Origin of the sequence: Rhabdonatronobacter sediminivivens (assembly GCF_013415485.1) — a bacterium.
In the GTDB taxonomy this organism is placed as follows: Bacteria; Pseudomonadota; Alphaproteobacteria; order Rhodobacterales; family Rhodobacteraceae; genus Rhabdonatronobacter; species Rhabdonatronobacter sediminivivens.
The window spans coordinates 1-55812 of sequence record NZ_JACBXS010000022.1 but is presented as its reverse complement, the minus strand read 5'-3'; the positions used below and the strand labels follow the sequence as shown (position 1 = coordinate 55812).

Annotated in this window: 56 protein-coding genes (1 of these 56 only partly in view); 19 read left to right on the top strand and 37 right to left on the bottom strand. The window is 66.6% G+C overall.

Going from position 1 to position 55812, the window contains the following annotated elements:
* From tssH to tssA, 9 genes are all read right to left on the bottom strand, one after another.
* On the bottom strand, nt 1-699 hold the start of the coding sequence (gene tssH, locus HUK65_RS11615; RefSeq protein ID WP_179906437.1) for a type VI secretion system ATPase TssH. Its footprint begins 2088 nt before the window's first position; the window shows 699 of its 2787 coding nt (coding positions 1-699); its start codon is at nt 697-699; its stop codon lies off the left edge, out of view.
* A complete protein-coding gene (gene tssG, locus HUK65_RS11610; RefSeq protein WP_179906436.1) occupies nt 696-1784 on the bottom strand; it encodes a type VI secretion system baseplate subunit TssG in 1089 nt (362 codons plus the stop codon). Before tssG ends, tssH begins: the two co-directional genes overlap by 4 nt.
* Nucleotides 1748-3631, bottom strand: coding sequence for a type VI secretion system baseplate subunit TssF (tssF, locus tag HUK65_RS11605; RefSeq protein ID WP_179906435.1), 1884 nt, complete (start codon nt 3629-3631; stop codon nt 1748-1750). The genes tssG and tssF overlap by 37 nt, the downstream gene beginning before the upstream one ends.
* Nucleotides 3631-4128, bottom strand: coding sequence for a type VI secretion system baseplate subunit TssE (gene tssE, locus HUK65_RS11600; protein ID WP_179906434.1), 498 nt, complete (start codon nt 4126-4128; stop codon nt 3631-3633). Before tssE ends, tssF begins: the two co-directional genes overlap by 1 nt.
* A 6-nt stretch (nt 4129-4134) precedes the next feature.
* Nucleotides 4135-4941: a type VI secretion system accessory protein TagJ gene (locus tag HUK65_RS11595; RefSeq protein ID WP_179906433.1), complete on the bottom strand. Its 807-nt coding sequence runs from the start codon at nt 4939-4941 to the stop codon at nt 4135-4137.
* A gap of 71 nt (nt 4942-5012) precedes the next feature.
* Nucleotides 5013-5510 (bottom strand): Hcp family type VI secretion system effector, encoded by a 498-nt coding sequence (locus HUK65_RS11590; protein ID WP_179906432.1) that lies wholly within the window; start codon nt 5508-5510, stop codon nt 5013-5015.
* Nucleotides 5511-5604: 94 nt separating this feature from the next.
* A complete protein-coding gene (tssC, locus tag HUK65_RS11585; protein WP_179906431.1) occupies nt 5605-7098 on the bottom strand; it encodes a type VI secretion system contractile sheath large subunit in 1494 nt (497 codons plus the stop codon).
* Between the two features lie 5 nt (nt 7099-7103).
* Nucleotides 7104-7634 carry a type VI secretion system contractile sheath small subunit gene (gene tssB / locus HUK65_RS11580; protein ID WP_179906430.1) on the bottom strand — a complete coding sequence of 177 codons (531 nt, stop codon included), beginning with the start codon at nt 7632-7634 and terminating at the stop codon, nt 7104-7106.
* An 88-nt stretch (nt 7635-7722) separates the two neighbouring features.
* Nucleotides 7723-8751, bottom strand: coding sequence for a type VI secretion system protein TssA (tssA, locus tag HUK65_RS11575; RefSeq protein WP_179906429.1), 1029 nt, complete (start codon nt 8749-8751; stop codon nt 7723-7725).
* A 1630-nt stretch (nt 8752-10381) separates the two neighbouring features.
* On the opposite strand from tssA, the gene HUK65_RS11570 reads away from it, so the two are divergent.
* Nucleotides 10382-12706: a caspase family protein gene (locus tag HUK65_RS11570; RefSeq protein WP_179906428.1), complete on the top strand. Its 2325-nt coding sequence runs from the start codon at nt 10382-10384 to the stop codon at nt 12704-12706.
* A gap of 1062 nt (nt 12707-13768) precedes the next feature.
* On the opposite strand, the gene HUK65_RS11565 is transcribed toward HUK65_RS11570, so the two are convergent.
* Nucleotides 13769-14194 carry a rhodanese-like domain-containing protein gene (locus HUK65_RS11565; protein ID WP_179906427.1) on the bottom strand — a complete coding sequence of 142 codons (426 nt, stop codon included), beginning with the start codon at nt 14192-14194 and terminating at the stop codon, nt 13769-13771.
* A 115-nt stretch (nt 14195-14309) separates the two neighbouring features.
* Here HUK65_RS11565 and HUK65_RS11560 point away from each other — a divergent pair, with 115 nt between their 5' ends.
* Complete coding sequence (locus HUK65_RS11560) at nt 14310-15290, top strand: TDT family transporter (RefSeq protein WP_179906426.1); 981 nt, start codon at nt 14310-14312, stop codon at nt 15288-15290.
* 117 nt (nt 15291-15407) lie between these two features.
* On the opposite strand, the gene dxs is transcribed toward HUK65_RS11560, so the two are convergent.
* The 13 genes from dxs to HUK65_RS11495 form a co-directional block, all read right to left on the bottom strand.
* Nucleotides 15408-17327 carry a 1-deoxy-D-xylulose-5-phosphate synthase gene (gene dxs / locus HUK65_RS11555; RefSeq protein WP_179906425.1) on the bottom strand — a complete coding sequence of 640 codons (1920 nt, stop codon included), beginning with the start codon at nt 17325-17327 and terminating at the stop codon, nt 15408-15410.
* Nucleotides 17328-17498: 171 nt separating this feature from the next.
* Nucleotides 17499-17738 (bottom strand): RC-LH1 core complex protein PufX, encoded by a 240-nt coding sequence (gene pufX / locus HUK65_RS11550; RefSeq protein WP_179906424.1) that lies wholly within the window; start codon nt 17736-17738, stop codon nt 17499-17501.
* 12 nt (nt 17739-17750) lie between these two features.
* A complete protein-coding gene (gene pufM, locus HUK65_RS11545) occupies nt 17751-18677 on the bottom strand; it encodes a photosynthetic reaction center subunit M (protein ID WP_179906423.1) in 927 nt (308 codons plus the stop codon).
* Nucleotides 18670-19518, bottom strand: coding sequence for a photosynthetic reaction center subunit L (gene pufL, locus HUK65_RS11540; protein WP_179906422.1), 849 nt, complete (start codon nt 19516-19518; stop codon nt 18670-18672). The genes pufM and pufL overlap by 8 nt, the downstream gene beginning before the upstream one ends.
* 96 nt (nt 19519-19614) lie before the next feature.
* Nucleotides 19615-19785 (bottom strand): light-harvesting antenna LH1, alpha subunit, encoded by a 171-nt coding sequence (pufA, locus tag HUK65_RS11535; protein WP_179906421.1) that lies wholly within the window; start codon nt 19783-19785, stop codon nt 19615-19617.
* 13 nt (nt 19786-19798) lie between these two features.
* Nucleotides 19799-19948, bottom strand: coding sequence for a light-harvesting antenna LH1, beta subunit (gene pufB / locus HUK65_RS11530; RefSeq protein WP_179906420.1), 150 nt, complete (start codon nt 19946-19948; stop codon nt 19799-19801).
* A 131-nt stretch (nt 19949-20079) separates the two neighbouring features.
* Nucleotides 20080-20307 (bottom strand): cytochrome PufQ, encoded by a 228-nt coding sequence (pufQ, locus tag HUK65_RS11525; protein ID WP_179906419.1) that lies wholly within the window; start codon nt 20305-20307, stop codon nt 20080-20082.
* A complete protein-coding gene (bchZ, locus tag HUK65_RS11520) occupies nt 20300-21811 on the bottom strand; it encodes a chlorophyllide a reductase subunit Z (RefSeq protein ID WP_179906418.1) in 1512 nt (503 codons plus the stop codon). The genes pufQ and bchZ overlap by 8 nt, the downstream gene beginning before the upstream one ends.
* The gene (bchY, locus tag HUK65_RS11515; RefSeq protein WP_235442102.1) at nt 21811-23280 is read right to left on the bottom strand and encodes a chlorophyllide a reductase subunit Y; all 1470 of its coding nucleotides are present in this window, start codon (nt 23278-23280) and stop codon (nt 21811-21813) included. The genes bchZ and bchY overlap by 1 nt, the downstream gene beginning before the upstream one ends.
* Before the next feature lie 97 nt (nt 23281-23377).
* Nucleotides 23378-24382 (bottom strand): chlorophyllide a reductase iron protein subunit X, encoded by a 1005-nt coding sequence (locus HUK65_RS11510; RefSeq protein WP_179906416.1) that lies wholly within the window; start codon nt 24380-24382, stop codon nt 23378-23380.
* Nucleotides 24383-25333 (bottom strand): chlorophyll synthesis pathway protein BchC, encoded by a 951-nt coding sequence (gene bchC, locus HUK65_RS11505; protein WP_179906415.1) that lies wholly within the window; start codon nt 25331-25333, stop codon nt 24383-24385. It abuts the gene before it with no gap.
* A 127-nt stretch (nt 25334-25460) separates the two neighbouring features.
* Entirely contained in the window at nt 25461-26519 is a 1059-nt protein-coding gene (locus tag HUK65_RS11500) for a methyltransferase (protein ID WP_179906414.1), read from the bottom strand.
* Nucleotides 26520-26638: 119 nt separating this feature from the next.
* Nucleotides 26639-27499, bottom strand: a complete 861-nt coding sequence (locus tag HUK65_RS11495; protein WP_179906413.1) for a polyprenyl synthetase family protein — start codon at nt 27497-27499, stop codon at nt 26639-26641.
* An 89-nt stretch (nt 27500-27588) separates the two neighbouring features.
* Here HUK65_RS11495 and crtD point away from each other — a divergent pair, with 89 nt between their 5' ends.
* The 3 genes from crtD to HUK65_RS11480 all read left to right on the top strand — a co-directional run bounded on the left by crtD (nt 27589) and on the right by HUK65_RS11480 (nt 30580).
* Nucleotides 27589-29154: a 1-hydroxycarotenoid 3,4-desaturase CrtD gene (crtD, locus tag HUK65_RS11490; protein ID WP_407692431.1), complete on the top strand. Its 1566-nt coding sequence runs from the start codon at nt 27589-27591 to the stop codon at nt 29152-29154.
* Entirely contained in the window at nt 29151-29987 is an 837-nt protein-coding gene (gene crtC, locus HUK65_RS11485) for a carotenoid 1,2-hydratase (RefSeq protein ID WP_179906411.1), read from the top strand. The genes crtD and crtC overlap by 4 nt, the downstream gene beginning before the upstream one ends.
* Before the next feature lie 224 nt (nt 29988-30211).
* Complete coding sequence (locus HUK65_RS11480; protein ID WP_179906410.1) at nt 30212-30580, top strand: hypothetical protein; 369 nt, start codon at nt 30212-30214, stop codon at nt 30578-30580.
* Between the two features lie 6 nt (nt 30581-30586).
* Here HUK65_RS11480 and HUK65_RS11475 read toward each other — a convergent pair whose 3' ends face one another.
* The 3 genes from HUK65_RS11475 to HUK65_RS11465 form a co-directional block, all read right to left on the bottom strand.
* Nucleotides 30587-31654, bottom strand: coding sequence for a 5-(carboxyamino)imidazole ribonucleotide synthase (locus tag HUK65_RS11475; protein WP_179906409.1), 1068 nt, complete (start codon nt 31652-31654; stop codon nt 30587-30589).
* Nucleotides 31647-32135 carry a 5-(carboxyamino)imidazole ribonucleotide mutase gene (gene purE / locus HUK65_RS11470; protein WP_179906408.1) on the bottom strand — a complete coding sequence of 163 codons (489 nt, stop codon included), beginning with the start codon at nt 32133-32135 and terminating at the stop codon, nt 31647-31649. The genes HUK65_RS11475 and purE overlap by 8 nt, the downstream gene beginning before the upstream one ends.
* A gap of 75 nt (nt 32136-32210) precedes the next feature.
* Nucleotides 32211-32429, bottom strand: coding sequence for a YdcH family protein (locus HUK65_RS11465; protein ID WP_179906407.1), 219 nt, complete (start codon nt 32427-32429; stop codon nt 32211-32213).
* A 170-nt stretch (nt 32430-32599) separates the two neighbouring features.
* Here HUK65_RS11465 and HUK65_RS11460 point away from each other — a divergent pair, with 170 nt between their 5' ends.
* The 3 genes from HUK65_RS11460 (at nt 32600) to hemF (ending at nt 34410) form a co-directional block, all read left to right on the top strand.
* Nucleotides 32600-33013 (top strand): Hsp20 family protein, encoded by a 414-nt coding sequence (locus HUK65_RS11460; protein WP_179906406.1) that lies wholly within the window; start codon nt 32600-32602, stop codon nt 33011-33013.
* 26 nt (nt 33014-33039) lie between these two features.
* The gene (locus HUK65_RS11455; protein WP_179906405.1) at nt 33040-33267 is read left to right on the top strand and encodes a DUF1150 family protein; all 228 of its coding nucleotides are present in this window, start codon (nt 33040-33042) and stop codon (nt 33265-33267) included.
* A gap of 249 nt (nt 33268-33516) precedes the next feature.
* The gene (gene hemF, locus HUK65_RS11450) at nt 33517-34410 is read left to right on the top strand and encodes an oxygen-dependent coproporphyrinogen oxidase (RefSeq protein ID WP_179906404.1); all 894 of its coding nucleotides are present in this window, start codon (nt 33517-33519) and stop codon (nt 34408-34410) included.
* Between the two features lie 105 nt (nt 34411-34515).
* Here the strand turns inward: hemF and HUK65_RS11445 are convergent, their stop codons facing one another.
* Nucleotides 34516-35853 carry an amidase gene (locus HUK65_RS11445; protein ID WP_235442076.1) on the bottom strand — a complete coding sequence of 446 codons (1338 nt, stop codon included), beginning with the start codon at nt 35851-35853 and terminating at the stop codon, nt 34516-34518.
* Between the two features lie 86 nt (nt 35854-35939).
* On the opposite strand from HUK65_RS11445, the gene HUK65_RS11440 reads away from it, so the two are divergent.
* The 4 genes from HUK65_RS11440 to HUK65_RS11425 all read left to right on the top strand — a co-directional run bounded on the left by HUK65_RS11440 (nt 35940) and on the right by HUK65_RS11425 (nt 41380).
* A complete protein-coding gene (locus tag HUK65_RS11440; protein ID WP_179906403.1) occupies nt 35940-37166 on the top strand; it encodes an FAD-dependent monooxygenase in 1227 nt (408 codons plus the stop codon).
* Between the two features lie 305 nt (nt 37167-37471).
* Nucleotides 37472-39469: an acetate--CoA ligase family protein gene (locus tag HUK65_RS11435; protein ID WP_179906402.1), complete on the top strand. Its 1998-nt coding sequence runs from the start codon at nt 37472-37474 to the stop codon at nt 39467-39469.
* The gene (locus tag HUK65_RS11430; protein ID WP_179906401.1) at nt 39466-40263 is read left to right on the top strand and encodes a carnitinyl-CoA dehydratase; all 798 of its coding nucleotides are present in this window, start codon (nt 39466-39468) and stop codon (nt 40261-40263) included. Before HUK65_RS11435 ends, HUK65_RS11430 begins: the two co-directional genes overlap by 4 nt.
* A 169-nt stretch (nt 40264-40432) precedes the next feature.
* Nucleotides 40433-41380: a class I SAM-dependent methyltransferase gene (locus HUK65_RS11425; protein WP_235442090.1), complete on the top strand. Its 948-nt coding sequence runs from the start codon at nt 40433-40435 to the stop codon at nt 41378-41380.
* Between the two features lie 221 nt (nt 41381-41601).
* Here HUK65_RS11425 and rplT read toward each other — a convergent pair whose 3' ends face one another.
* From rplT to pyk, 4 genes are all read right to left on the bottom strand, one after another.
* Nucleotides 41602-41964 carry a 50S ribosomal protein L20 gene (gene rplT / locus HUK65_RS11420; protein ID WP_179906399.1) on the bottom strand — a complete coding sequence of 121 codons (363 nt, stop codon included), beginning with the start codon at nt 41962-41964 and terminating at the stop codon, nt 41602-41604.
* Nucleotides 41965-41976: 12 nt separating this feature from the next.
* Complete coding sequence (rpmI, locus tag HUK65_RS11415; RefSeq protein ID WP_179906398.1) at nt 41977-42177, bottom strand: 50S ribosomal protein L35; 201 nt, start codon at nt 42175-42177, stop codon at nt 41977-41979.
* A 124-nt stretch (nt 42178-42301) separates the two neighbouring features.
* Nucleotides 42302-42529, bottom strand: coding sequence for a hypothetical protein (locus tag HUK65_RS11410; protein ID WP_179906397.1), 228 nt, complete (start codon nt 42527-42529; stop codon nt 42302-42304).
* A 26-nt stretch (nt 42530-42555) separates the two neighbouring features.
* A complete protein-coding gene (gene pyk / locus HUK65_RS11405) occupies nt 42556-44001 on the bottom strand; it encodes a pyruvate kinase (RefSeq protein WP_179906396.1) in 1446 nt (481 codons plus the stop codon).
* A gap of 189 nt (nt 44002-44190) precedes the next feature.
* On the opposite strand from pyk, the gene HUK65_RS11400 reads away from it, so the two are divergent.
* From HUK65_RS11400 to HUK65_RS11390, 3 genes are read left to right on the top strand one after another with little or no spacing between them, the layout of a single operon-like run.
* Nucleotides 44191-44505: a DUF1244 domain-containing protein gene (locus tag HUK65_RS11400; protein WP_179906395.1), complete on the top strand. Its 315-nt coding sequence runs from the start codon at nt 44191-44193 to the stop codon at nt 44503-44505.
* The gene (locus HUK65_RS11395; RefSeq protein WP_179906394.1) at nt 44506-45132 is read left to right on the top strand and encodes a DUF5671 domain-containing protein; all 627 of its coding nucleotides are present in this window, start codon (nt 44506-44508) and stop codon (nt 45130-45132) included. It abuts the gene before it with no gap.
* Complete coding sequence (locus HUK65_RS11390; RefSeq protein ID WP_179906393.1) at nt 45132-45539, top strand: hypothetical protein; 408 nt, start codon at nt 45132-45134, stop codon at nt 45537-45539. Before HUK65_RS11395 ends, HUK65_RS11390 begins: the two co-directional genes overlap by 1 nt.
* A 34-nt stretch (nt 45540-45573) precedes the next feature.
* Here HUK65_RS11390 and HUK65_RS11385 read toward each other — a convergent pair whose 3' ends face one another.
* The 3 genes from HUK65_RS11385 to dgcN form a co-directional block, all read right to left on the bottom strand.
* Nucleotides 45574-46437: a D-amino-acid transaminase gene (locus HUK65_RS11385; protein WP_179906392.1), complete on the bottom strand. Its 864-nt coding sequence runs from the start codon at nt 46435-46437 to the stop codon at nt 45574-45576.
* An 11-nt stretch (nt 46438-46448) separates the two neighbouring features.
* Nucleotides 46449-47423: an N-acetyl-D-Glu racemase DgcA gene (gene dgcA, locus HUK65_RS11380; protein WP_179906391.1), complete on the bottom strand. Its 975-nt coding sequence runs from the start codon at nt 47421-47423 to the stop codon at nt 46449-46451.
* 90 nt (nt 47424-47513) lie between these two features.
* Nucleotides 47514-48515, bottom strand: coding sequence for an N-acetyltransferase DgcN (gene dgcN, locus HUK65_RS11375; RefSeq protein WP_179906390.1), 1002 nt, complete (start codon nt 48513-48515; stop codon nt 47514-47516).
* A 277-nt stretch (nt 48516-48792) separates the two neighbouring features.
* On the opposite strand from dgcN, the gene HUK65_RS11370 reads away from it, so the two are divergent.
* Nucleotides 48793-49749 carry an L-malyl-CoA/beta-methylmalyl-CoA lyase gene (locus HUK65_RS11370; protein WP_179906389.1) on the top strand — a complete coding sequence of 319 codons (957 nt, stop codon included), beginning with the start codon at nt 48793-48795 and terminating at the stop codon, nt 49747-49749.
* Between the two features lie 126 nt (nt 49750-49875).
* Here HUK65_RS11370 and HUK65_RS11365 read toward each other — a convergent pair whose 3' ends face one another.
* From HUK65_RS11365 to HUK65_RS11355, 3 genes are all read right to left on the bottom strand, one after another.
* Complete coding sequence (locus tag HUK65_RS11365; protein WP_179906388.1) at nt 49876-50340, bottom strand: AraC family transcriptional regulator; 465 nt, start codon at nt 50338-50340, stop codon at nt 49876-49878.
* Between the two features lie 346 nt (nt 50341-50686).
* A complete protein-coding gene (locus HUK65_RS11360; RefSeq protein ID WP_179906387.1) occupies nt 50687-52279 on the bottom strand; it encodes a GMC family oxidoreductase in 1593 nt (530 codons plus the stop codon).
* A gap of 296 nt (nt 52280-52575) precedes the next feature.
* Nucleotides 52576-53280: an HAD family hydrolase gene (locus HUK65_RS11355; protein WP_179906386.1), complete on the bottom strand. Its 705-nt coding sequence runs from the start codon at nt 53278-53280 to the stop codon at nt 52576-52578.
* 105 nt (nt 53281-53385) lie between these two features.
* Here HUK65_RS11355 and clpS point away from each other — a divergent pair, with 105 nt between their 5' ends.
* From clpS to HUK65_RS11340, 3 genes are read left to right on the top strand one after another with little or no spacing between them, the layout of a single operon-like run.
* Nucleotides 53386-53730 (top strand): ATP-dependent Clp protease adapter ClpS, encoded by a 345-nt coding sequence (clpS, locus tag HUK65_RS11350; RefSeq protein ID WP_179906385.1) that lies wholly within the window; start codon nt 53386-53388, stop codon nt 53728-53730.
* Between the two features lie 19 nt (nt 53731-53749).
* Nucleotides 53750-54790 (top strand): class I SAM-dependent methyltransferase, encoded by a 1041-nt coding sequence (locus HUK65_RS11345; protein ID WP_179906384.1) that lies wholly within the window; start codon nt 53750-53752, stop codon nt 54788-54790.
* 21 nt (nt 54791-54811) lie between these two features.
* On the top strand, nt 54812-55621 hold the full coding sequence (locus HUK65_RS11340; RefSeq protein WP_179906383.1) for an SDR family NAD(P)-dependent oxidoreductase: 810 nt from the start codon (nt 54812-54814) through the stop codon (nt 55619-55621).
* Nucleotides 55622-55812: the final 191 nt, after the last annotated feature.

Below are 55812 nucleotides of genomic sequence, written 5' to 3'. Positions count from 1 at the left end.
GTTCTGCCGCCGCCGCATCAGGATATCGACCACCTGCCGGATTTCGCCATCGCGCCCGACGATGGGATCGATCTTGCCGGTGCGTGCCTCGGCGGTCATGTCGGTGCAGAACTGGTTGAGCGCCTCCTCCTTGCCCATCGACCCCGGCGCCATCGCGCCCGAGGCCTCGCCCGGTTCCGCACCGCCCCCCGTGCGCGACCCGTCCTTGGGCGACATCCGCTCTTCGGGTGAGCCTGCGGTCGCTGTATCGAACGCATCGGCCAGCGCGTCGGGCTTGAGCTTCTGGAACTCGCCCGAAATGCCGTGGAGGATGTTGCGCAGCGCGGGGGTCTTCAGCATCCCCAGCAGCAAGTGCCCGGTGCGCACCTGACTGGAGCTGTAGAGCAGCGAGCCCCAGACCCAGCCCCGTTCCATCGCGTCCTCCAGATGGCCGGACAGGTCGCTGATCGAACTTGCCCCGCGCGGCAGGGCATCCAGGGCGCGTGTCATGTCGGCGGAAATGCGGCCCGGGTCCAGGTCATAATGAGCGATGATCCTGTGCAGGTCGCTGTCCTGGGTCTGCAGGATCTGGTGCATCCAGTGGACAACCTCGACATAGGGGTTTCCGCGCAGCTTGCAGAACACGGTCGCCCCCTCGATCGCCTTGTATCCAAGGGCATTCAGCTTGCCGAAAAGTTTCACGCGGCTGATGTCGCTCATCTTGGTGTCTCCTTTGCAGGGGCGGCGGCAGGGGCCGTCGGGGTCAGGGCGTTGCGCTGCCGGCGGAGCACATGGGGCGGCGCCAGATACAGGTCGTCGGCATCACGGGCATCGGCGCGCCGCATGCCCAGCCAGCTGGTATGGCCAAGCGCGGTTGTCCCGCCCAGAACGCTGCGCGGCACATCCGCGGCGCTGAGGACCACATTGACATCCCAATCCAGCGCATCACCGACATGATTGCGCACGATCGCCTCCAGACGCTCCAAAGAGCCGTTGCCGGGCAGAAGGCGGCGGAATTCGTCCAGACCCAGCGGTCCGATGCGCAGCCGGAATTTGGCTGCGCGGCTGTAGACGCGCGATCCGATGCTGGTGGATTGCCCCAGTCCCGCCGGTTTGCCCAGTTGCCAGCGGTCGTCCGGTTCCAGATCAAGCCAGGTTCCGACGAATTGCTGCAACCGCACCGGCGCGGCAAAGAAGACCGACAGCATGGCGACCAGCGCCTCGGCGGGTTTGGGGCCCGCCGAAAGATGCCCGGCAAAATGCAGCTTGGCCAGATCAGGCATTGCGTCCCGCCGGGCGAACGCCGCCCCCCGGTAGCCGGTCAGCGCAGCAACCTTGGGGGCAAATGGGTCGCTATCGGGGCGGTCGAAGGACGGTGCGGGCTGGCCTGTCGTCCAGGCACGGTAGAACAGGGACAACAACCGATGCGTCAGCATGTCGGCAAAGGCCAAAAAGCCGGTATCGCGGTGCCTGCGCTTGCGCTCATGGGCGTATTCGGTCAGATGCTGCGGCAGCGGCCCGTTCGGGCCAAACAGCCCGAAAGCAAGCTGCGACAGCCGAATATGACCGCTGCGCCGGTCCCGGCCGAAGCTGTCAATTGTCGTGCGCGCGAAACTCAGGTCCGGCTCCTGCCCCAGGCGAACGCGATCCTGCCTTGGACGCCGCGACTGGCCCAGCCGCGGGCTGTCGGCGTGATGCGCCTCAAGGATACGCAGCGCAAGAAACAGGTGATGTGACCTTGGGTCCCGGGAGAGCCGCGCAAAATGCGTCAGATCATCCGGCCCAGGCCCCCTCCGGGTTTCCATCGGATGATCTCTCCGCGTTGCTGGGTCCGCAGGACCGTTTCGGTAAAGGAATTGATCGCCACATATTTGCGAAAGAACCGCTCCAGCACGGCGCCCAGCGTGTAGACACCGGTCCCCTGGAAAAAGCTTTCATCAAGATCGAGCCTGATTTCCAGGCCGCGCACTGCGGTTGACAGAACCTCGTCGGTCATGCGCCGCACGATGGGGCGGGTGGCAACGCCGACTATCCCTTCAAGCTGCTGGCTCATAGCCCGGTCGCCCCGCGGCACGTAAAGCCCGACCATCTCGCGCAGGGCCGCCGAAGCGCCGCCGCCTTCGGTTTCGGACTCGGCAATCGACAGGTAATTCAGGCTCAGATGGCTGATGATCCGCCATGCCGTGTCACCATGGCCCAGGCTGGGTTGTGGCCGCGTCGGCGAGACCGGCGTGGATACCGACAGAACCGGGCCGCCTTCGGTCAGATGAAAGGTGTTGTGCCCGGCTGTGGACAGCAGAAGCGGCAGGTCGCGGTTGCTGACCAGCCCCTTTACCGCCAGTTGCGTGAGCGCCGCCGGATAGGGTGCCTGACTGCGGTCCACCAGCGACAGGAACACCTCGGACCCCAGATAGGAGGTCCGGGTGCCGTGCAGCCTCTCGCGTTCGGTCCGTTGGCGCATCCGGCGCCGGACCGTGTAAAAGGCCGGATGAACCGACCCGGCCGAGGTCAGATCGGTCGCCGAATAGAACGGCAGAAAGGGCGTGTCAGCCTGCCCTTCGCCGCTGATCCCGGTCACCGAGTCCAGCGCGTAGATCTCGAAATCAAGCGGCGCTGTCCGGTTGGGGACGACATGGTGCTCTACATCCGCCTGCGAGACCAGCACCCGGTCGAACCGACGCTCGAACAGGTTGACGGCCGGCGCGGCGTTGAGGATGAAGGCGCCCGGATGCACACAGGCCCCGCCATCCTTCAACGGCTCGCCCAACAGGATATAGAGATCGACCGCATCCCCCTCGGCCCGGCGGATCGCCGCATCAAGCCCGGTCAGTTCGACGAAGTGGAACCGCGCCGGCATGGCGAAATATTCCTGCAACAGCCGATAGCCGTCGAAGCTTCGCCGCGGCAGGGGCAGCAGCGCCTCGTCACGCTCGAAGCCGCGAGGGATGATCTGTGCCTGACGCAGGTGTTCAACCCAGTCGGCGCGCGGATTGGTGGCGCGCGCGGCCAACCCCTCCACCTGCGTGCACAAGGCCTCGTGCAACTCAAACGGCCCGCTGCCGCCGCCGTTCAGATGCACGACCAGCCGCTCAAGCGGCAGTTTCGCCATCGGCTCGCCATCGGTGCGCTGCAGCCGCAAACGGATGCCCGCCCGCGCCGCCGTGTCCCGCGCCACGTTTGCGGCCACCAGTTCGCCGCGGCTGCCGATATACTGCGCCTCGGCGATCCTGAGCGGCCAGAGCGTGACATCGGCCGAGGTGCGATAGATGCAGGCGGTCTGCTCGCCCTCGATCACCCGCGAGCGCAGTTGCGTGTGTCGCTTGAGCACGAACCCCGCCTTGACGCCGGCATTGTTGATGTCAGGCTCAAACGCGGCGACCATCATCGAAGGCGTGGGGGCCAGATAATGCGGATAGATGATTTCAAGCAGGTTCGACGTGAAGGACGGAAACTGCTGGTCGATCTCAAGCTGGACCCGCGCAGTGAGAAAGGCCGTCCCTTCAAGCAGGCGCTCGACATAAGGGTCCAGAACCTCCAGCCCCTCCATGCCCAGACGCCCGGCGATCTTGGGATAAGCGGCGGCAAACTCGGCGCCCATGTCACGCAGGAACGCAAGCTCGGCCTCGTAATGCGACAGCAGGCGGGTATCCATCAGCCCCCCCCTTCGATGCGGACCGAGCCCGTGGTCACATCCACTTCGCTGCGCAGATAAAGCTCCATCGGGATGGGATGCGCCCACATCTCGGCGCGGATATCAAAGGTCACGACAACACCGCGATCCACCAGTTTCGACGACAGTTCGACCTCGACCGTGCCGCGTCGCAGGCGCGGCTCGAACGCCTCGATCGCCTGGCGGATCGACTCGCGGATCGCACTCGCCTGATCGCCGGTGGCGAAACTGCCGGAAAGATCCCCGATCCCGTAGTTTAGCACCGACCGCGCGGCCTGGGGGTGACGGTCGGGTTCGATCCAGGTTTCGGCGTTCTGGGTGTTCAGCAGCCAGGCCAGATCGCGCTGGACGATCTCGCGCAGCCGCTGAATGTCGATGACCCGGCGGTCGCGCGACTCGGTGCGCTTGTCGGGCTCGTCGTCGGTCAGACGGTCAAGGAGCGAAGGCTGCAACCTGTCGGTGATCGTCCGGTCCGACATGTCGCGCTATCCCGCCTCGGCCGGAACGGGGTCAAGCGCGATGTGGCGCAGATCCATCAGCGCAACCTCGGCCGCGTCGGTGGACAGGATGCGCTGGCCACGCCCGGTGTAAAGCCCCTCGCCCGCCTCGTGCCAGCTGGTCGCCCGGGCCAGCTTCTCGGCGTCGGTGCCCCCTTCGATGGTGCCGGGGTAACGGGTGGGGATCAGGGCGACAAGCTCACCCTCGCTGATCAGCTGAAGCTGCGCGGGCATCCAGACGGAATCGCGCAGATCCTCGGGCGGCTCCAGCGTGATGCTGCGGATGGCGCTGAACGGAACCCAGAAATAGCGCCCGTTGATCACCGCTTCCAGCACCGGGCCCAGCCGCATGTCGGCATCGGCGATCCAGTCGAACCGCGTCCCGTCAAGCGCGCCCGGGCTGGCCGGGGCCGCCTCGAACGCCTGGCCGCGCAGATCGTCGGCCTGCGCGACCTCGCCCCGGGCCAGATGCCCCTGCGCCTGGATCAGCAGTGCCAGCCATTGCTGCGGGTCGCCCAGCACCATCGGCGCCTCTTCACCGGCAAAGACCCTGGCGCGCTGCACTTCGCAGACAATCGCCTCGCGGTAGGCCTGCGCCATCGGCGTGGCCAGCGGGTCAAGCTCGGCGCAGAGCTTGAGTTGCGTAATGGCGCGTTTCCAGTCGCCCAGCACGCAGAGAAGCTGGAACAGGAAGATGCGTCGCTTGGCATCGCCCGGGTTCTTCCGGACCTCCGCCTGCAGCGCCCCAAGCGCGCCGTCGAGGTCGTTTGCCTTGAGGTGTTCGGTCGCGTCCATTGTCTCCGCCAGGGCCTACTTGCGTGTATGGGCGCGGCCCGCCAGCAGGGCGGGCCGCAGCAAGGCAGCCGTCAGGCGCGTTTCTCGCCTTGGCTCGCGATCGACCACTGGAAGTCGGGGGTTGCCCCGGCGGCGCCAGATTGGAGCTGCTCGGTATACGTGATCTTGAACCAGTCGAAGTTGAGCGAGATGTTCTCGGTCAGCCGATCCTCGCCACCGCTGCCCCCGGTGGAGAACGAGGTCAACATCACATCCTCCATCTCGATCTTCAGGTAGTCGAGCGGCTTGTCACCGGCCTTGCGAACGATAAGCGTCGCCGTGCCATGATGCGTGCCCTTGGAGGTGGATTTCATCAGGTCGGGCGTTGCCTTGTCGATATACTTCGTGACCGAGATATCCTGGAAGTTGGCCTTCCCGGCGCCCGATCCGCTGCCAAAATGGGTGGAGCCGCTGTTGGATACGCCCCAGGACCAGGCAAGGATATCAATCCACCCGTCCTTGCCGTTGTATGTCGAGTCGCGGGCTTCGCCCTTGATTTCGCCAATCTTCAGGAACATGTCGACAGCCATTTGCGCTATCCTTTCTCAATGAACGACGGCCCCGGCCGTCTGTTTTGAACTCGTGGCCTGTCCCCGCCGCCAGGGGCGGGAACAAGCCCTGGCTTCAGCCCTTCTCGCTCGGCAATTTCGATACGAGACGCAGCGACACGGACAGCCCCTCAAGCTGGTAGTGCGGCCGCAGAAAGAACTTGGACGAGTAATACCCCGGGTTCCCCTCAACTTCGGAAACCTCCACCGTGGCATCGGCCAACGGTTTGCGGGCCTTGTCACCCTCACTGGATGTTGCGGGGTTGGGATCGACATACTGCAGGATCCAGCTGTTGAGCCATGCCTCCATGTCGCCGCGGCTCTTGAACGAGCCGACCTTGTCACGAACCATGCACTTCAGGTAATGCGCGAAGCGGCAGGTCGAGAAGAGATAGGGCAACCGTGCAGCCAGATTGGCGTTGGCGGTTGCGTCAGGGTCTTCGTATTCGGCGGGCTTGTGCAGGGACTGCGCCCCGATGAAAGCGGCCATGTCGGTGTTCTTGCGGTGGATCAGCGGCATCAGCCCCGCCTTGGCCAGTTCCGCCTCGCGCCGGTCGGCGATGGCGATCTCGGTGGGGCATTTCATGTCCACACCGCCATCATCGGTCGGAAAGGTGTGGGTCGGCAGATTGGCCACCGTGCCCCCCGATTCCACGCCCCGGATGCGCGAACACCAGCCGTATTCCTTGAACGACCGGTTGATGTTGACGGCCATCCCGTAGGCCGCATTGACCCAGGAGAAGTTTTCGGATTCGGCGTTGCCCACATGCTCCTCGAAGGCGAATTCCTCCACCGGGTCGGACTTGGCGCCATAGGGCTGCCGCCCCAGAAAGCGCGGCATCGCAAGGCCGATATACTTGCTGTCCTCGCTCTGACGCAGGCTGTTCCAGGCCGCGTATTCGGGGGTCGAGGTGATCTTGGTCAGATCGCGGGGGTTGGTCAGTTCCTGCCAGCTGTCAAACTGCATCAATGATGGATTGGCGCCGGTGATGAAGGGGGCATGAGCCGCAGCCGCCACCTTCGCCATCTCGCCCAGCAGTTCCACATCCGGCGGGCTGTGATCGAAGTGATAGTCGCCGACAAGGCAGCCATAGGGCTCCCCCCCGAACTGGCCGAACTCCTCTTCATACAGCTTCTTGAAGATCGGCGACTGGTCCCAGGCCGCGCCCTTGAACTTGCGCAGGGTCTTGTGCAGGTCCTTTTTCGAGATATTCATCACGCGGATCTTGAGCATCTCGTCGGTTTCGGTGTTGTTCACCAGATAGTGCAGCCCGCGCCAGGCGCTTTCCAGCTTCTGGAACTCCTCATGATGCAGGATCTGGTTGACCTGCTCGGTCAGCTTCCTGTCGATTTCGGCGATCATCGACTCGAGCGAATGCAACACATCGTCCGAGATCAGCGCGGTATTGGCCAAGGCCTGTTCGGCAAGTGTGCGCACCGCGGATTCAACGGCACCGCGCGCCTGGTCGGATTTAGGGCGGAACTCCTTGTCCAGAAGGGCCGCGAACGCGTCGGCTTCAAGGGTTTCGACCTGGGCTTCCGCGCCCTGCTGAGAGGTGGTGTCGCTCATCTATATCACTCCTTCGCCGCTTCTTCGCCGCCCGCATCATCGCCGTCGGCCGGTGCGGGGGCAGACGCCAGCGACTTCAGCAACGCCGGGTCCTGCATCGCCCGGGCCAGCAGATCCTCGGCCCCGCTCTTGCCGTCCATGTAGGTCATCAGGTTGGACAGTTGCGTACGCGCCTCCAGCAACTCGCGCAGCGGGCCAACCTTGCGGGCGATGGCGCCCGGGGTGAAATCATCCATGCTTTCAAAAGTGATATCGACGGACATGTTCCCTTCGCCGGTCAGCGTGTTCGGCACGCTGAAGGCCGCGCGCGGCTTGATCGCCGCCATGCGCGAACCGAAATTGTCCACATCGATCTCCAGGAACTTGCGATCATTGACCGCTGGCAGCGCAACTTCGGACTGGCCGGACAGATCCGACATCACCCCCATGACAAAGGGCAATTGCACCTTCTTCTCGGCACCATAGACCTCGACATCATATTCGATCTGCACACGTGGCGCGCGATTGCGGGCGATGAATTTCTGCGAACTGCTCATGGGTATCTCCTAAGGTCGGGGAGTGGGGACGGCACGGTTGATCGGCCCGGGCAATTCCTGCCCGGGCGGCGTACAGACAGACGGGCGGCTAGCCATTTTCATGTTCATCGCCCAGCCCTCCGATCAGTCGCACGTTATCGACACTCTGCGGGGCAAGCTCATTCACGATTGACATGAAATCAGCGCCCACAAGGCGCTTGGCCCGCCCGAGCAGGATCGGAACGGGGCTGGACGGTTCATTTTTCTGATAATACGCGGCAATCGCGTCCAGCGCAGCGCGGACATCCGCATGCGACAGTATCTGCCCCGGAGCGCCACGCGCAGCACTTGCGGATGCATCCGCGGGCGCCGCGCCCTCCGCTTCATCCTCGTCGGAGCTGGCGGCCACACCCGCCACCGCCCCCACCTGCCGGATGATCTGCTGCAGCAGCCTTATCGCCTCCGTCAGATGCGGCCCCTGCCCCGGTGTCCGCTCGGCAAAGACCCCTTCGATCGCCTGCAGATGCTCAAGCGCGCTCTGCGCCGCGGCCAGGGTTTCGGCAAGGGTATCCTCCGGGGTGTCCTGAAAGGCCGCAGCCACGGATGCGCTGTCGAACTTGGGGGATTCACCATCGCGCGGGGCGACCTGACCCAGGGATATCTGTATATCGCGCAGGGTGACGCCGCCGAAAGCGCGGCTTTCCGTCAATGGCGCCGCGCGCAGCCCGCGCAGGACCGGGTCAGTTGCGCCCAGCGCGCGCACTGCGTTTATCCGCATGGTCGGATCATCGTCGTCCTCGGCGTCAAGCTCGGGGTGGCAGGTTTCCCAATGCTGCTCCAGGCACCCCCGGACATAGGCGAGCCCTTCGGAGAAACCGGCCAGCCCGCGCGTGAACAGTTGCGCACCTGCCAGGACGACCCCCGCGCGTAGATCGTGACTGCGCTCCATGACCGCCAGGGCCTTCTGCGCAACATCGGCGAAATCGGGATCTTCGGCCTCGAGGATTTCATCACCGGCCTGCCGCTCTTCGACGGGTCGCGCGGCGATCTCCATCGCAAGGAAGATGTCCTCGTATTCGAGGTTCTCCCCACTTGGCGGGTTGCTCTCGCGTTCTGCGAGAAGCGCGTCCAGGTCCATGCTGCCCTCCTGGCTGGCGTAATGTAACGATCGAAATCCGCCGCCGGAGCCTTGAAAAACCCAAGGCGTTTGAAGCGGAGTGTATACCAAAATTCGCTTTAATTAAATCATAATTTTCCTGTGAATCACGAATGGTTTTCAAGCCCTTCGCAATCGCGGCAGGCCGCTGAAAAACGCGCCCCGGCAGGGTATCTGGTCATGCTGCGCACGTCGAAGCAGGACCCGCCAATGGGCGCGCATGACAGTGTCCATCGTGGGGCATTCGGGGTGCACGCCACGGGATTGCGACAGGACAGGGAAATAAGGCCGGAAAGAAGCGGTCATGAGCGGGCGGAGGGCGTCTGCACGCTGTACAGCAAGGGGCAACGGCTCTGCCCGTGCGTCTCAGGGATGGTGATGCGCCGGGCCGCCCTGGCACTGATCAGGAACATTAATTCCAAAAAACTCTCTCGATGCGACTCAGGCTGCATTGCGATCCATAAGCGGTCGCCGCGATCACAACACCTTGAATTCCGAATTTCACCAACGCCCGCAACCACTTTCGCTGACCGGGTGAACAGACCGGTCCGGCAGCGTCGATAGCGCGCCGCTGATCGCCGAGGCTTGCCGATCAATCAAGTGATCGAATTTCTGACAAAACCGAACGTTGAATTTGTTAAATAAATCCTGGGTGGTTTGGGGATTTCCGGGCTATACCGATGGAGAACCGGCGCAAATATCTGTCTGCTTTTCCGGAAGAAATTTCCCGTATCTGCTCCCTGTTGGAGCTGCAATCAACCCGGCCGCCCTATTTCATACATATGTATGATAATTGAAATTCCGCCACTCCTGAAACCCTCCGGATTTCCCGAAGTATCTGCACGGAAACCGATCAGGTTTGGGTTTCCTTCGGCATCAGCCAAGCGCTCTGGAGATTGCGTAGAACTGTTTTCAAAGGCGCATTCCATTCCCCACCCATGGCCGGCTTCCGGAAATCCATCTCCGGCACGCTGCATGGACCTGCCAAACCCTTCGCCTCATCAGAGCAGGGAACGGCACAGCATCGCCTTTACAATTACTCGTAAAATCATACACTTGCGTGGCACTTTATCAGTCCTTGAATGAGGGCGCCGCCATCGGTCGCCGGTGCAACCCTCTCAGCCGCACGCGCACATCTCACACCCGAAGAACCGTCATTCCCTGCGCATCCCCGAAAACGTGGAGTTTCATTGCTTCGCAGGGCGTTTCTTGATAGGTTTCGGTGTGAATTTTTCCAAAACGGAGGGTGTGATGCGCGTTCAGATTTCGGGAGTTTTCTTCGCCAGCGTGCTTCTGGCAGGCTGTCAGACGACTACGCAGCAGACCGAACCCACCACGGCACCGCCCCCAGCGGCGACCACAACCACACCGATGCAATCCACGACTCCAACGCCCGCCCCGGCGCCTGCGCCACAGTCATCGCCATCCAGGATGGAGTTGGAACTGGACGGTGGCGGCGAAGGTGGCGGCGGAGGCGGAGGCGGTGGCTGGGGCTGAGCCAGGTCGCAACTGGCCCGTTCCAGCCGCGTTCCGGCGGCAGACGGCAGCCTGCGCTCTGGCCCTTGTTCTGGCGCCGGTTACGGGCGCGGCGGATACAGTGCCGGATGGGGGTGTGGCCCTTGTCGTCGGCAACGAACGCTACGAGCATGTCGGCCCGCTTGCCAATACCGTGACGGATGCCCGCGCCGTCGCACAGATGCTGAGTGATTTCGGCTACCGGGTCCATGCCGGTTTCGATCTTGACCGGAAGGGTTTCGAAGACCTCTTGCGCACGGCATTGCTGAATGTCGAACCCGAAGATGACGTGATCTTCTACTTCGCCGGGCATGGCATCCAGATCGGACAGCGCAACTATCTTGTCCCCGTCGATGCCCGGTTTGATGACATCTACGACCTGCCCAGATATTCCATCACCCTGGACCGCGTGATCGAGGGTCTGTCAGCGCGCTCCTCGGCCCATGTCGCAATCGTCGACGCCTGCCGCGAGAACCCGTTTCCCGAGCAAGTCCTTGCCACCGGGCTCGATGCCAGTTTCTATGAGGCGCGCGAAGGCTTCCAGGTCATGCGCACCCCGATCAATTCGCTGGTCGCCTTTTCTGCCTCTCCGGGAGAGCTTGCGCTCGATGGCGAAGCCGGGGGGCACAGCCCCTATACCGAAGCTCTGCTCGCGTCCGTCCGCCGCACTCCTGACGAAAACCTGCCCAACGTGCTGTCCGAGGTGCGCGAGCGCGTATATGCGATGACCGCGGGGTTTCAGGTGCCGTGGGAAAGCTCGACCCTTGTGCGGCCCTTCATCCTGAAGCGCGCAGGCGCCGCAGCGGAACCGCCCGCCCCGGTCGCGGTGTCCGAGGCCGTGGAAGACCCGGTCGCGCCAACCCCGGAACCGGCAACCGGGTCAACCGAAGCCGACACCCTGGTCGCAGCACTTCCCGAAGAAGCGACCATAGCGCTGCAGTTCGACCGCCGCGTGGCGCTTGGCGCGCAACTTTCGGACACCCTGCAGCACCCGCTTGACGGGGCCGAGATCGTGACGACACCAACCCGCGGGCGGATCGAACTGGCCGAGGTGTCGGAGGCGGGCGCCACCACGCGCAGCCTCGTGCCCGTGAACCTGAGCCAGGGTTTGCAACTGCGGGGCGGCGATATCACGTTTCGCCCGGCCCTGAGCGAAATCAACACCGCTGCGGGTGATGCGATCACTCTGGCCGACAGCTTTCAACTGCGCCTGGGGTCCCCGGACGCCGCGCAGACCCTGACCGTGAACCTGGAGCTTGAGGTCGCCCCTTGCGATATCCAGGCAGGCGACGCGCTGGACCTGCAGGGGGTCGGCTATTTTCGCTGGCCGAACGAGATCGATCCGGCGGCAGCGATGGAGGCATGCGCCGCCGCCGTGGCCGCGGCCCCCGATACGCCGCGCTTTCTGTATCAATACGGGCGTGCGCAGCTTGCAAGCCGCGATTTCGAAGGTGCCTATCGCAGCTTCCGCGCGGCCGCAGACGCCGAACATATCCGCGCGTTCAATGCGCTGGCCACGCTGCTGAGCGCGCCGCAGATCGACCGCGATGTCGTCGATGTGCCGCTTGACCCAGATGAGGCCCGCGCGCTGCGCGAAAGGGGCATCGCGGCAGGTGATCCCTTTGCCATGCACTCGCTGGGGCTGCGCCTGCTGCGCGACGGCGAAACCGATGCCGAGCACGCGCGCGGCTTCGAACTGCTGGACCGTGCCGCGGAGATGGGACACACGTTTTCCATGAACGAACTGGGCTATCAGTTCCTGATCCCCGAGTCCGACCGCTACCAGCCTGCCCGCGGCATGACTTATCTGACCGCATCAAGCGCGCGTGATGACATCTACGGCCATCACAATCTTGGCCTTGTTGCCTTGCTGGGCCTGGACGGCGAAGACCCGGACCATGAGACCGCCCGCGACTATCTGCTCCGGGCATCCGAGGGTGGGCATCCACGTGCACCGGGCGATCTGGCCCGGATGTATGCGCGCGGTCAACTGGGTGCGCCGGATCTGGCCGAAGCGCTGCGCTGGAGCGATGTCGGCCTTGAGCGCGGTGATGGCACGGCAGGCGCCAACGGCGTTGCGATCATCATGACGGGGCAGTTGTCCGGGCATGGACCGGCTGATGCGGCTGTTCGCGCGGCAAAGGTCATCGAGATGCCGAATTCCGACGCGATCGATCGCGCCCGGGGCCAGCTTGCCCAGATCGACGCCCGAGAGCAGGATCGCGCCACGCAGATGCTTCTCGTTGCACTGGGCGAACCGATTGCCGTTGACGGCGCCTTTGGTCCCGCCAGCCGTGCCGCACTTGAGCGCCAGACCCAGAGGCACGGGCTTTCGGCCACATCCGCATCACCGACCGACCGGTTGCTGCTGGCCGCGCGCGCGCATTGGGCCCAAAACCCGCTGCGCCTGGACCTGTTCTGACCAGGGCGCAGCCCTGCAGTGCAGACAGGAGGCTGGAGCGTATCGCATTTGATCGGTTCGATCCCCTGCGGCGCTGTCGCCGCCCTGCCTTACCCCTGCTGCGGACCGGAGCGCCATCGACCGCGTGCCGTCACAGCGACGATGCGCCTCCGGCGCGACGATCAGGACCAAGGCGACCGAAATCACGCCAGCATCAACCGAGACGCCATTGCCCCGCGGGGAGCCCGCCATACATGGTTCAAGCACAATTGCGACGGTGAATGCGGCATCCTACCATCGATCACCCATGGCGCATCCAGCCTGACCTGGCGCAAGAGGGCGATGAAGGTCCGGGTGTTCCAGTGCCCGAAAGGGGACGTGATCGATCACTCGCGCGCCTCAATCCGAAACGTCGTCGCACTCGCCCCTACCCAGACATGGCCGGCTTGAATGGGAACGCCGCCTCGTGTTCTGAACCTGACAAAAGCTTCCTGCCCATTGGCTGCGCGGTCGCGAAAGGCAGTTATGCAGGACAATGCGGACGTTGGACATAAGCGCAGAGCCGCGCAGCGTCAGGCCGGGGTGGGGCGATCTGAGGGGCGGGCGATGTCACGCATGGTGGCCAGATCCGCGCAGGCTCAAAGCTATGTGCCATTGGCACCCAGATCGCCGTGCCGGGGGACGGCCCGGGCTTGCGCGGCGGCCTTCGACCTTTGCTCCGCGCGAGCAATTTGGATCGTCCGCAACGGGCTGCAAGCAATCATTGGGTATCTTGTGTCAGGTCACGCACACTGGCGCCCGACAAAGGACATCCTGGGGCAAGATGCGCAAGCCGATGAGAGGCGCCGGTGCAAGCGCGAACTGGCGCGGCTTGCGGATTTGCACCAGATCAGAAACCATCCCAATGCACCGTTTCCGACGCACACCGGGACAGTGGGGCGACGGGGCCCCCGCCCCCCGCAAGCGGCGTGACACCATCTCCGCGCGCGGTGCACCCCCGGCGCATCTCGCTTGCGCAAAGCTGCATGCAGGGTTCAACCCTTCAGGCGTCATGGCTTCTGCTCACTGACCTTGCCGGATCCGTCAGCAGATGCGGCAGCCTTGTGCCGCGCGCGGGGTGGCCGGGCTGTATCCTTCGGCGATCAGGCGATACATGCCGCCGGTCACATCGACCACCGGCACATCCAGCTGCGGTGCAATCATCGCCGCGGCGCGCGCCGTGCGGTTGCCGGTGCGGCAGATCAACAGCACCGGCTGTCCCGGCTGCAGATGCGGCTGCAATTCCGCCAGGAACTGCGCCGAGTCGGCAAAGGTCAGCAACAGCGCATTGGGCAGCACCCCGGTCTGGATCCATTCCTGCGGCTGGCGGATATCAACCACCAGGGCGGAAGTTTCGGCCAATGCATCGCCCGGCAGAGCCGTGTGAAGGACATGCGCGGTCTGGGCCTGGGCGGGGGTTTGCGTCAGGAACAGAAGCAGGGCAAGCAAAGGCAGGTTGGCGCGGGCCATGGTGAGTCCTCTTGTCAGCACAGGCAACACATGCCAGACCGCGAATAAGTATTCCAGCCTGGAAGCGCCCAGCCCCCGGCGCGAACTGTCGCAGGCCCTCAGCCAAAGGTGTGCCATGTCCAGACGCCCTCTGCCGCCCCCATTTCCGCCCCGGCCAAAGGGGCTGTGGCGCGACACCCCGCCTGCAATCTTTCCGCCGATCATGGGGCTGATGGGGCTGGGCCTTGGCTGGCGCGAGGCAACAACCACGCTGGGCGCACCCTCAGGCATCGGTGATCTGGTACTGGGGGCGGCGGCAATGCTGCTGCTGTTCTGCCTGATCGCATGGCTGGCCAAGCCCCTGCGTCGGCCCGGCGTGATCTCCGAGGAACTGCGCGTCCTGCCCGGCCGCGCCGGCATGGCGGCCATGGTGCTGTCACTGGTGCTGCTGGCCGCCGCGCTGGTGCCGCTGGCGCCGGGCCTGGCGCTGGGGGTTCTGGGGGTGGCAGTGGTGGGGCATCTGGCGCTGATGGGCCTGGTGATCCGTACCCTGCTGACCGGCCCCGAGGAAGGGCGCGTGGTGACCCCGGTGTTTCACCTGGTCTTTGTGGGGCCCATCCTGTGGCCGTTGTCGGCACTCCCGCTGGGTTTCGATGCGCAAGCAGTGCTCTGGGCCACCATCCCGGTGGCGCTGGTCATATGGGCGGTCAGCGCGGTGCAACTGATCCGGCGCATCCCGCCTGCGCCCCTGCGCCCGTTGCTGGCCATCCATCTGGCCCCGGCCAGCCTCTTTGCCATCGTCGCCAGCCAATTTGAGCTTGTAGTGCTGGCAAATGCGTCGGCGCTTCTGGCTGCGGCCATCCTGGTCGCCCTGCTGGGCAGCGCGCGCTGGATCACTGCAGCCGGATTCTCACCACTCTGGGGGGCATTCACCTTTCCGCTCGCGGCCTTTGCCACGGCGCTGCTGTCGGTGTCCGGCGGGGCCGGTCTGGTGGGGGTTTTGGGCGGCGTGGCGCTGGTGGCAGCCACGCTGGCGATCCCGCCGATCGCCTTCAAGGTGCTGCAGGCCTGGGCGAAGGGATCGCTGGCAGCGCGCACCAACGCCGCCGTGGCCTGAAGGCCGCCCGCCGATCACCAATCCCCCCAGCGGCGCCTGCGCCGCAAGCGCCCCCGAGGCGCGCAGGGTGGGCGGGTGGGCGCGGCTCGGGGGCGCTTCCTGAGCCCTCCCACATCTTCAGGCGACCGAGACCATCCGTCCCATCCCCAACGCGCCAAGCGCCACACGGGTGATGTGATCCGCGCTCATGCCCGCATCGGCATACATGGCCGCGGGGCTGGCCTGGTCGATGAACCGATCCGGCAAGGTGATGGTGCGCAGGGCAAGCCCATGCTCCAGCAGCCCGGCATTGGCCATGTGATGAAGCACATGCGCGCCAAAGCCCCCCTGCGCGCCCTGTTCGACCGTGATCAGCGCCTTGTGATGGCGCGCCAGCTGCGCGATCAGATCGGTATCCAGCGGCTTGGCAAAACGCGCATCCGCAACGGTGGCGGTGATCCCGCGCTCGGCCAATTGCTCCACGGCGCGCTGGATTTCGGACAGATGCGCGCCAAAGGACAGGAAGGCCACCTGATCGCCCTCGGCCAGCACGCGGCCCTTGCCAATCTCCAGCACCTGCCCATGTTCGGGCATCTCCACGCCCACGCCTTCGCCGCGCGGATAGCGGAAGGCGATGGGCCCTTCGTCATGGGCGGCGGCGGTGGCGACCATGCGGGCCAGTTCAGCCTCGTCGGCGGCGGCCATGACCACCATGCCGGGCAGGTTCGTCATGTAGCCCACATCGAACGCCCCGGCATGGGTGGCCCCATCGGCCCCCACCAGCCCCGCGCGGTCGATGGCAAAGCGCACCGGCAGCCCCTGCAGCGCCACATCATGCACCACCTGGTCATAGCCGCGCTGCAAGAAGGTGCTGTAGATCGCGCAAAAGGGTTTCAGCCCGCTGGCGGCCATCCCGGCGGCAAAGGTGACAGCGTGCTGTTCGGCGATGCCCACGTCGAAGACCCGGCGCGGGAAGCGTTTGGCCATGATGTCCAGCCCAGTCCCCCCGGGCATGGCGGCGGTCACGGCCACGATGCGCGGATCGCGGGCCGCGGCCTCGGTCAGGGTCTGGCCGAATACTCCGGTATAGCTGGGCGCATTGGGCCGCGATTTCTGCTGCGCGCCGGTGCCGACATCGAATTTCGCCACGCCGTGATATTTGCAGGCCGCGCTTTCCGCCGGCGCGTAGCCCTTGCCCTTGACGGTCAGCGCATGGATCAGCACCGGCCCGTCGGCCTGGCTGCGCACGGTGCGCAGGGTGGCCAGCAGATCGGGCATGGAATGGCCATCCACCGGGCCCAGATAGGTGAAGCCCAGATCCTCGAACATGGTCGCGGGCGCGTGGATGCCGCCGATGCTTTGACGGGTGCGGCGGGCGTGTTCGCGCAGCGCCTCGGGGAGCGCGGCCTCGAACCCGGCGGCCAGTTCGCGCAGGCTCATGCCCTGCGCGGCACCGCCCAGGCGGGTCAGATAACGGCTGAGCGCACCGACATTGGGAGCGATGGACATTTCATTGTCATTGAGGATGACCACCATCCGCCGCCCCTCGGCCCCGGCGTTGAACAGCGCCTCCCAGGCCATCCCGGCGGTGATGGAGCCGTCGCCAATGACAGCCACCGCATCGCCCGTGGGCAGGCCCATGTCCCGCCCCACTGTGAAGCCCAGCGCGGCCGAGATGCTGGTGGAGCTATGCGCCGCGCCGAACGGGTCGAATTCACTTTCCGCGCGCTTGGTGAAGCCCGAAAGCCCCCCTTCGCGGCGCAGGCTGTCCATGCGGTGACGCCGCCCGGTCAGCATCTTGTGCGGATAGCTCTGGTGGCTGACATCCCAGATGATCTTGTCAAACGGCGCGCGGAAGGTCGCGTGCAGCGCCACCGTCAGTTCCACCACCCCCAGCGAGGACCCCAAATGCCCGCCGGTGCGGCTGACAACCTCGATCAACTCCTCGCGCAACTCTTGGGCCAGGGCGGCAAGCTCGGCGTCACTGAGAGCGCGCAGGTCGGCCGGTCCGGCGACACGGTCCAGAAGCGGGCGGGATGCGGGCGATGGTTGGGTCATTCTCTCCTCCGTCAGACAAAAAAGGTGCCGAGGGGTCACACCCGCCCGGCACCAGTTTCCTGTTGCCATCAGGAAAGGGAACCGGGCGCACTATGGCCCGCGTCCGGGTTGGCTTTGTCCCGAACCTGGTTGGGCGGGGGCGCTTTGGCCGCGCCCCCGCCGATTCCGTTTTCAGCCCAGGCGGGTTTCAGCGCCATCAAGCGGCGCCTCCAACTGGCTGAACGGCATGGGGGGCGGGGTGTTCCGGCTTTCGGCGGGCAGCAGAAGCCCCACCAGATAGATCACCCCAATGATCAGGCCGATACCGACCAGCACCACGGCGGCATAGCCCCCGCCGCGGAGCATCTCGCTCATGATCCAGTTGCGGATCTGGCCGGTGCGGCTCACCTCGAAGTAGTCACGTTCGGACATCAGTTCGCTCCTTCAGTCATAGCTGGGCAGGAAGCCGCGCTGGTCAGCCCAGACGGACCAGTTGTCCACGACCGTCCCGGTCAGCAGGATACCGATGCCGCCCGTCAGCGTGGTCAGCACGGCGAACCACCAGGCCCAGCGGTGAATCCCCTCCATGGTGGCGTTGAAGCCCATCGTCCAGCGCCAGAACAGGGCGGCGCGTTCGGATGCGGTCCCGCGGTCCACGATCTGCTCCAGCTCCCGGTCCCCGCCGAAGCGGCTGACGGCCAGGATCGTCGCCCCGTGCATGGCGAACAGCAGGGCCGAGCCATAGAGGAACACGATCGAAAGCGCGTGGAACGGGTTATAGAACAGGTTGCCGTATTGCAGGCTGAAGAGGTTGGTCCAGTCCAGGTGCGTGAAGATGCCATAGGGCACCGCCTCGGACCAGGACCCCATCAGGATGGGACGGAACAGACCCAGCACCAGGAACAGCCAGATGGCGGAGGCAAAGGCCCAGGCCACGTGCTTGCCCATGCCCAGCGCCTCGGCCCGCAGATAGGTGCGCACCCACCAGGTCATGACCGAGATCAGCAGGAAGAACGAGGCAATCAGGAAATACCCCCCCTCCCGCATCGGCGGAAAGCTCAGCCCGTATTCCGGCCCCGGCGGGTCCAGCGACAGCCAGAACAGATCGCGCAGGAACACGGCCGGGTTGTAGCCCGCCTGATCCCAGAACCACATGCCGACCATCACGAACCAGATGGCGCCGGTGGCGAGAGAAATCACGCCCATGGTGCCCAGATAGATCGGCCCCAGTTGCGCATTGCCGAACCAGCCCAGCAGGTTGGAGAAACTGGCCGATTTGGTCCGGTTCTCCAGCTCCACCTCTTCGACCATGCCCATTTCGGGGGCGGCCCGGACCTGAACCTGGGTAAAGATGTTCTGATACTCAGCCATTGACGCCTCCCGGGATATTGGCCCACCAGGGCAGATCAAGCCACCAATCCCACCAGAACACCCACTGATCGAACCAGATGGTTCCCGAGATCACGATACACACCGCCGACCAGAACCCGGCATTGAGCGCCAGCAGCAGCCCCAGCCGGTGGATCCCCAGCGTGCCCACCGAATAGCCGATGAGATCGCGAAAGAAGGTGTCTTCATGGTCGGGCGTCTTCATCTTCTGCCCCTTGGGCGGGTTTGCCGCCGACAGGACCAGCGCGCCATGCAGCGCCAGCGCCAGGGTCGTGGTGAAGAAGAATGTCACCGCGATCATATGCGCCGGATTGTAGTGGAAGTTGCCGTAGGTGTAGCCCACGTTGGACACCCAATCGAGGTGGGTCCAGATGCCATAGGGGAAGGCATGTCCCCAGGCACCCATCAGCACCGGGCGGATCACCACCAGGGTCAGATAGGCAAAGATCGCCACGCCAAAGGCAAAGGGCACATGCAGCCCCATGCCCAGCTTGCGCGCGATTTCCACCTCGCGCAGGGCCCAGGACACAAAGGCCCCGATCGCGCAGATCGTGATGATCTGCCACAATCCGCCTTCGGCCAGCGGTGCCGCCGAAAGCCCGTATTCAAGTGGTGGTGGGTTGATCGAAATCAGCCAGGGATTCCATGTCCCCTGCAACACCGCGCCCCAAAAGATCAGGAGCGTGCCAAGTGCGGCAAAGAAGACCGTCAAGACCCCGAAGAATCCGACATAGAACGGCCCCACCCAAAAATCGAACAAGTTTCCGCCCACCAGCGTGCCCCCAGGCACGCGGTATTTTCGCTCGAAGCTCAGCAGCGCCATGCTACCCTCCGCTTGTCGTGACAGCCCTGGCGGGCCATCCGGAAACCCATGTCTATGGTTGCGGGCGCACCCCTCGGGCGCCCGCAACAGGGTTCATCAATCCATCGGGCGGTCGTATTTTTCCGCGGCGATGGCGAACCAGTTGTAGGAAGGGGTGCTGAGCAGGACGAGGTGAATCATCGCTGCCAGCAGGAAAAGGAAAACCCCTTGTGCCACGAAAACGCGGCGCGGATCGAAGACCAGCCAGATCTTGTAGAACTTGCTCATATCTCAATCCCCCTCAGAACCACGGGCGCCAGATGAACACAGCCAAATGAGCCACTACGGCAACGGCTGAGAACAGCCAAAGCCCGCTCAAATAGACCGCGTGCAGTTCCTGGGCCTGCTCGTCGGTGAGACCTGTGAATGACAGGTCGGTATTTTCAGCCATACTATCCTCCGGATCGTCAGACTGATGCCGCACCCCCTGCGGCGGGGTCGGAAACGGCGCATGAATGCCCCGCCTCACTTCGACCGAGCCGGAGTCACCGGCACCGGAAGACATGGATCGCAACCGATGGTTCAGCCGCGAAAGATCATGGGCACAATCTGATGTGCCTCGGCCCGGGCGCGGGCCAGCGGCCCTTGCGCGGGGATGCGCGCGTGGCGCGTGACGGCCCAGAAATAGGCCAGCAGCGCAAAGGGCAGCGCCAGGATGAACATGACCGCGAAATACAGCCGGTATTCCAGCGCCCCGCCCGGGCGCGCCGCGCCGCGGCCGCGCGGCGAATTGACGGTAAAGTCAGCCATGATCGTTCCTCCGTTTGGATGAGTCGGTGCCCTGGCGTTGCAGGGTCTGCGCCCCCGCCCCGTCGCGCAGGGCAAGGACAGTCTCGCGCATCACACGCTCGGCGCCCTGGTCCAGCGCGGCCTTTTCGGCCGCATCGCGCAGGCTGCGCGCCGCAGAGATGCGGGTCAGGACAGGGTGCTCGGCCACGATGCGGTCAAGCTCGATCTGGGCGTCGGCGTCCCAGGGGAAATCGCGCCGCAGGGTCGTGGGCGTGGCATCGGCGCTGTCCATCTGGCTGCCCAGCGGCAGGATGTGGAACAGCGCATCGAACAGCCCGTTGCAGACCTCCTGCAGCACATAGGCCGCGCCGCCATAGCCCATGAAGGGCGTGCCCGTGTGCCGCCGGATCGCCGCGCCGGGGAAAGAGGCGGGGATGAAGGCCGGGGCCGGGCCATGGCCGGCTTTCATCTCGGCCATGTACATCTTCTCGTTGATCGAGCCAAAGACCACCAGCGGGCGCTTCGCGGCGATCTGCGCGCGCACCTCCTCGTTGTTGGTCTTGGCGCCGCGCACCCGGGCGGTGGCAAAGGCGCAGGGCAGGCCCAGATCGTTTTCCAGATAGTTGCGCAGGCCGCGGGCATAGGTCTCGTTCGCCACCACGGCGAAACTGGCGGTGGCAAAGAAATCCTGCGTGACCGAGCGCCACAGATCCCAGACGGGCTTCAGCGTGGAGTGCTTCTCGCGCGTGATGAAGGGTTCGGGGTCCAGGCCCGTCAACGCGCCCAGCGAGCGCAGGAATTTCGTCGTGCTGTCGACGCCGATGGGCGCCTGCAGATAGGGCTTGCCCAGAACCTCGGCCAGACCGCGGCCGAATTCACGATACATGACGATGTTGACATCGGCATTCACCAGATTGCGCATCTCGGCCAGATGGGCGCCCAGCGGCATGACCATGTTGACCTCGGCCCCGATCCCTTCGACCAGACGCCGGATCTCGGCCAGGTCCGAGGGCATGTTGAACGTGCCATACATGGGGCCGAGGATGTTGACGCGCGGGGGCGCGCCCTCTTCGCGCTTCTTCTCGGGCGGCATCCGGCCCTTGGTCATGCCGTATTCGGTAAAGATCCAGGTCATCGCCCGGTCGGCGGCTTCCCACTGATCCTCGTCAATCGTGCGCGGCAGGAAGCGCTGGATGTTGGTGCCCTGCGGGGTGACGCCGCCGCCGATCATCTCGGCGATCGATCCGGTCACCACCACCGCTGGCAGCGCCGGGTCCAGCACTTTCCACGCGCGCTTCATGGCCCCTTCGGTGCCGTCGCGGCCCAGTTCTTCCTCGCCCAGCCCCGTCACCACGATGGGCAACTCATGGGGCGGCAGCGCATCGGTGTAATGCAGAACGCTTGTCACAGGCAGGTTCTCACACCCCACGGGGCCGTCGATGACAACCTGCAAGCCCTTGACGGCGCAGAACGCATAGACAGCGCCCCAGTAGCCGCCCGCGCGGTCATGATCCTGAACCAGCATCAGATCATCTCCTGTGCCTTGGCGGCACGCGCTTGTTTATCCAGCTTCTTCTGATGGTTGGCGCGGAACTCGGGGCGCAGGTTGGGCGCGCCCTCCCAGATCCCGGCGGTATCGCCCTCGCCCACGCCGGCGAAGAACTCGCGCATATGGTCCATCCGGGCCTTGCCGGCGATGGCGGCATTGACCACCTCGCCCAAAGACCCCGCCCCCGCCGGCCCCATCAGCGGGCGCGCCGAGATCAGATTGGTGAAATACAAGGACGGGATCGCGCGCTCCTTGGCGTGCTGCACCACCGGCGTGGTGCCGATCACCAGGTCAGGGTCCAGCCCGTCGCAAGCGGCCAGATCATCCGCCAGCGAGGCGCGGAACTTCACCACCACCCCGCGCGATTCCAGCCAGTCACGATCCGCCGCCGACCAGTCCGAGGCTGCGCAGGCCGTGCCCACATAGGCCACATCCGCGCCGCTTTCGATCAACAGGCGCGCCACCAGCAGCTCCGAGCCTTCGTAGCCCGAGAGCGTGATCCGCCCCTTGACCGGCGCTTTCGCCAGGGCCTCCTTGACCGCCGGGACAAAGGCATTCTGCGCCGCCGCGATCTGGCCGGGGTTCACGTTGAACGCCTCGCCAATGGCGGCCAGCCAGTCATGCGTGCCCGCAACCCCAACCGGCGCCGAGCCGACGATGGGCCGCCCCGCCGCCTGGAATTCGCGCACCGAGGCCGCATAGAACGGATGGATCGCCGCCACCGCCCCGCAATCAAGCGCCGCATACAGCTCACGCCATTCGCGCGTGGGCACCACCGGCCCCGCGGCCAGCCCCATGGGCGCCAGCATGGCGCCGATCATCATCGGATCGGCGGGGAACATCTCGCCCAGCAAGGCCACGCTGGGCCGGTCGGACTTGCCGCCCACCGGCGCGGGCACCGGCCCGGCCTCGACCTCGGCCCGGGCATAGGCCAGCATGGCGCCGGCCAGCACATCCTTGGCCTCGGCATGGGTGGGCACACCGAACCCGGGCACGTCGATGCCCACGATCCGCACACCGTTGATTTCCTTGGGCAACAGCCGCAAGGGCACGCCGCTGGCCGTGGGCACGCACAGGTTCGTCACCACCACCGCGTCATAGCGGTCCGGATCGGCCAGCTCATGCACCGCCTCGCGGATATCCTCGAACAGCTTGCCCGTCACCAGCGTCTCGCTGCTGAAGGGCACATAGCCGACAGAGCGCCGCGCCCCGTAGAAATGGCTCACAAAGGTCAGCCCATAGACACAGCAGGCCGAGCCCGAGAGCACCGTCGCCACCCGCCGCATCCGCAGCCCGACCCGAAGCGAGCCAAAGGCCGGGCACATGGATTCGGGCTTGTCATGCGGGCCGCGCGGATAGTCCCTGGCGAACTGGTCCAGTACCTCGCCATTCCCGGCTGCGCGCGCCGCGGCATCCATCTTCTCGGCGGGCGCGTGGCAGCCCATGCCGTCGGCTGCGGCCCCGGGCGCCGCGTTCGGCGCATCGGCGCGCGCGATGCTGACCGCGCCGGCCGCATCATAGCCGACCTCGTATCCGGTCCGCTCAGACATCGTCATAGACCACTTCCAGCGATTTCTTCGGCGCCGCGTATTTGCCGCGCATATCCGCGTCAGTCGCAGGCACCAGTACCACGTCGCCGCCGGTATCCTTGCTGTCAAACAGCCCCAGCAACCCGTCCTGGCTCAACGGCACCGGGCGCAGCGGAGGCGCTTCGGCCACATTCTCGGCCAGTTCGGCAAACAGCGCGCCCCAGGGGCCCGCCGCCGTGCCGACGATCTGATAATTCGCCGATTTCTTGCGCAGATCGTCATCTGCCGGGATCGCCGCCAGGATCGGAATATCCACCGATTTCGCAAAGGCCGCCGCCTCGCCGGTGCCGTCATCCTTGTTGATGACCAGCCCGGCCACGCCGACATTGCCGCCCATCTTGCGGAAGTATTCCACCGCCGAGCATACGTTATTCGCCACATAGAGCGACTGCAGGTCGTTCGAGCCGACAACGATCACCTTCTGCGCCATGTCCCGCGCAATCGGCAGGCCGAAGCCGCCGCAGACCACATCGCCCAGGAAATCGAGCAGCACATAGTCGAAATCCCAGTCATGGAAGCCCAGCTTTTCCAGCAGCTCGAACCCGTGGATAATCCCGCGCCCACCGCAGCCGCGCCCCACTTCCGGGCCGCCCAATTCCATGGCGAACACGCCCGAGCGCTTGAAGCAGACATCGCCGATGCCCACCTCCTCGCCCGCCAGCTTCTTCCTGGTCGAGGTTTCGATGATCGTCGGGCAGGCCTTGCCGCCGAACAGCAGGCTGGTGGTGTCGGATTTCGGATCGCAGCCGATCAGCAGGACGCGCTTGCCCTGTTCGGCCATCATGCAGGACAGGTTGGCCAGGGTGAAGCTCTTGCCGATCCCGCCCTTGCCATAGATGGCAATGATCTGGGTCTTCTTGCTGGGCGGATCCTGCGGAACCTCCAGGGTCGGATCCTCGCCCGCCTCGTCGCGCAAGCGTTGGTCAAAATCCTTCAGGTTGGGCACGTCAAGCGTCATTCAGGCCTCCCAGTCGAGTATCATCTTCAGGCAGTCCGGATCACCGAACGCGGTCTCATAGGCGCGCGCGGCCTGGTCCGGCCGGGCGTGATGCGTGATCAGCCCCGAAAGCGACAGCGCGCCACCGTCGATCAGATCGCGCGTGGCCTCCAGATCCGCAGGCGTCCATTCGGCTGCGATCCGCAGCCGCGCCTCGCGCATGAAGGCGGGGACAAAGGCGAACTGGATCGGCTGGGTGTAGAAGCCCGCCAGCACCACTTCGCCCCCCTTGGCGATACGCCCGATCAGACTGTCCAGCAGGCCCTCGGCCCCCGAGGCATCATAGATCGCGCGATAGTCACCCCGCGTGTCGGTATCGGGGTCCAGAACCGCGTATCCCTTTGCGCCCGCGCGCCGGGCCGGGTTGACCTCCCACACCGTGGGGGGCGGCGCACCCAGCGCCACAGTGATCCGCGCCAGCAGACGCCCCAAGACGCCATGACCCACAATCAGATCCGGCAGCGCCGAGTTTTCAGCGGCCAGCGCGTGGCGGGCGGTTGCGGCAAGCGCCAGCAGCGCACCTTCGGCACCCATTCCGGCATCCACCCGCGTGACCCGGTCAGCCCGGGTCACAAGAGTTTGCGCCGCACCCCCGAAAAGCCCGTACACAGGCCCCTCCTCCAAGGCCGCGAAACAATTTGCCCCGGGAACGAACACCCGCTCACCAACCCGGAACCCGGTCTGCGGCCCGGCTTCAACGACCTCGCCGACAGCCTCGTAGCCCGGCACCAGCGGATAGCCCATGCCCGGAAAGGGCGGCATCTCACCAGTCCAGAACAGCTTTTCCGTGCCGGTCGAAATGCCCGAGTGCAGGATCCGTACAACCAGATCCTGCGGGCCCGGATCGACAAGCCCAACCTGCGCCAGGGACAGCGCACGGGGGGCTTTCAACAGGATCGCAGCGGTTTGCACGGCGGAAACTCCCTGGCGCGACTCACCCGCGCCCTGTTTGGTATTGCTCTCTGATTGTCATTCTATACTTACATGTCTTGCTGTCAATCAAACTAGACATGTTTGGCGCGGATTATTTACGCATCCGTCAGGCAAAGGCCTGAATAATCGAGGTCACATAGGGCCTTCGCGCAATTGCAGGGCGAATCTGGCGAAATCCGGCGGCCTGCAGGCTCGTCTGCAGGGTCTGCGCCGACCGTGTGCGGCCGGTTTTCATGGCCAAAGTGTAAACTGAGAAATACACATCTGTCTGTGGATCAGGACGCACGCCGCCGGACATCGGCTCGGACAGGATCAACCTGCCCCCGGGCGGCAGCGCCGTATGCACGGCCTGCAGCAGATTCGCCACACTGGCGTCATCATGGTCATACAACACGCGAATCAGGCTGATCGCATCCGCCCCCTGCGGCAAGGGCCCGTCACGGAAACTGCCGCCCAGCCGCGCCACATCAGCCGGAAGGGCCGCGCCTGCCACAACTTCGGGCAGATCGAACAGCGACAGCTTCACCCCGGGCGCGCGGGCCCGCACGGCGCGCAGGAACGCCCCGGTGCCGCCGCCGATATCCATCAGGTGCCGGACATCACGCAGCGAAACCGCGGCCAGGGTCTCTTCGGCGATCAGCGCCTGGCTTTCGGCCATCAGATGCGAATACCGCGCCGCGTCCTGCGCCCCGGCCCCGCCAGCCAGAACATAGGGCCAGAAACGGGCCAGCGCCGGATCGGTTTCACCGCGAAAGAAGGCCTCCGGGTCGCGCAGATCATCGTAGAGGACGCGGTGGTGGCGCACCATCGCCTCCAACCCCGGCACCGCCAGAAAGGCCGCCCCGCGCGGCGACAGGGCAAAGGCGCCGTTACGGCGGCGGCGCAAAAGCTTCATCGCGGCGCCCGCCTGCAGCAGCACCTGCGCCCGCGCGGGCGGCAGGCCGATCTGCCCGGCCAGAGCCTCGGGGGCCAGCGGCCCCTCGGCCAGGCGGTGCATCACGCGCAGCTCCACCAGCGCCATCAGCACCTGGCTGCGCACAAACCCCTGCATCTCGTCGAATATCGCGGCCCCTTCGGCACGCACCAGCCGCCGGACCCCGGGTATCCGCGCCATGGCAGCCTGGAACCGCCGGTTCGCGGCCAGCCGGTTGATCCAGCCGGACATCCGCGGGCGCGCAGGATCAGCGCTCGCATCTGTTCCGGCCTGCCCTGCGCGCGGGCCTTCGGGCGCGGCCGCTGAGGGCTGCCCCCCCTGCCCCGCTGCCGCAGTGCCAGACACCGGGGTCAGACCCGGACCGGCGCCACCGGGGTCATGCGTTCGGCGTAAAGCTGCACCATCGAAGCCAGTTGCGCTTCGCCCGGGCATGAGGGGATCGAGGCAATCGCCCCCGATAGGATATCGCGCAAGCGCTTGATCGCGCCTTGAACGCCCAGTTCCTCAACCGCCGATGGGCGGGCCAGCGCGGCGTCCTGTCCCGCGGGCTTGCCCAGGGTCTCGGCGTCATAGAGCGCATCGCGCAGATCGTCGGCCACCTGGAATGCCTCACCGATGCGGGCGCCCAGCTCTTGCCAGGGCTCGGCCTCCTGCCCGGCGGCAACCGCGCCCATCTGGGTGGCGGCGACAAACAGCGCCGCGGTTTTCGAGCGGTGATAGGCGCGCAGATCGACCTCAGGCTCACTCTCCCAGGCCTGCCCGGCGCAAATCCCGTGGGGCATACCCGTGTGATGGGCCAACAGTCGCACCAGCGACAGCGCGCGCATCGCGTCGGCTGGCGCGGCGTGGGTCAAGGCATCAAACGCGGCGATGATCAGCGAATCACCCGTCAGCACGGCCAGCGGCTCGGAAAAGGCCATATGCACGGTGGGTTTGCCGCGCCGGAAATCGGCATTGTCAAAGGCCGGCAAGTCATCATGCACCAGGCTTGCACAATGGATCAGCTCCAGCGCCACGGCGGCGGCATCGGCCAGCGCGGGCCGGTCATCGCCGCAGGCCATGGCCACCGACAGGCAAATAGTGGGCCGGATCCGCGCCCCGCCGGGCAGAACCGCGTAATTGAGCGCATGCGCCAGCCGCCCCGGCCCGCCCGCCTGTGCCCGGTCAATGGTTGCCGACATGGCCAGTTCCAGTCTGCGCGAGATGTCCATGGGGCCTCCGATGCTCTGTAAGCTTTCAATGACAATCAAAGTGTAAATTACACTGGACAGTTTGGCAACATGTGTCAAGAATTGATAGCATGAACATGGCCCGTGAAAAAATCGTGGTGATTGGTGCCGGCATTGGTGGGTTGGCGGCAGCGATACGGCTGGCCGCCGCCGGAATGGATATCACGCTGTGCGAGGCGCACGCCACCCCCGGCGGCAAGTTGCGCGCCCTGCCCAGCGCGGCCGGGCCGGTGGATGCGGGACCCACGGTGCTGACCCTGCGCGGCGTGTTCGACGATCTGTTTGCCGCAGCGGGCACCACGCTGGAGCAGCATCTGGCGTTGCGCCCGCTGACCTGTCTGGCCCGGCACTGGTGGCAGGACGGCCCGCAACTGGACCTGTTTGCCGACCCCGAGGCCAGCGCCGACGCCATCGGGCAGGCGTTTGGCGCGCGCGCCAGTGCCGAATTCCGGCGCTTCGATGCCCGGATGGCCCGGCTTTATGCCGCCTTCGAAGGGCCGATGATGCTGGCGCAGCAGCCGCAGCTGTCACGCGCCACGGCGACCGCGCTGCGCGATCCGGCGCTGTGGCCCCTGCTGCTGCCGGGGCGGTCGCTGGCAGGGTTGTTGCGCGCCCAGTTCACCGACCCGCGCTTGCGCCAGCTGTTCGGGCGCTACAGCACCTATGTCGGTGGCATTCCCGCGCGCGTTCCGGCGGTTCTGGGCCTGATCTGGCGGGCCGAGGCCGCAGGCGTCTGGACCATACCCGGCGGGCTGCACCGGCTGGCAGGGGTACTGGCCGGGGTGTTCGAAGGTCTGGGCGGCACCCTGCGCCTGAACACGCCCGTGCAGCGGATCGAGGTGCAATCCAGCCGTGTCGCCGCCGTCATCCTGCCCGGGGGCGCGCGGATCGGCTGTGCGCAGGTGGTGTTCAACGGCGACCCCGGCGCACTCTCGGCAGGATTGCTGGGCGCTCCGGCGCAGGCCGCACTGCCCGCCAGCGCCCATGCGCCGCGCAGTCTTTCGGCGCGGGTCTGGACCTTTGCCGCGCGCGCCTCGGGCCCGCCGCTGCAGCATCACAATCTGTTCTTCGCGCGCGCGGAAGGGGAGGAGTTCACCCCCCTGGCCCAGGGCCGCTCCCCTGACCAGCCCACCATCTATATCTGCGCCGACGGGCAGGGCCTGGCAGACCCGGGCGGGCTGACCCGGTTCCAGTTCATCCTGAACGCGCCCCCGCTGCGCCCCGGCGCCGAAACCACTTCAGACCACGAGGCCCAATCATGCCTGACCAATACCTTCGCACGGCTGGACCGTTTCGGGCTGCGCCTCGACCCGCAGCCGGGGGTAGAGAACCTGACCCTGCCGGGAGATTTCGCGGCGCTGTTTCCGGGCAGCGGGGGGGCGATCTACGGGCGCAGCCCGCACGGGACCATGGCGCCCTTTCTGCGGCCGACGGCGCGGACCCGGCTGCCGGGGCTGTATCTGGCTGGGGGCGGGGCGCATCCGGGGGCGGGCCTGCCGATGGCGGCGCTTTCGGGGCGCAACGCGGCAGCGGCGGTGCTGGAGGACCGGATTTCAGCACCGAGGTCGCGCCCGATGGCTATGCCTGGTGGTATCTGGACGCGATCAGCGATTGCGGGACGCGCGCGCTCTCGGTGATCGGGTTTGTCGGCTCGGTGTTCTCGCCCTGGTATCGCTGGTCAGGGCGGCGCGATCCGCAGAACCATTGCTGCATCAACGTGGCCACCTATGGCCCGGGCGGACGCTTCACCATGACCGACCGCGGCCGCGGCGCCCTGCGCCAGAGCCGCGACAGCTTCGAAGTGGGCCCAAGCGCCATGCACTGGCAAGGCGGGCAGCTGGTGGTGGAGGTGAACGAGATTTCATCCCCGCCCCTAATCAGCCGGGTGCGCGGGCGCATCACCCTGACCCCAGCCACGGTGTTCGACCATGAGGTTGCGCTGACCCCCGATGGCCGCCACCACTGGCGCCCGATCGCCCCTATCGCGCGGGTCGAGGTCGATCTGAGCCAAGGCCACCGCTGGCAGGGGCATGGGTACATGGATGCCAATCGCGGCAGCGCCGCGCTGGAAGCGGATTTCCGGTTCTGGACCTGGGGGCGGTTTCCGCACCGGGGCGGGACCACCTGTTTCTATGACGCCACGCTGATGGATGGCAGCGCATCGCAAACTGCTTTGCATTTCACACCCGAGGGCGACATCGAGACGGTCGAAGCGCCGCCGCGCACCCGCTTTGCCCGCAGCCTCTGGGCCGTGCGGCGCGAAACCCGCGCCGACGAAGGGTATCGGCCGAAACAGGTGATGGGGATGCTGGACGCGCCCTTCTACAGTCGCGCGCAGGTGCGCACCCGGATCGGGGGCGAGGAAACCACCGGCGTGCATGAGGCGCTGGACTTGCGCCGCTTTGCCTCGCCCCTGATCAAGCCGATGCTGGCGGTGCGCGTGCCGCGCCGCCCCGGCTGGCGCTTCTGACCGCCAGGCAGTTGTGCAGCGCCACGGCCTGTGGCCGGTGAAGGCAAAGAGCGCGCCCCGAGCCGCGCCCACCCACCCACCCTGCGCGCCTCGGGGCGCTCTCTGCTGCGAAAGCGCAGCAGAGAAGGGCGCTGGCTGACGCGGTTGTGTTGATGTGCGCAAGCGCACTTCATTCATGGCTTGGAATGAACTACACTGGGCCGGGTCTTCCGGGAGATCCTCTGATGCGCCTGATCCTGCTTCTGCCGCTTGCCGCCCTGATCCTGGGGGCCTGCGCCTCACCACGGGAGCGGTGCCTGCGCGCGGCGACCAACGAATTGCAGGTGCTGGACGGGCTGATCGCCGAGACCGAGGGCAATATCGCCCGCGGCTATGCCATCACCCGCGAGGTGGACACGCGCACGGTGGTCGAACTCTGCGCCTGGCCGCGCGAAGACACCCTGTTCTGCACCCGGCAGGAAGCGTTCACCCGCGACCGCCCGCAGGCCGTAGACATGGCGGCCGAGCGGCGCAAGCTGGAGGATCTGCGCATCCGCCGCGCCAGCGAGGCCCGCCGCGCCGCCGCCGCGCAGGCGGTCTGCCCCGCGGCGTGACCGGGCTCAGGTCCTGATGCGGTTCACATGGCCCATCTTGCGGCCCGGGCGGGTTTCGGTCTTGCCATAAAGGTGCAGCGCCGCGCCGGGTTCGGTGATGATCTGCGCCACCCGGTCCATGTCATCGCCGATCAGGTTCTCCATCTCGACATCGGCATGGCGGCGCGGATCGCCCAGGGGCCAGCCCGCCACGGCGCGGATATGCTGTTCGAACTGGTCAACGGTGCAGCCCTGCTGCGTCCAGTGGCCCGAATTATGGACCCGCGGGGCGATCTCGTTCACCACCGGCCCGGCGGGGGTGACGAACAGTTCGACCCCCATCACGCCCACATAGTCCAGCGCGGTCAGGATGCGCCCGGCCAGCAGCGCGGCCTCGGTCCGGGTGGCGGGGCTGATGGCGGCGGGAAGGGTGGTGCGGCGCAGGATGCCGCCTTCGTGCAGGTTTTCGCCCGGATCATAGGCTTGCACGGCACCGGCCAGCCCACGCGCGGCGATGACCGAGATCTCGCGCTCGAACCGCACAAAGCCTTCGAGGATGGCGGGCGCACCGGCCATGGCCTGCAGCGCTACGGGGGCATCGGCCGCGGCGGAGATGCGCGCCTGGCCCTTGCCGTCATAGCCCAGCCGCCGGGTCTTGAGGATCGCCGGGGTGCCGATCCGGGCCAGGGCGGCCTCCAGGTCATCCATGCTGTCGATGGGGGCGAAGGGCGCGGTGGCCAGGCCGAGGTCCTGCAGGAACCGCTTTTCCGTCAGCCGGTCCTGGCTGACCTCCAGCGCGCGCCGACCGGGGCGCACCGGGCGGAGTGACTCGAGCAGGTCCAGCGTGGCGGCGGGGATGTTCTCGAACTCATAGGTGATGACATCGACCGCCCCGGCAAAGCGGCGCAGGGCGTCATGGTCCTCCCACGCGGCGGTGGTCAGGGCGTGGCACAGATCGCCAGCAGGCGGCGCCGGGGCGGGATCATAGACATGGGCACGCAAGCCCAGTCGCCCGGCGGCCACGGCCAGCATCCGCCCCAGCTGCCCGCCACCCAGAATGCCGATCACGGCGCCAGGGCCAAGGGGGTCAGTCATCAGAAGGTTCCTGCGGAATGGAGGCGCTGAGGGCCGCGCGCCAGTCGATCAGTTTCTGCGCCAGTGCGGGATCGGACAGCGCCAGTATCTGCACCGCCATGAGGGCAGCATTGGCCGCCCCCGCCGCGCCGATGGCCATGGTGGCAACGGGAAAGCCGCGCGGCATCTGGACAATGGAATAGAGGCTGTCCAGCCCCCCCAGCGCACGGGTCTGCACCGGCACGCCGATCACCGGCAGGGCCGTCTTGGACGCCATCATTCCCGGCAGATGCGCCGCCCCGCCCGCACCGGCGATGATCACCTGCAGGCCCCGGCCCGCGGCCTCCTGCCCATAGGACCAGAGCCGGTCCGGCGTGCGATGCGCCGAAACGATTCGCGCCTCATGCGCCACGCCGAACTCCTCCAGAAGCTGCGCGGCTTCGCGCAGGGTGGGCCAGTCCGACTGGCTGCCCATGATGATCCCGACCCTGACCTGCGCCATGCGCGCCTCCTGCCCGATTTGGCGCGCACTATACCTTCCGCGGGGCCGGGCGCAATGCGCAGCACTGCCGATCCATCAGGCGATGATATCCGGGGTCAGTTCGTCCTCGATCCGCGCGATCTGGTCCTTCAGCACCAGCTTCTGCTTCTTCAGGCGCTGCAGTTGCAGGGCATCACCTGTCGCCCGCTCCTGCAGGGCGGCGATGGCATCATCAAGATCACGGTGCTGCCGCTTGAGAACCTCGAGCTTGATGCGCAGCACTTCCTCGTGGTTCAGTTCCGATGGCGCGTTCATGGAAGGTCCTGTGGAGATTCTGTGTCCGTGACAATACAGCATGCCCCGGCAAAGGCAAAGCTGCCACGCACCCTTGCACGCCGGGCGCCAGCCCCCATATCTGTACCGGGCGGGTCGCCGCAACAGACAAGGGGCCCGCTGCAATGTCGCTTGATACAAGGGCTTGCCGCATGAGCAGAATTACCTTTCCGTCGCACCCGCTGCTGCTGGGGTTCGATCAGCTGGAACAACTGGTGGAGCGCACCGCGCGAGCCGGAACCGACGGGTATCCGCCGTTCAACATCGAACATTGCGGGCCGCATGCGTTCCGCATCACCCTGGCCGTGGCCGGGTTCCGCGAGGAACAGCTGTCGATCACCATCGAGAACCGGCAACTGCTGGTCCGTGGCCATCAGGGCGAAGACGGTGATGACCGTGTCTTCCTGCACCGCGGAATAGCGGCGCGGCAGTTCCAGCGGGCCTTTGCACTTGCCGAAGGGGTCGAGGTTTCGGGCGCAGTGCTGGAAAACGGCCTGCTGCACATCGACCTGCAGCGGCCTGAACCCAAGGCAGTCAAGCAGTCGATCCCCATCACCCGCGGCTGAGCCCGCCAAGGACAAGGATGCAGAGCATGAACAGCAAACACCCCCTGCCCGAAGGCGACACCCAGCCTATCGTGTATGTACGCCCGGTGGATGTGACGGAATTGCCCGATGATGTGCAGCGCGAATTGCAGGGCGCGACCCGCGTCTATGCGATCCATCATGAGGAAGGCGAGCGCATGGCGCTGGTGACCGACCGGACCATGGCCTTCGTGCTGGCCCGGCAGAACGATCTTACACCGGTCAGCGTTCACTGACGCCGCCCTTGCGGCTGCCGGTCACACCCGCCCCCGCAACAGGACAAAAGCGCCCCCGAGCCGCGCCCACCCACCCACCCTGCGCGCCTCGGGGGCGCGGGCGCTGGCTGATACCACTGTGCGGACAAGCCGCGCAGCATTGCGTTTCCGATGTCTTCGCAGGCTTTCCACAAAGGTCATGCGCCGCTGGTGCTGGCCAGCGTCCGGGTTTCCTGCTAGCCCATGCGCAGACGTTTCGGAGTTCTGCCCATGACCGACCCATTCGCCCCGCAGAAGACCCGCGCCGCAGCCTGGTTTCGCCAGTTGCGCGATGACATCTGCGCCGCATTCGAAGCCCTGGAAGACGCCCATACCGACGGCCCGCTTTCAGACCTGCCTGCCGGGCGGTTCGAACTGCGCGAAACCAGGCGCGGCACGGCGGATGGCAGCGATGCCGGTGGCGGATTGATGAGTGTCATGCGCGGCGGGCGGGTGTTCGAGAAGGTGGGGGTGAATGTCTCGGCCGTGCATGGGGCGCTGGGAGATCGCGCGCAGAGATCCCTGACCGCGCGCAAGGAAATCCCCGGCCTGGCCGAAGACCCGCGCTTCTGGGCCAGCGGCATTTCGCTTGTGGCACATATGCAGAATCCCCATGCCCCGGCGGTGCACATGAACACGCGCATGTTCTGGACGCCGGGGGCCTGGTGGTTTGGCGGCGGCTCGGACCTGAACCCCTGCATCGAATACAGCGAGGACACGGCTGCCTTCCATGCCGTGCTCAAGGATGCCTGCGACCCCCATGACCCGGGCTTCTATCCGCGGTTCAAGGAATGGGCAGACGACTATTTCTACATCCCGCACCGCAAGCGCGCCCGCGGTGTGGGTGGTATCTTCTATGATGATCTGTGCTCAGGCGACTGGGAGGCTGATTTCGCCTTCACCCAGTCGGTCGGGCGCGCGTTCCTGCCCGCTTTCCTGCCCCTGGCCGACAAGCGCCGCACCCAGGCCTGGACCGAAGCCGACAAGGAAACGCAGTTGATCCACCGCGGGCTCTATGCGGAATACAATCTGGTCTATGACCGCGGCACGAAATTCGGCCTGGAAACCAGCCATGACCCCGATGCCGTGCTGATGAGCCTGCCCCCCTTCGCCCGCTGGGTCTGAGCCCCTGACCTGAAAAATGCCACCTGACCCCTGCGGCCCTGGCGCAGCGGGGTGGGTGGGTGGGCGCTGCGCCAGGGCCGCATCCGGCGCAGGCCATGCGGCGCGTCACTGGCGCCGAAGCGCCACCTCGGCCGCCGCACCCAGCCGCAACAGACGATGGTCCGCCATGGGTGGCATCATCAGGCTGATCCCGGCCGAGGGTGTCCCCGTGGGCAGGGTCAGGGCGCATAACCCCAGCATGTTCCCGATGCGCGTATTGCGAAGCGTCAGCAGGTTTTCAGTGGTAAAATAGCCGTGCTCCTGCATCAGCCGCGCCGCATCGGGGGGCATGTTGGGCGCCGTGGGCAGGAGCACTGCATCATAGCCCGCGGTGGCCGCCAGATAATCGCGCCGCAACCGGTTCAGCCTGTTCCAGGCGGCCACATAATCCGCCGCCAGATGATCGCGCCCGGACCGGAAACGCTCCAGGATCGGCGCGAACACCTTGTCAGGTGCGGTTTCGAGCAGGTCACGCCACTGCGCCCAGCATTCGGGCGTGTATATGATTGCCGAAAGCGCCAGCGCCTCGGACACTTCGGGCAGGTTCTTGCGGTCAATCCGCGCCCCTGCGGCGCCCATGGCCTCGAGCGCGGCCTCGAAACCCGCGCGGGGACGATCACGAATATCGTCGAACGGCGCCCCCTCCAGCACCAGCAGGCGCACCCCGGACAGATCGGCCCCCCGCAGATCAGGCACCGGCGCCCCCTCCATGATGGCCAGCGCCAGGGCTGCATCCTCGACCGTGCGCGCCAGCGGCCCCACCGTATCGAAACGCGGCGCCAGTGGCACCACCCCCGCCAGCGACAGACGGCCATGGGTGGTCTTCAACCCCACCAGATCATTCCACGCCGCCGGTATCCGCACCGACCCGCCCGTGTCCGACCCGATCGCCAGCGGCGCCAGCCCAAAGGCGACGGAAGCCGCCGCCCCCGAAGAACTCCCGCCGGGCACCGCATCATGGTCATTCACACAGGGCGGCGTGGCCGTGACCGGGTTCAACCCCAGCCCGGAATAGGCAAACTCGGTCTGATGCGTCTTGCCCAGCGCCACAGTGCCCGCGGCAGTCATGCGCTGCAGCACCTCGGCATCCTGCTCGGGCACGCGCCCGGCCAGCAGCGCACTGCCTGATTCGCTGGCCACCCCAGCGGTATCGAACAGGTCCTTCCAGGACACCGGCACCCCGTCCAGCGGCCCGCGCCGCAGCCCGGCCCTGGCCCGCCCCCGCGCCGCCATCGCTTCATCGAGCGCCCGCGCGCGCATGTCACGGGCATAGATGCGCGGGCCAAACGGATGCGCCGTGATGGCGTCCAGAAACCCCTCGGCCAGCGCGACGGGGCAGATGCTGCCCGCCTCGATCCCCCGGCCCAGATCCGCCGCGCTCATCGCCTGCCAGTCGTCCTGCATGTTCCTGCCCTGCCTGTTGCGTACGGGCAGACGCTACAGCGCGGATGTCGCATGGACAATCCCGCCCCCACCGCCATATTGGGCCCATGACCCATGACGCTGATATCCTGATCGTCGGCGGCGGCCTCAATGGCCCGGCCCTTGCGCTTGCCCTGGCAAAGGGCGGGCTGCGCGTCGCGCTGATGGATGCGCAGCCCCTGGAGCACCTGCGCAGTGACACCTTTGACGGTCGCGCCTATGCGCTGGCGCTGGCCTCGGTCCGGGCGCTGGGGGCACTGGGGATCTGGGCGCAGATCGCAGACCACGCGCAACCCATCCTACAGATCAAGGCCAGCGATGGCCGCCCCGGCGAAGGCATCGCGCCCTTCTTCCTGCAGTTCGACCACGCCGAGATCGAGGAAGGCCCCATGGGCCACATGATCGAGGATCGTTACCTGCGCCGCGCGCTTCTGGATGCGATGGCCGAAACACCCGGCATCCAGCACCACCCGGGCGAAACGGTCACCGCACAACAGGTGACCGGCGCCGGGGTGCAGGTCACGCTGGCCTCGGGGCGGATGCTCTCGGCCCGGATGCTGGTGGGCTGTGACGGACGCAACAGCCCCACCGCCAGCCGTGCCGGGATCGCCCGGACCGGCTGGGACTACGGCCAGACCGCGCTGGTTTGCGCCATTCGCCATGACCTTCCCCACCATGGCTGCGCGCATCAACTGTTCCTACCCGCCGGGCCGCTGGCCATCCTGCCCCTGCCCGGCAACCGTGCCTCCATCGTCTGGAGCGAGGAAACCGCCCGCGCCGAGGCATTGCATCACGCCGATGGCGCCACCTATCTGGCCGCCCTGCGCCCCCGCTTCGGCAGCTTCCTGGGCGAGATTGCACTGGACGGAAAACGCTTTGCCTATCCGCTGCGGCTGACGCTTGCCAACAGCTTCATTGCCCCGCGGCTGGCGCTCGTGGGCGATGCGGCGCACGGCGTCCACCCCATCGCCGGGCAGGGCCTCAACCTGGGCCTGCGTGATGTCGCCGCCCTGGCCCAGGTCCTGATCGAGGCCACCCGCCGCGGCGAGGATTTCGCCACCCAGCCCGTGCTCGAACGCTACCAGCAATGGCGCCGCTTCGACACGGCAGTCCTGGCCCTCGGCACGGACCTGTTCAACCGCTTGTTTTCCAATGACAACCCCGCGTTGCGCATGGGGCGTGACCTCGGCATGGGCATTGTTTCCGCCCTGCCCGGACTGCGCCGCCACTTCATCCGCGAAGCCGCCGGCCTGACCGGAGACCTCCCGCGCCTCATGCAGGGCCGTGCAATCTGACATCCCCCGCTTGACACCACCCCGACCGCACGGCACCCATGGCGCAGATTGCGCTTCAGCCCGGATACGGTCACCCCAATGCCAAGACTGACGATCCAGAACACACCGGAGGGAACAGTTCCGCCCCCCGTATATGATACCTGCCCGCCAGGGCCCGCCCCGATCACCGCGGCGGCAGGGGGCACCGTCACGCCCCACCCCTTCATCTTGCCGAAAATACTCTCGGGGGGTGAATTGCCCGGAACGGGCACGAGGGGGGCGGACAGCCCCCCTGCGCCGCCCACCGCCTGCGCGTTGCCCCTGCCATGAAGAACCTGTCGCGCCTGCTGCGCCCGCGCTCTGTCGCGGTGATGGGGGGCGGCTGGGCCGCCAATGTCATCGAACAATGCCAGCGCATGGGCTTTGACGGGCAGGTCTGGCCCGTCCACCCCACGCGCAGCACCATCGGCGGCCTGCCCGCGGTGCCCAGCCTCGCCGACCTGCCCGCCGCGCCCGATGCCACTTTCATCGGCGTCAACCGCGATGCCACGCTGCAGGTGGTGGGCGAACTCGCCGCCATGGGCGCGGGCGGCGCGGTGGCCTTTGCCTCGGGCTGGTCGGAAACCGGCGCCGCTGCGGCGCAGGCGCAGCTTGTGGCTGCAGCCGGAACAATGCCGGTTCTGGGGCCGAATTGTTACGGTATCATCAACTATCTGGACGGAGCATTGCTCTGGCCTGATCAGCATGGCGGGCAACGGGTGGACAGCGGGGTGGCGGTGATCTCGCAATCCTCGAACATCGCCGTCAACCTGACCATGCAAGCCCGCGCCCTGCCGCTCGCCTATGTGGCCTGCCTGGGCAATGCCGCACAGGTGGGCTTGGCCGAACTGGGCCGCGCCCTGCTGCAAGACCCCCGCGTCACCGCGCTGGGGCTCTATGTCGAAGGGATCACCGATGCCCCGGCGCTGGCCGCGCTGGCGCAGGAGGCCGCCGCCCGGGGCAAGGGCATCGTCGCCATCAAATCCGGCCGGACCGAGGCTTCCCGCGCCGCCGCCGCCTCGCACACGGCGGCCCTGGCGGGCGACAGCGTGGCCTCCAGCGCCTTCCTGCACCAGGCCGGGATTGCCGAGGTCGAAACCCCTGCCGAGTTGCTGGAAACCCTGAAAATCCTGCATGCCCACGGGCCGGGGCTGGGCCAGCGGCTCTGCTCGCTCTCCTGTTCGGGGGGTGAGGCCGGGATGATCGCCGATCTGGCCGCGCGCCACCGGCTGGACTTCCCGCCCCCCGGCACCGACAGCGCCGCGCGCCTGTCCGAAGCCCTGGGCCCCATGGTCACCATCTCCAACCCGCTGGATTACCACACCTTCATCTGGGGCGACGGCGCCCGGATCGAGGCGGTGTTCAGCGAAATGCTCTCGGGCTATGACGCGGGGCTTTTCGTCATCGACCCGCCGCGCCCGGACCGCTGTGACCCGTCCAGCTTCACCCCGGCGCTGGATGCCATCGCCGCCGCCGGGGTCAACACCGGCAAACCCGCCTTTGCCGTCGCCAGCCTGCCCGAGAATTTCGACGAAGCGCTCGCGCGCTCCATGGCCGCGCGCGGGGTGGTGGTGCTGATGGGGGCGGAAACCGCGCTGACCGCGCTGGCTGCGGCCCAGACCCCGCCCGCCGCCACCGGCTGGGCACCCTGGCCCGCCCCCCCGGCGCGTGATGTGCACATGCTCGATGAAGCCGCCGCCAAGACCCGGCTGGCGCAGGCAGGCATTGCCGTGCCGCGCGGGGTGGCGGCGCCGGACCTGCCCGCGCTCGCCCGTGCCGCCCATGCCCTGACCCCGCCGCTGGCGCTCAAGGGGCTGGGCTTTGCCCATAAATCCGAAGCCGGGGCGGTGCGGCTGAACCTGACCACGCTTGAGGGCCAGCCCGAAATCCCCGGCGCCCTTGGCTATCTGGCCGAGGAGATGATCCCCGGCGCGCTGGCCGAACTGATCCTGGGCGTGCGGCGGGACCCGGTCTATGGCGCCACTCTGACCCTGGGCTTTGGCGGCACCGCCGCCGAGCTGCTGGGCGACACGGTCACGCTGGTCCTGCCCGTCACGCCAACCGAAATCACCGCCGCGCTGCGCCGCCTGCGGCTCTGGCCGCTGCTGGACGGGTATCGCGGACGCCCCCGCGCCGATGTCGATGCCGTGGTGCAGGCCGCGATGAAGCTGCAGGACATGCTGGCGCAGGACCCCGCGCTGGAGGAAGTTGAGATCAACCCGCTGCTGGTGCGCGAGAGCGGCGCCATGGCAGCAGACGCCGTCATATGGGAGGCAGTACCATGATGCAGATGCGGACCGAAGGCCCCGTCAAGACCCGCCACGAAGGCGCCATCCTTGAAGTGACGCTGGACCGGCCAAAGGCCAATGCCATCGACTTGGCCACCAGCCGGATCATGGGCGAGGTGTTCCGTGAATTCCGCGATGACGACGCCCTGCGCGTGGCCATCCTGCGGGCGGCGGGGGACAAATTCTTCTGCCCCGGCTGGGACCTGAAAGCCGCCGCCGACGGCGATGCGGTGGATGGTGACTATGGCGTGGGCGGCTTCGGCGGCCTGCAGGAGCTGCCGCAGATGAACAAGCCGGTGATCGCCGCCGTCAATGGCATCTGCTGCGGGGGCGGGCTGGAACTGGCGCTGTCATGCGATCTGATCCTGGCCGCGGACACCGCCAGCTTCGCGCTGCCGGAAATCCGCTCGGGCACGGTGGCTGATGCGGCCTCGATCAAGCTGCCCAAACGCATCCCCTACCATGTGGCCATGGACTTGTTGCTGACGGGCCGCTGGTTCGATGCCGAAGAGGCCCTGCGCTGGGGCCTGCTGCGCGAGATCACGACGCCCGAAGACCTGCTGCCAAAGACCTGGGAACTGGCGCGGCTTCTGGAATCGGGGCCGCCGCTGGTCTATGCCGCCATCAAGGAAGTGGTGCGCGAGGCCGAGGACATGCGCTTTCAGGACGCGCTCAACCGCATCACCCGGCGCCAGTTCCCCACCGTGGACCGGCTCTATTCCTCGGACGATCAACTGGAAGGCGCCCGCGCCTTCGCCGAAAAACGTGATCCCGTCTGGAAGGGGCGCTGATACCGCTGGCAACCGGCGCGCGGCCTGCCTGCCAAGGGCCGGAAGAACCGGCCGGACATCTTGCCAAACTTCGGGAAACCGTCATAACGAAAGGGAGATTTTATCGGTATAACAGGATATCGCATTGCACTTGAAACATACCCAGCCAGTCCTTCACAGCGTGCAGCCAATGCCTCTGAACATGCCGCTGTCCGGCGCGCTGCAATTGGTGGACAGGGCGTTCGGGATCGATCGCATTCTGGCGAGCGAAGGGCGCGACATCATCGCCCCCTATTACCGCCAGTCGGTGCCTGGCTACCGACGCATCCATTCCGAAGCGGGCTGCATGCATTTCGCGCTCAATCCCGAAGGCAGCTTCGACAAGGCCGGCTATTACGCCCAGGCCCGGGAAATCACGCGCCATATCGGTGAGACGGGTGCGACGCGCGTGCTGGAACTGGGCTGCGGGCTGGGATTCAACACGCTCCACCTGGCGCCTCAGCACCCACAGGTCGCCTTTACCGGGCTGGACCTTCTGGATACCCATGTCGCCGGCTGCACCCGCGCCGCCGCGCAGGCCGGGCTGACCAACACCACCTTCCGGCAAGGCAGCCATGATGACCTGCCCGCCGATATCGGTACGTTTGACGTGATCTTCGCCGTGGAAACCCTGTGCTACGCGCAGGACCCGGGCCGCACTGCCGCGCAGATGGCGGCGCTGCTAAAGCCCGGGGGCCGGGTGGTCATCTATGACGGGTTCCGTCACCCGGATCTGAACAGCGCCCCCGCCGACATGATGACCGCCGCGCGGCTGTTCGAGGTCACCACCGCGGTGACCAACGGTTTCTGGACGCTGCAGGACTGGCGCATCCCCTTCGAAGCCGCGGGACTGGCCGTCACCGAACGCGACCTGAGCCAGGCAGTCCTGCCCGGCACCCACCGCCTGCAAAAGATCGCCACCCGCGTGTTTACCAACTGGAAATACCGCCTGCTGCGCCGCTTCATGCCGCCGCTGCTGGTGCGCAATTCGGTGGCCGGGCTGATGGGCCCCTATGTGATCCAGGGCGCGGACCCGGCAGCAGGGGAAACCCGCCCCGGCCTCAGCTACGCAATGATCAGCGCCCAGAAACCGGACTGATCGCAGGTCCAGTTCCCGCACGCTGCCACCCAACCGGCCCGGCCCCCGCCGGGCCGCGCCCCCGAGGCGCGCGGGGTGGGCGGGTGGGAGCGCGGCTCGGGGGCGCCTTGTGCCAGCCAGGCCGCGCAGCGCTTCGGCCAGTAGGACCAGCCGAGGCCAGACATGAAAACGGGGGGCCAAAGCCCCCCGCATCGCAGTCTCTGGATGACCGCAGCGCAGCCTCAGGCCATCGCGGCGCGGGCCTTGTCCACGATCTGGCCAAAGGCCTCGGGCTCATGCACGGCCAGATCGGCCAGAACCTTGCGGTCCACTTCGATCCCGGCCAGCGTCAGGCCGTTGATGAAGCGCGAATAGGTCAGCGCGGGGTCGATCTCACGCACCGCGGCGTTGATCCGCTGGATCCACAGGGCGCGGAAACTGCGCTTGCGGTTCTTGCGGTCGCGGGTGGCGTACTGGTTGGCCTTGTCCACCGCCTGGGTGGCGGTGCGGAAGTTGCGCGAACGTGCGCCGTAATAGCCTTTGGCGGCCTTGACCACCTTGCGGTGACGGGCGTGGGTGACTTTCCCGGATGTAACGCGTGCCATGTCTGGGACTCCTCAGCGGTCGTAGGGCATGTATTTCTTGACGATACGGGCATCCTGGTCCGACAGGACCGTGGTGCCGCGCGCGTCACGAATGAACTTGGGCGTCCGCTTGATCATCCCGTGCCGCTTGCCGGCCTGGGCCACCTTGACCTTGCCGCTTGCGGTCATGGAAAAGCGCTTCTTGGCGCTTGATTTGGTCTTCATCTTCGGCATTTCCGACTCCTTTTTCGGGCTTTCGGTCCGGATGCGACTCGGCATGCCTGGGGCCGGCCGCATCGTGTTCGAGCGCGCCGGATACACCGCGCGCCGCCCCTTTGCAAGCGTTGCTGGCCCAACGTCAGCCCAGAAGCCGCCCAAAGACCGCCACCGTCAGCGCGGGAATGTCGCGCAGGTCATACAGGCCCGCCGGGCGCGACTGGGCGACATAGATCAGCAGCACCAGCGCCACCATGCCCAGAATCCCGCCCGTGCGCGGGGACCGCCCGCCAACCCAGGCCCCCATCATGCTCAGCACCGCAAACGGCAGCAGAAATATACCTAACAGGAACAGAACGTCATAGCTCATGTCAGCCCCCGTTCAGATGCACGATTCTACTCCGGGTCGGTCAAGCGGATCAAGTGTTCCGCACAAGGCGCCACCCGCAGGATGTTCGTGGTGCCCGGGATGTTGAACGGCACCCCGGCCGTCACCACGATCTGATCCTCCTCGGAGGCGAATTCGAACCGGCGCGCAGCGCGCACGGCGCTGATGACCGCCTCCTTGAACCGGATGATTTCCGAGGTCATCACACAATGGATCCCCCAGGTCAGCGTCAGCCGTCGCGCGGTGCCGACAATAGTGGTCAGCGCGATGATCGGCACATGGGGCCGTTCGCGCGCCACACGGGCTGCGGTGGTGCCGGAACTGGTGAAGCAGCAGATGGCGACGATATCCGTTGTTTCGGCGATTTCGCGGGCGGCGGCAACGATCCCGTCGGCGACCGAGGCATGCACGATCTTGCGCGAGGCATCCATCACCTGCTGATAGGTGGGATCGTTTTCAACCTCGATCGCCACGTTGTTCATGGTGGTCACGGCTTCGACCGGATAGCTGCCCGCCGCCGATTCCGCCGAGAGCATCACCGCATCGGCGCCCTCATAGATGGCGGTGGCCACATCCGACACCTCGGCCCGTGTCGGCATGGGGCTGGTGATCATCGATTCCAGCATCTGCGTGGCCACGATCACCGGTTTGGCGGCAGCGCGGCACTTGCGCACCAAGCGCTTCTGGATCGGCGGCACATTCTGGATCGGCAGTTCCACCCCCAGATCGCCGCGCGCCACCATGATCCCGTCCGAAGCCTCCAGGATCTCGTCGAAGGCCGTCACGCCCGCGGGCTTTTCGATCTTGCACATGATGGCCGCACGGCCATTGACCAGTTCGCGCGCCTCATGCACGTCGCTGGCGCGCTGCACAAAGGACAGCGCCAGCCAGTCCACGCCCAGGTCGCAGACGAATTCCAGATCGGTGCGGTCCTTGTCGGACAGGGCCGCCAGCGGCAGCACCACATCGGGCACGTTGACGCCCTTGTTGTCGGAGATCGTGCCGCCCACCTCGATCTCGCAATCGGCATGTTCGGGGCTGCAGTCGCGCACCCGAAGCCTGATCTTGCCGTCATTGACCAACAGCGTGGCGCCGGGACGCAGCGCGGCAAATATCTCCGGATGAGCCAGGGTCACGCGGTGCGAATCACCCGGCGCCGGGTCCAGGTCCAGCCGGAAGCTGTTGCCCTCTTCAAGATCAACCGCACCAGAGGCAAAGCTGCCCACACGCAGCTTGGGCCCCTGAAGATCGGCCAGGATGGCGATGGGGCGCCCGGTATCCGCCTCGATCTGCCGGATGATCCGGTGCCGGGCGCGAATATCGTCATGGCTGCCGTGACTGAGGTTCAGCCGGAACACATCGGCGCCTGCGTCGCACAGGGCGCGGATGGTCTTGTGGTCACTGGAGGCTGGGCCCAGGGTGGCCACGATCTTGACATTGCGTTTGCGTCGCATGGGTGTCCTTTCCGTTCCGCGCAGGATGCCCGCAGGGGCCTCGAACCGCAACCCGGGGCATACCCGGCGGTTGATGCGCGCTGATTGTTAGCGCAAGCAGATACCCCATTTCCAGATTACCGCAAGCCTTTCCCCCTTGACCACTGACTGGCGCGTCAACACCTTCTCACTATACCAAGGAGATCACCAATGAATGAACAGACCCGCATCGAACTGGAGGCCGCCGCCTTTCGCCGCCTGCTGGAGCATCTGGACAAGCGCAGTGATGTGCAGAACATCGACATGATGAACCTGACCGGGTTCTGCCGCAACTGCCTGAGTCGCTGGTACCAGGAAGCTGCCAGCGACCGCGGGATCGACATGGACAAGGAGGCCGCGCGCGAAATCGTCTATGGCATGCCCTATGCCGAATGGAAGGCGAAGCATCAGTCCGAAGCCAGCCCCGAACAGCAAAAGGCCTTCGAGACGTCATTCGCCGAAAACGTCGGCACCCGGTCGGACTGAATGAAACCCGCCGACCAGCTGTCCCTGTTCATCCGGCAGGGATTGCAGGCGGGCCACAGCCCGGAAACGCTGCGATCCGCGCTCGAAGACGCCGGCTGGACCGGCGCAGAGGTCGACACGGCCCTTGCCGGGTGGAGCGACAGCGGGCTGGGGGTTCCGGTCCCGCGCCCGCGGGCCTCGGTCCCGGTGCGCGAGGCAGTGGTGCATGCGCTGTTGTTTCTGGCACTGGTCGCCGTCACCTGGCATCTGACCAGCCTGGGGTTCAGACTGATAGAAATCTGGGTGCCGGATGACACAGCTGGCCACAGGGCGGGCTGGGCGGGCAGTTCCATGCGCTGGTCCATGGCCACGCTGATCGTGCTGGCGCCGCTCTTTCTGTGGCTTCATCTGCATGCGGAACGGGCGGCAACGGGCACTGACGGCCTGCGCCGCGCGCCCATGCGCGCCCGGATCGGCGCGCTGGGGCTGTTCCTGGCGGCGCTGGTGCTGCTGGGCGATGCCGTTGCGGTGGTCTATGCCGCGCTCAGCGGCGATCTGACCGGGCAATTCCTGGCCAAGGCCACATTGGTGGCCGTGGTTGCCCTGCTGGTGCTGAGCTACTTCCGTCGATTTCTGGATACCGGCTGATGGACCGCGCAACGGGCGCCATCCTGCTGTGCTGTGCCCTCGCGGTGGCAGCCGGGCTGTGGACCATCGGCGGCCCGCTCCAGGCACGCGCCGAACGCCGCGACGCACAGCGGCTGGATGACCTGCGCGCATTGGCATATCACCTTGCCTGCCTGCGCCAGCACGGCCAGCCAGCCGAAGGTCAGGATCCGCGCTGCCCTGAACCCCGGTCGCATCTGGACCCGTTCACCGGCGCGCCCTACCGCATCGATCAGGGGGCCGATGGCATGATCCGGGTCTGCAGTGAATTCGAGACCGACCGCCGGCAATTCGCCTTGCTGCCGCGCGGCGAATTCGACGCCGATACGGGCTGCCTGACGCATTGGGCCGATACGCCGGCGCCCGCCACCGACGCCCCGGCCCCATGACATGCCCGCCCCGAGGGGCGGTCAGGGCACGCGCTCAGATCGCGGCCTTGCGGCTTTCCTCGATGTAGATCTCACGCAGCCGCATCGCCAGAGGCCCCGGCGTGCCCGCCCCCAGCGCCGCCCCATCGATGTCCACTACCGGCATGACAAAGGTGCTGGCCGAGGTCACGAAGGCCTCATCCGCCGCCTTGGCCTCCTCCAGGGTAAAGCTGCGCTCTTCCACAGGCATCTGCGCCTCGCGCGCGAAGCGCAGCACGGCGGCGCGGGTGATCCCATGCAGGATGTCATTGGACAGCGCGCGCGTAACAATCTTGCCGTCCTTGATGATATAGGCGTTGTTCGAGGTCCCCTCGGTGATGGTTCCGTCCTGCACCATCCAGGCATCATCGGCCCCGGCCCTGATCGCCATCATCTTGCCCATGGACGGGTAAAGCAGTTGCACCGTCTTGATGTCCCGCCGCCCCCAGCGGAGATCGTCAATCGCGATGACCTTGATCCCCCTCTGCGCCTTGGGGCTGTCCACCAGCGCCGGGTTGGACTGGGTGAACAGAACCACCGTCGGCGCGGTGGTGTCAGGGTCCGGAAAGACGAAATCCCGGTCCCCGGGCGCGCCCCGGGTGACCTGCAGATAGATCATCCCCTGATCCAAGCCGTTGCGCGCCACCAACTCGCGGTGCACCTCCAGCCACTGGTCGCGGTCCATGGGGTTGGCGATGTCCAGCTCGCCCAGGGACCGTTCCAGCCGCGCCAGATGCCCGTCGAAATCGATCAGCTTGCCGTCGATGACGGTGGTGACCTCATAGACCCCATCCGCCATCAGAAATCCGCGATCGAAGATCGAGACCTGCGCCTCGCCCTCGGGCAGATACGCACCGTTCACATAGACTGTCCGCACCATGGCGTGCTCCTTCATCCCCAAAGTTCCGCCACGGGCGGATGCACCCCGGCGGCATCATACTGCAAAGCGTTTGCGCGGTCTTCGGCCAGAAGCAAAGGTCCGTCAAGATCCACCACCTCGGCCCCCTGGGCCACCAGAACCGCCGGCGCCATGGCCAGCGAAGACCCCACCATGCAGCCCACCATCACCCGATACCCCGCCGCCCGCGCCGCATCGCGCAGGGCCAGCGCCTCGGTCAATCCGCCGGTCTTGTCCAGCTTTATGTTGACCATGTCATACTTCCCCGCCAGATCGGGCAGGCTGGCGCGGTCATGGCAGCTCTCATCGGCACAGACGGGCAAGGGGCGCGCGATCTCGCCCAACATCCCATCGTCGCCTGCAGGCAGCGGCTGCTCCACCATCGCCACCCCCAGCCGCAACAGATGCGGGGCCAGATCGGCATAGACCTCCGCCGTCCAGCCCTCATTCGCATCGATGATGATCCGCGTATCGGGCGCGCCGCGCCGCACGGCTTCCAACCGTGGCATGTCCTCGGGGGTGCCCAGCTTGATCTTCAGAAGCGGGCGATGCGCATGACGCCGCGCCGCCGCCTCCATCTTCTCGGGCGTATCCAGCGACAGGGTATATGCCGTGACCAACGGCCCGGGCGCAGCCAGACCGGCCAGATCCCAGATCCGCAGCCCGGCCTGCTTTGCCTCCCAATCCCACAGCGCGCAATCCACGGCATTGCGCGCCGCCCCGGCCGTCAGCGCCGCCTGCAGGTCAGCGCGCGAGATCCCCTCGGGCAACCCTTCGATCTGGGCGCGCACCGACGCCATGGTTTCGCCATAACGCGCATAGGGCACGCACTCGCCCCACCCGCGCACCCCGCCGCGCGCAACCACCGCCGTCAGCACATCGGCATGGGTCCGAGAGCCCCGCGCGATGGTGAACACCTCGGCCAGCGCAAACCGCTCTTCCTCTACCTGCAACAAGACACTCTCCATTTTCTTGCGCAAAATACTCTGGGGTGAATTGGGCCAAAGGCCCAAGAGGGGCAACGCCCCTCCACGCCCCCGGCCACCTGCACCGCGCCCTCAGACGGCGGCCAGCGCTTCCACCAGGCGGCCAGCCCCGTGGCGATAAGGGTCCACCGTGGGCAGCCCCATCCGCGCCTCGATCTCCGCACAACAGGCGCGCGCCTCGTCGTCGCTCAGCGCAGCGGTGTTCACCGAAATGCCCACCACCTGACAGGCCGGGTTCGCCACCCGCGCCAGGGTCAAGGCCATGTCGCGCAGATCCTCCAGCGCCGGCAGGCCATAGCCCGGCAAGCCCCGCATATGGGTGCGCGTGGGCTCATGGCTCAGGATCAGTGCATCGGGCTGGCCGCCATGGATCAGCGCCATCGTCACGCCGGAATAGGACACATGAAACAGCGACCCCTGCCCCTCGATCAGATCCCAATGATCGGGGTCATTGTCCGGCGTCAGCCACTCCACAGACCCGGCCATGAAATCGGCGATTACTGCATCCAGCGGCACACCATCGCCGGTGATCAGGATGCCCGTCTGCCCGGTGGCGCGGAAACTGGCCTTCATGCCGCGCGCCACCATCTCGCGCTCCATGCACAGCGCCGTATACATCTTGCCGACCGAGCAATCCGTCCCCACCGCCAGACAACGCTTGCCGCTGCGCTTCTCGCCATTGGCGATGGGATACTTGACCGACGGCACCCGCACGTCATGCAGGGCGCGCCCCGTCGCCTCGGCCACGGCTTTCAGGTCCGGCTCGTCGCGCAGCAGGTTATGCAACCCCGAGGCCAGGTCGAATCCCTCCTCCAGCGCCGTCACCAGCACCTTCTTCCACGCCGCCGAGATCACGCCTCCGCGGTTCGCCACACCGATCACCAGCGTCCTGGCGCCCGCCGCTTTCGCCTCGGCCAGCGTCATGTCCGGCAGGCCCATATCGGCGCGGCAGCCTTCCATCCGGAACTGGCCGATGGCAAATTCCGGGCGCCAGTCCTTGATCCCCTGCGCCACCTTGGCGGCCAGCGGGTCGGGGGCATCCCCAAGAAACAGCAGATAGGGCGTCTGAATCATCATCGTCTCCGAACTGGTAGCTCTTTGCGCAAGAACACGCATTTCCAGCGCAACCTTCGCAGAAATCGAGGAGGGTTTCGATAGTCTTTCCGCAGAACCCGGCGCCAGGCGCAGCGCTTGCCGCAGAATCGTGCAGACGCTGGATGGAAACGGCCATCCCGCATCATACTGCATTGCAGCGCCGCCCCCACGCAGTCGCAGAAAACGGCTTGCACGCGCGCGCGCAACATTATATCCCCGCGCAAACTTCAGACGAAATTTCCTGACCGAGGTCCGCATGAGCTTCCGCCTTCAACCCGCCCCGCCTGCCCGCCCGAATCGCTGCCAGCTTTTCGGCCCCGGCTCGCGCCCGGCGATCTTTGAAAAAATGGCGGCAAGTGCTGCGGATGTGATCAACCTGGACCTGGAGGACGCCGTCGCCCCCGATGACAAGGCGGCCGCGCGCGCCAATATCATTGCCGCCACGCATGAGGTCGACTGGGGCAACAAGCTGCTGAGCGTGCGCATCAACGGGCTGGACACGCCCTGGTGGTACCGCGATGTGGTGGACCTGCTGGAACAGGCCGGGCCGCGGCTGGACCAGATCATGATCCCCAAGGTCGGCTGCGCCGCCGATATCTACGCCGTGGATGCGCTGGTCACGGCGATCGAGGCTGCAAAGGGCCGCGAGAAACGCATCAGCTTCGAAGTCATCATCGAATCCGCCGCCGGGATCGTGAACGTGAACGAGATCGCCGCCGCCTCGCCCCGGCTGCAGGCGATGTCACTGGGGGCAGCGGATTTCGCGGCATCGATGGGCATGGCAACCACCGGCATCGGCGGCACGCAAAAGGACTACTACATGCTGCACGAGGGCGCGCGCCACTGGTCCGACCCATGGCACTGGGCACAGGCGGCGATCGTGGCCGCGTGCCGGACCCACGGGGTCTTGCCGGTAGATGGACCCTTTGGCGATTTCTCGGATGACGAGGGCTTCCGCGCCCAGGCCCGCCGCTCGGCCACGCTGGGGATGGTGGGGAAATGGGCCATCCACCCCAAACAGGTGGCCCTGTCGAACGAGGTCTTCACCCCCTCCGACGAGGCCGTCACCGAAGCGCGCGAGATCCTGGAGGCGATGGCCGCCGCCAAGGCGCGCGGCGAAGGGGCCGCCGTCTACAAGGGCCGGCTGGTCGATATCGCCAGCATCCGCCAGGCCGAGGTGATCGTCCGCCAGTCCGAGATGATCGCCGGCTGACAGCGCTGTCACGCAGGCACCGGGGGAGGGGAGGCCCGCCGCCCTGCAGACTGGCGCACCGCCCGCGCCCCGAATACCGCCTCGGGGCGCGGGCGCGAGAGCGGCGCGACCGCCTCCAGGCAACGCTCACGCCAGCGGCGCGTAGAGATCGGTGCGCAGATCCCCGGGCGCGGTTGTGGACGGGTCGCTCAGATAGACCTCGAAGCAGGGCGCGGGCGCGGCAGCTTCGCCCAGCCCGGGAATGCCCTCGCCATACAGCCATCCCCAGGCGCGGGGGAGCTCCTCGAACGGGCCGGTAAGCTCCAGAACCGCGTATCGGCCCGCTGCAAGGCTGCGTTCCTCCAGCCCCTCGGGGCAGGGATGTGCCGGGTCCAGCATCGCGGCTGCGAAGCTCTGCAACTCGGCTTCGGGGGTTGTTTCCGGGTCGGAATAGCTGACCATCACCATGCCCCGCACCGCTGGCCACGCGGCCGCATCCCCAAGCCGCTGACCGAGCTTCTCGAACACGGCACCGATCTGCGGATACGGGCCCAGATGCGCCAAACCCACCAGACGATGAGCGGGCACATCACGGATGAAAACCGGGTACATCGGTCCCTCCTGTTCAATCAGATCAGCGCCCAGTCTACCACAAATCCCCGACACCCTCACCCCTCTCCGGCCTTGCCTGCGGTGCAGGTGGGCTCCCGCCCGTCGCGCGCGCATCACAGATGCGCACCCTCCCGTTGGGCCGGGCCGCGCGGCTTGCGCCGCGCGGATGGATCGCGCGTTCTGGACCGTCATCCCGCCACGCAACATCATACCCCTTGACCGCCCGGCGCGCCTGCGCGCCGGGCAGCGCCCCCGAGGCGCGCAGGGTGGGTGGGTGGGCGCGGCTCGGGGGCGCTTTTCCACACCGACCAGAAGGTATGCGCTGGCGATGAAACGTGAAGGCGCGTCACCTGCCCGCAGCATCCTGCAGGATCAGTGCCGCGGCTTTCTCTGCGATCATCAGGGTTGGCGCGTTGGTATTGCCGCTGGGGATCGTGGGCATGACCGACGCGTCGGCGACGCGCAGCCCTGCGACCCCGTTCACCCGCAGCATCGGGTCCACCACCGCGCCGCGGTCCGCACCCATACGCGCCGTGCCGACCGGGTGAAAGATGGTTGTGCCGATCTGACCTGCAACCTCGACCAGTTCGGCCTCGGATTGCGCCTCGGGGCCGGGGCGGAATTCCTGCGGCTGGAACCCGGCCAGGGGCGCCTGGGCCATGATCCGACGGGTGAGGCGAATGGCGCGCGCGGCCACAATGCGGTCGCCTTGGGTCGAAAGGTAGTTCGGTGCGATCTCGGGTGCGGCCGCCGCATCCGGCCCGGTGATCCGCACATGCCCGCGCGATTCGGGGCGCAGGTGGCAGACGCTGGCGGTAATGGCCGGGAACGGGTCCAGCGGCTCACCAAAGGCCGGCAGACTGAGCGGCTGGACATGGTATTCCAGATCTGCCGTCGCCACATCCGGCCCCGAACGTGCAAACGCCCCAAGCTGGCTGGGCGCCATAGACATCGGCCCGGAACGCGTCAGCGCATATTGCAGCCCGATCCGCGCCTTGCCCCACCAGGTGGCCGCCATGGTGTTCAGCGTCGGCGCGCCGCTGACGCGATAGGCGCAGCGCAATTGCAGATGGTCCTGCAGGTTCTCGCCGCTGGCGGCGTCCTGCAGCACGGCGATCCCGTGCCCCTGCAGCAGCGCCCCCGGGCCAATCCCCGAAAGCTGCAGCAGCTTCGGCGTGTTCACCGCCCCGGCGCACAGGATCACCTCGGCCCCGGCCCGGACCTCCTGCACCGCACCACCATGGCGATAGGCCACCCCGGTGGCGCGGCGCCCGTCAAACGTGATCCGGTCCACCTGCGCCCCGGTCAACACCTTCAGCCGGTCCGACCCCCGCCGGGGCGCCAGAAAGGCGCGCGCGGCATTCCATCGCCAGCCACGGCGCTGGTTGACCTTGAAGTACCCCACACCTTCGTTGTCCCCGGTGTTGAAATCATCGCTGGCCGGGATCCCCGCCGCCTGCGCAGCCTGGGCCCAGGCATCCAGGATGTCCCAGCGCAACCGGGGGCGTTCGACCCGCCATTCCCCGCCCGCGCCATGATGTTCATCGCCCCCGGCAAAGTAATCCTCATGCGCCTTGAACAGGGGCAGCACGTCCTCCCAGCCCCAGCCGGTGCAACCCAGTTGCCGCCAGTGGTCATAATCCGCCGCCTGCCCGCGCAGATAGAGCATGCCGTTGATCGACGAACAGCCCCCCAGCACCCGCCCGCGCGGATACAACAGGCTGCGCCCGCGCAGCCCCGGTTCCGAACGCGTGCGATACATCCAGTCCGTGCGCGGATTGCCGATACAATAGAGATACCCCACCGGGATATGAATCCACGGATAGGTATCGCGCCCGCCCGCCTCGAGCAGCAGCACCCGGTGCTTCGCGCTCAGCCGGTTGGCCAGCAGACAGCCCGCCGTGCCCGCACCGATGATGATGTAGTCCCAGTTATCCACGCCCTGCCCCCTGCTCGCCTGGAGTTCCTCCACCGCCACAGGATACCCGCTGACGGCTGCAGGCCAACCCCGGACGGTCAGGCCCGGCCCGGATGCCGCCGGGCAGCCATCGCACCCGCCCTGAAACCGTCACGCCGGGCGCACAGACCGTCCACGCCGCTGAAGCGCAAGCCTGAATACGGACGCACCAAGGCGCGAGATTCGTCATGCAAACAGTCCCGAACCGGTCATGGACCGCTTCGGGTGATCGGCCGCAAACCCGCGCATCGTCGCGTCAAGAAACCGCGACAGCGCGCTCAGGCCCCGTCGATCCAGCCCAGCAGATCCGGCAATTGCCCCAGATCCGGCAGCGCGCGAAAGCGGGCGTGGTCCAGTGGCGGGTCGGCGCGCTCTATCTCCCACTCCGGGCCATGGGGCACATGCACGCCCCAGCCCCCGGCCAGGATCGGCGGAATCACATCGGATTTCAGCGAATTGCCCACCATCAGGGCGCGTTCCGCCCCGTCACCATGGCGCAGGAAGGCGCGGGCATAAACCTCCGGGGTCTTGTCCGAGACGATCTCGACCGCGTCGAACGCCTCGCCCAGGCCGGATTGCGCCAGCTTGCGCTCCTGGTGCAGCAGATCGCCCTTGGTGATCAGCACCAGCCGGTAGCGGGGCGCCAAGGCGTCAATCGCCTCGGCGGCATGGGGCAGAAGTTCGATCGGATGGGCCAGCATCTCGCGCCCGGCCGCCAGCAGTTCCGAGATCACCGAGGCCGGGACCCTGCCCTCGGTCACCTCGAGCGCGGTTTCGATCATCGACAGCACAAACCCCTTGATCCCGAATCCGTAATGACCAAGGTTGCGCCGCTCCGCCGCCAGCAGACGCGCCATCAGGTGTTCGGGCGGGACATGATCGGCCAGCAGGGCCGCAAACCGCTCCTGCGTCAGGCGAAAGAACCGCTCATTGTGCCAGAGCGTATCGTCGGCATCGAAACCGATGGTGGTGATGCGACCCATGGTCGGCCCTCCGGGATTTTCCCCTTGCTGCGCCCCTTTCCCGCCGGGCGCAATCGACTATATACTGCGCTCAAGGAGAATCTCTTAGTGAAAGGCCGCGCTGCAATGACCCTGAGCCCGCTCATGACCGACCGCAAGGACGGCGACGGACCGGACAGGGATGTCGGCATTGCCACCAAGCCCCGCACCCGTACCCAGCGCCCCCCCATGTACAAGGTGCTGCTGCTCAATGATGACTACACGCCGATGGAATTCGTGGTGCATGTGCTGGAGCGGTTCTTTGGCCTGTCGCATGCCATGGCGTTCGAGATCATGCTGACCGTGCACAACAAGGGCGTGGCTGTGGTTGGCGTCTTCTCCTTCGAGGTTGCGGAAACCAAGGTCGCGCAGGTCATGGATTTCGCCCGCCGCCACCAGCATCCGCTGCAATGCACGCTGGAAAAGGAATGAGGGGCCCGCGCCCCCGCCCATGTCCCTGACCGTGCCCTTGTCCCTGTCGCTGACCGATCCCGCCCAGCGCCATGCGCGCCTGTCACGTGCGCTCGAAGAGGGGCTGGCACTGCCCTGTGATGGTCCCATCGCCGTGTTGCGCCCGCGCGGGAACGAGGATTTCACCCCCCTGCCGCAGGACCGGCTGCACATGGTTCAGGGCTTCCGCCCCGACCATGACGCGCTGCAGGCCGCCGGGTATCGCACCGCCACAACGCCCGAAGGCCGCTACGCCATGGCGCTGGTCTGCCTGCCCCGCGCCAAGACCGAAGCGCGTGGGCTGATCGCCCAGGCGGTGGCGCTGAGTGACGGCCCGGTGCTGGTCGATGGACAGAAACTGGACGGCGTCGATTCGATCCTGCGTGAGCTGCGCAAACGGGTCGCGGTAGAGGGCGTGACCGCCCGCGCCCATGGCAAGCTGTTCTGGTTTACCCCCGGCGCCGATGATCTGGCAGACTGGGCCGCGGTTCCCCAACACCTGGACGCCCCCGATGCGCCCGGGTTCGTCACGCGGCCAGGGGTATTTTCGGCCGACGGGGTGGATCCGGCCTCGCGCCTGCTGGCGGAACACCTGCCCGACACCCTGGGCCGCCGGGTGGTCGATCTGGGCGCGGGCTGGGGCTATCTGGCCGCGCAGGCCCTTCAGCGCAAGGGGCTGGAGGCGCTGCATCTGGTCGAGGCCGAGCATGACGCCCTCGACTGCGCGCGCCGCAATATCGATGACCCGCGGGCGCAGTTCCACTGGGCCGATGCGCTGACCTTTGCCCTGCCCGGTCCGGTGGACACGGTGCTGTGCAACCCGCCCTTCCACACCGGCCGCACGCCGCGGCCCGAGCTTGGCCGCGGCTTCATCGCCGCCGCCGCGCGATTGCTGACCCCGAAAGGCACGCTTTGGCTGGTGGCCAATCGCCATCTGCCCTATGACTCCGAGTTCACCGCCCGCTTCCACGCGCACACCATCGAAGCTCAGACCCCCGCCTTTCGGATCTGGCGCGCAACCGCCCCCCGCCGCACCCCCTGAGCCAGACGGAGACCGCCGACCATGAGCTTTTCCCTCAACGGCAAGACCGCCATCGTCACCGGATCGGCCAATGGCGTCGGACTGGCCATCGCCCGCCACTTCGCCGACCAGGGCGCGCATGTGATGCTGGCGGATCTGGACGAAGGCCGCCTGAAACGGGAGGTCGCGCAATTCCCCGATCATGGCGAAAACACGCGCTTCTTTGCCGGTGACCTGCGCGAGAAACTGACCGTGGCGAACCTGATGTCCGCGACCGTGGATGCGTTTGACCGGATCGACATTCTGGTGAACGCAATCCGGCAATGCTCGCGCGCCGATCCGCTGGACGCACAGGATGACGCGGTTGAAACCCTGTTGCAGCAGAACCTCATGGCCAGCCTGCGCGTAACCCAGGCCGCCGCAAAGCGCATGATCGCCCAGGGCGAGAGCGCGGACACGAAGGCGCATTCGGTCGGAGCCATCGTCAACCTGACCTCGATCGCCGCGCGGCGCTCACAGCCGGAACTCATGGCCTATTCGATTTCAACCGCCGCGCTGGACCAGATGACCCGGTCCATGGCGGTGGCGCTGGCCCCCAAACGCATCCGCGTGAACGCGGTCGCCATCGGCTCGGTCATGAGCGCAAACCTCAAGGACCAGATGCGCGAGCATGAGGATTACCGCGATTCAATCCTGAAACACACGCCCTTGGGCCGGATCGGCGCCGCAACCGAGGCCGCCGAGGCCGTGCAGTTCCTGGCCTCGGACGCCGCAGGGTTCGTCACCGGCCAGATCGTGACCGTGGATGGCGGGCGCACCCTGATCGACCCGGTGAGCGCCCCCGCGCATTGATCCCAACGCCTTGCCGGGGCCACCGGCCCCGGCAGCGCCCCCGAGGCGCGCGTTGGGTGGGCGGGTGGGCGCGGCTCGGGGGCGCTTTCTGCCCCGGCACAGCCGCACAGCGCTTCATACGGTTTCCGGCTGATTGACTCGCGTTGGCAGGTATTCCCAGCGAGAATCGAGTGTTTTACTGTCTGCCCAAC

Coding starts and splice junctions, on each gene's coding strand:
- HUK65_RS11480 (WP_179906410.1), top strand. CDS start 30,212: ATGCGCCTGATCCTGCTTCTGCCGCTTGCCGCCCTGATCCTGGGGGCC.
- HUK65_RS11400 (WP_179906395.1), top strand. CDS start 44,191: ATGAATGAACAGACCCGCATCGAACTGGAGGCCGCCGCCTTTCGCCGC.
- bchZ (WP_179906418.1), bottom strand. CDS start 21,811: ATGCTGGTTCAGGATCATGACCGCGCGGGCGGCTACTGGGGCGCTGTC.
- HUK65_RS11465 (WP_179906407.1), bottom strand. CDS start 32,429: ATGAACGCGCCATCGGAACTGAACCACGAGGAAGTGCTGCGCATCAAG.
- pufX (WP_179906424.1), bottom strand. CDS start 17,738: ATGTCCGAACGTGACTACTTCGAGGTGAGCCGCACCGGCCAGATCCGC.
- HUK65_RS11595 (WP_179906433.1), bottom strand. CDS start 4,941: ATGGACGCGACCGAACACCTCAAGGCAAACGACCTCGACGGCGCGCTT.
- purE (WP_179906408.1), bottom strand. CDS start 32,135: ATGGCGCAGGTCAGGGTCGGGATCATCATGGGCAGCCAGTCGGACTGG.
- crtD (WP_407692431.1), top strand. CDS start 27,589: ATGAACATGGCCCGTGAAAAAATCGTGGTGATTGGTGCCGGCATTGGT.
- HUK65_RS11445 (WP_235442076.1), bottom strand. CDS start 35,853: ATGCAGGACGACTGGCAGGCGATGAGCGCGGCGGATCTGGGCCGGGGG.
- HUK65_RS11560 (WP_179906426.1), top strand. CDS start 14,310: ATGTCCAGACGCCCTCTGCCGCCCCCATTTCCGCCCCGGCCAAAGGGG.
- HUK65_RS11590 (WP_179906432.1), bottom strand. CDS start 5,510: ATGGCTGTCGACATGTTCCTGAAGATTGGCGAAATCAAGGGCGAAGCC.
- HUK65_RS11500 (WP_179906414.1), bottom strand. CDS start 26,519: ATGTCCGGCTGGATCAACCGGCTGGCCGCGAACCGGCGGTTCCAGGCT.
- HUK65_RS11395 (WP_179906394.1), top strand. CDS start 44,506: ATGAAACCCGCCGACCAGCTGTCCCTGTTCATCCGGCAGGGATTGCAG.
- clpS (WP_179906385.1), top strand. CDS start 53,386: ATGACCCTGAGCCCGCTCATGACCGACCGCAAGGACGGCGACGGACCG.
- pufL (WP_179906422.1), bottom strand. CDS start 19,518: ATGGCGCTGCTGAGCTTCGAGCGAAAATACCGCGTGCCTGGGGGCACG.
- HUK65_RS11385 (WP_179906392.1), bottom strand. CDS start 46,437: ATGGTGCGGACAGTCTATGTGAACGGTGCGTATCTGCCCGAGGGCGAG.
- HUK65_RS11345 (WP_179906384.1), top strand. CDS start 53,750: ATGTCCCTGACCGTGCCCTTGTCCCTGTCGCTGACCGATCCCGCCCAG.
- pufA (WP_179906421.1), bottom strand. CDS start 19,785: ATGAGCAAGTTCTACAAGATCTGGCTGGTCTTCGATCCGCGCCGCGTT.
- tssA (WP_179906429.1), bottom strand. CDS start 8,751: ATGGACCTGGACGCGCTTCTCGCAGAACGCGAGAGCAACCCGCCAAGT.
- HUK65_RS11475 (WP_179906409.1), bottom strand. CDS start 31,654: ATGACTGACCCCCTTGGCCCTGGCGCCGTGATCGGCATTCTGGGTGGC.
- tssE (WP_179906434.1), bottom strand. CDS start 4,128: ATGTCGGACCGGACGATCACCGACAGGTTGCAGCCTTCGCTCCTTGAC.
- pyk (WP_179906396.1), bottom strand. CDS start 44,001: ATGCGACGCAAACGCAATGTCAAGATCGTGGCCACCCTGGGCCCAGCC.
- HUK65_RS11365 (WP_179906388.1), bottom strand. CDS start 50,340: ATGTACCCGGTTTTCATCCGTGATGTGCCCGCTCATCGTCTGGTGGGT.
- rplT (WP_179906399.1), bottom strand. CDS start 41,964: ATGGCACGCGTTACATCCGGGAAAGTCACCCACGCCCGTCACCGCAAG.
- HUK65_RS11355 (WP_179906386.1), bottom strand. CDS start 53,280: ATGGGTCGCATCACCACCATCGGTTTCGATGCCGACGATACGCTCTGG.
- HUK65_RS11430 (WP_179906401.1), top strand. CDS start 39,466: ATGATGCAGATGCGGACCGAAGGCCCCGTCAAGACCCGCCACGAAGGC.
- HUK65_RS11455 (WP_179906405.1), top strand. CDS start 33,040: ATGAACAGCAAACACCCCCTGCCCGAAGGCGACACCCAGCCTATCGTG.
- HUK65_RS11460 (WP_179906406.1), top strand. CDS start 32,600: ATGAGCAGAATTACCTTTCCGTCGCACCCGCTGCTGCTGGGGTTCGAT.
- pufM (WP_179906423.1), bottom strand. CDS start 18,677: ATGGCTGAGTATCAGAACATCTTTACCCAGGTTCAGGTCCGGGCCGCC.
- pufB (WP_179906420.1), bottom strand. CDS start 19,948: ATGGCTGAAAATACCGACCTGTCATTCACAGGTCTCACCGACGAGCAG.
- tssC (WP_179906431.1), bottom strand. CDS start 7,098: ATGAGCGACACCACCTCTCAGCAGGGCGCGGAAGCCCAGGTCGAAACC.
- HUK65_RS11390 (WP_179906393.1), top strand. CDS start 45,132: ATGGACCGCGCAACGGGCGCCATCCTGCTGTGCTGTGCCCTCGCGGTG.
- tssG (WP_179906436.1), bottom strand. CDS start 1,784: ATGGAAACCCGGAGGGGGCCTGGGCCGGATGATCTGACGCATTTTGCG.
- dgcN (WP_179906390.1), bottom strand. CDS start 48,515: ATGATTCAGACGCCCTATCTGCTGTTTCTTGGGGATGCCCCCGACCCG.
- HUK65_RS11440 (WP_179906403.1), top strand. CDS start 35,940: ATGACCCATGACGCTGATATCCTGATCGTCGGCGGCGGCCTCAATGGC.
- HUK65_RS11425 (WP_235442090.1), top strand. CDS start 40,433: ATGCCTCTGAACATGCCGCTGTCCGGCGCGCTGCAATTGGTGGACAGG.
- HUK65_RS11495 (WP_179906413.1), bottom strand. CDS start 27,499: ATGGACATCTCGCGCAGACTGGAACTGGCCATGTCGGCAACCATTGAC.
- dgcA (WP_179906391.1), bottom strand. CDS start 47,423: ATGGAGAGTGTCTTGTTGCAGGTAGAGGAAGAGCGGTTTGCGCTGGCC.
- rpmI (WP_179906398.1), bottom strand. CDS start 42,177: ATGCCGAAGATGAAGACCAAATCAAGCGCCAAGAAGCGCTTTTCCATG.
- HUK65_RS11410 (WP_179906397.1), bottom strand. CDS start 42,529: ATGAGCTATGACGTTCTGTTCCTGTTAGGTATATTTCTGCTGCCGTTT.
- tssB (WP_179906430.1), bottom strand. CDS start 7,634: ATGAGCAGTTCGCAGAAATTCATCGCCCGCAATCGCGCGCCACGTGTG.
- HUK65_RS11510 (WP_179906416.1), bottom strand. CDS start 24,382: ATGACGCTTGACGTGCCCAACCTGAAGGATTTTGACCAACGCTTGCGC.
- HUK65_RS11340 (WP_179906383.1), top strand. CDS start 54,812: ATGAGCTTTTCCCTCAACGGCAAGACCGCCATCGTCACCGGATCGGCC.
- bchY (WP_235442102.1), bottom strand. CDS start 23,280: ATGGGCTGCCACGCGCCCGCCGAGAAGATGGATGCCGCGGCGCGCGCA.
- hemF (WP_179906404.1), top strand. CDS start 33,517: ATGACCGACCCATTCGCCCCGCAGAAGACCCGCGCCGCAGCCTGGTTT.
- tssF (WP_179906435.1), bottom strand. CDS start 3,631: ATGGATACCCGCCTGCTGTCGCATTACGAGGCCGAGCTTGCGTTCCTG.
- dxs (WP_179906425.1), bottom strand. CDS start 17,327: ATGACCCAACCATCGCCCGCATCCCGCCCGCTTCTGGACCGTGTCGCC.
- HUK65_RS11370 (WP_179906389.1), top strand. CDS start 48,793: ATGAGCTTCCGCCTTCAACCCGCCCCGCCTGCCCGCCCGAATCGCTGC.
- HUK65_RS11435 (WP_179906402.1), top strand. CDS start 37,472: ATGAAGAACCTGTCGCGCCTGCTGCGCCCGCGCTCTGTCGCGGTGATG.
- pufQ (WP_179906419.1), bottom strand. CDS start 20,307: ATGGCTGACTTTACCGTCAATTCGCCGCGCGGCCGCGGCGCGGCGCGC.
- HUK65_RS11565 (WP_179906427.1), bottom strand. CDS start 14,194: ATGGCCCGCGCCAACCTGCCTTTGCTTGCCCTGCTTCTGTTCCTGACG.